The sequence below is a fragment of the Streptomyces sp. WI03-4A genome (assembly GCF_033792105.1).
Taxonomy (GTDB): Bacteria; Actinomycetota; Actinomycetes; order Streptomycetales; family Streptomycetaceae; genus Streptomyces; species Streptomyces collinus_A.
In genome coordinates this window covers 175,535-233,205 of record NZ_JARAUO010000008.1, presented here as the reverse complement: position 1 = coordinate 233,205, position 57,671 = coordinate 175,535, and the positions used below count along the sequence as shown (strand labels likewise).

The 57,671-nt window shown below is 70.8% G+C and carries 42 protein-coding genes and 10 pseudogenes (1 of these 52 cut by a window edge); 28 read left to right on the top strand and 24 right to left on the bottom strand.

Going from position 1 to position 57,671, the window contains the following annotated elements; all coding sequences use genetic code 11:
• Positions 1–570 carry the 3' portion of a peptidoglycan-binding protein gene (locus tag PV343_RS12355; protein WP_319146891.1) on the top strand. It extends 219 nt beyond the left edge of the window, so 570 of the gene's 789 nt are visible here — the last part of the coding sequence; its start codon lies beyond the left edge, outside the window; it ends in the stop codon at positions 568–570.
• Between the two features lie 55 nt (positions 571–625).
• Here the strand turns inward: PV343_RS12355 and PV343_RS12350 are convergent.
• A pseudogene (locus PV343_RS12350) lies at positions 626–1,033 on the bottom strand (putative PEP-binding protein); the annotation flags it as partial.
• Here PV343_RS12350 and PV343_RS12345 point away from each other — a divergent pair.
• Both PV343_RS12345 and PV343_RS12340 read left to right on the top strand, forming a co-directional pair.
• The gene (locus PV343_RS12345) at positions 999–1,598 is read left to right on the top strand and encodes a hypothetical protein (protein WP_319146890.1); all 600 of its coding nucleotides are present in this window, start codon (positions 999–1,001) and stop codon (positions 1,596–1,598) included. The pseudogene PV343_RS12350 and the gene PV343_RS12345 sit on opposite strands and share 35 nt — an antisense overlap.
• 1,035 nt (positions 1,599–2,633) lie before the next feature.
• The gene (locus PV343_RS12340) at positions 2,634–2,966 is read left to right on the top strand and encodes a hypothetical protein (RefSeq protein ID WP_319146889.1); all 333 of its coding nucleotides are present in this window, start codon (positions 2,634–2,636) and stop codon (positions 2,964–2,966) included.
• A gap of 152 nt (positions 2,967–3,118) precedes the next feature.
• Here the strand turns inward: PV343_RS12340 and PV343_RS12335 are convergent.
• Positions 3,119–3,891, bottom strand: a pseudogene (locus PV343_RS12335) (SOS response-associated peptidase).
• 100 nt (positions 3,892–3,991) lie between these two features.
• Entirely contained in the window at positions 3,992–5,458 is a 1,467-nt protein-coding gene (locus tag PV343_RS12330; RefSeq protein WP_319146888.1) for a helix-turn-helix transcriptional regulator, read from the bottom strand.
• Between the two features lie 898 nt (positions 5,459–6,356).
• On the opposite strand from PV343_RS12330, the gene PV343_RS12325 reads away from it, so the two are divergent.
• Positions 6,357–7,598 carry an FG-GAP-like repeat-containing protein gene (locus PV343_RS12325; protein ID WP_319146887.1) on the top strand — a complete coding sequence of 414 codons (1,242 nt, stop codon included), beginning with the start codon at positions 6,357–6,359 and terminating at the stop codon, positions 7,596–7,598.
• A gap of 1,767 nt (positions 7,599–9,365) precedes the next feature.
• On the opposite strand, the pseudogene tpg reads toward PV343_RS12325, so the two are convergent.
• Positions 9,366–9,737, bottom strand: a pseudogene (tpg, locus tag PV343_RS12320) (telomere-protecting terminal protein Tpg); the annotation flags it as partial.
• Between the two features lie 91 nt (positions 9,738–9,828).
• On the opposite strand from tpg, the gene PV343_RS12315 reads away from it, so the two are divergent.
• Positions 9,829–10,107: a hypothetical protein gene (locus tag PV343_RS12315; protein WP_319146886.1), complete on the top strand. Its 279-nt coding sequence runs from the start codon at positions 9,829–9,831 to the stop codon at positions 10,105–10,107.
• A gap of 94 nt (positions 10,108–10,201) precedes the next feature.
• Here PV343_RS12315 and PV343_RS12310 read toward each other — a convergent pair whose 3' ends face one another.
• Positions 10,202–10,963, bottom strand: a complete 762-nt coding sequence (locus PV343_RS12310) for a class I SAM-dependent methyltransferase (RefSeq protein ID WP_319146885.1) — start codon at positions 10,961–10,963, stop codon at positions 10,202–10,204.
• A gap of 199 nt (positions 10,964–11,162) precedes the next feature.
• Between PV343_RS12310 and PV343_RS12305 the strand changes: the two are divergent.
• A pseudogene (locus PV343_RS12305) lies at positions 11,163–11,841 on the top strand (IS5 family transposase).
• Here the strand turns inward: PV343_RS12305 and PV343_RS12300 are convergent.
• The 4 genes and pseudogenes from PV343_RS12300 to PV343_RS12285 form a co-directional block, all read right to left on the bottom strand.
• Positions 11,825–12,361, bottom strand: a complete 537-nt coding sequence (locus PV343_RS12300; RefSeq protein WP_319146909.1) for a GNAT family N-acetyltransferase — start codon at positions 12,359–12,361, stop codon at positions 11,825–11,827. The pseudogene PV343_RS12305 and the gene PV343_RS12300 sit on opposite strands and share 17 nt — an antisense overlap.
• Positions 12,362–12,666: 305 nt before the next feature.
• Positions 12,667–12,816 (bottom strand): hypothetical protein, encoded by a 150-nt coding sequence (locus tag PV343_RS12295; protein ID WP_319146884.1) that lies wholly within the window; start codon positions 12,814–12,816, stop codon positions 12,667–12,669.
• Between the two features lie 147 nt (positions 12,817–12,963).
• Positions 12,964–15,402, bottom strand: coding sequence for an FxSxx-COOH system tetratricopeptide repeat protein (gene fxsT / locus PV343_RS12290; protein ID WP_319146883.1), 2,439 nt, complete (start codon positions 15,400–15,402; stop codon positions 12,964–12,966).
• A 179-nt stretch (positions 15,403–15,581) separates the two neighbouring features.
• Positions 15,582–16,016 (bottom strand): annotated as a pseudogene (locus PV343_RS12285) (Tn3 family transposase); the annotation flags it as partial.
• A gap of 128 nt (positions 16,017–16,144) precedes the next feature.
• Here PV343_RS12285 and PV343_RS12280 point away from each other — a divergent pair.
• Complete coding sequence (locus PV343_RS12280) at positions 16,145–16,480, top strand: hypothetical protein (protein ID WP_319146882.1); 336 nt, start codon at positions 16,145–16,147, stop codon at positions 16,478–16,480.
• 855 nt (positions 16,481–17,335) lie between these two features.
• Here the strand turns inward: PV343_RS12280 and PV343_RS12275 are convergent.
• Entirely contained in the window at positions 17,336–18,160 is an 825-nt protein-coding gene (locus PV343_RS12275; RefSeq protein WP_319146881.1) for a hypothetical protein, read from the bottom strand.
• Positions 18,161–18,651: 491 nt separating this feature from the next.
• Between PV343_RS12275 and PV343_RS12270 the strand changes: the two genes are divergently transcribed.
• Positions 18,652–20,103 (top strand): amino acid permease, encoded by a 1,452-nt coding sequence (locus tag PV343_RS12270; RefSeq protein ID WP_093479669.1) that lies wholly within the window; start codon positions 18,652–18,654, stop codon positions 20,101–20,103.
• Positions 20,100–21,158 carry a succinyl-diaminopimelate desuccinylase gene (dapE, locus tag PV343_RS12265; RefSeq protein WP_093479670.1) on the top strand — a complete coding sequence of 353 codons (1,059 nt, stop codon included), beginning with the start codon at positions 20,100–20,102 and terminating at the stop codon, positions 21,156–21,158. Before PV343_RS12270 ends, dapE begins: the two co-directional genes overlap by 4 nt.
• Here the strand turns inward: dapE and PV343_RS12260 are convergent.
• Positions 21,139–22,692: a helix-turn-helix domain-containing protein gene (locus PV343_RS12260; RefSeq protein WP_319146880.1), complete on the bottom strand. Its 1,554-nt coding sequence runs from the start codon at positions 22,690–22,692 to the stop codon at positions 21,139–21,141. The two genes, dapE and PV343_RS12260, sit on opposite strands and share 20 nt — an antisense overlap.
• 103 nt (positions 22,693–22,795) lie before the next feature.
• On the opposite strand from PV343_RS12260, the gene PV343_RS12255 reads away from it, so the two are divergent.
• From PV343_RS12255 to PV343_RS12245, 3 genes and pseudogenes are all read left to right on the top strand, one after another.
• Entirely contained in the window at positions 22,796–23,551 is a 756-nt protein-coding gene (locus tag PV343_RS12255; protein ID WP_319146879.1) for a chorismate synthase, read from the top strand.
• On the top strand, positions 23,548–24,657 hold the full coding sequence (menC, locus tag PV343_RS12250) for an o-succinylbenzoate synthase (RefSeq protein ID WP_319146878.1): 1,110 nt from the start codon (positions 23,548–23,550) through the stop codon (positions 24,655–24,657). The genes PV343_RS12255 and menC overlap by 4 nt, the downstream gene beginning before the upstream one ends.
• Before the next feature lie 472 nt (positions 24,658–25,129).
• Positions 25,130–25,323: pseudogene (locus tag PV343_RS12245) on the top strand (transposase); the annotation flags it as partial.
• Between the two features lie 376 nt (positions 25,324–25,699).
• On the opposite strand, the gene PV343_RS12240 reads toward PV343_RS12245, so the two are convergent.
• The 5 genes and pseudogenes from PV343_RS12240 to PV343_RS12220 form a co-directional block, all read right to left on the bottom strand.
• On the bottom strand, positions 25,700–26,827 hold the full coding sequence (locus PV343_RS12240; RefSeq protein ID WP_319146877.1) for a GNAT family N-acetyltransferase: 1,128 nt from the start codon (positions 26,825–26,827) through the stop codon (positions 25,700–25,702).
• Between the two features lie 72 nt (positions 26,828–26,899).
• Positions 26,900–27,139 (bottom strand): DUF2283 domain-containing protein, encoded by a 240-nt coding sequence (locus PV343_RS12235; protein ID WP_319146876.1) that lies wholly within the window; start codon positions 27,137–27,139, stop codon positions 26,900–26,902.
• 57 nt (positions 27,140–27,196) lie between these two features.
• A pseudogene (locus PV343_RS12230) lies at positions 27,197–27,439 on the bottom strand (hypothetical protein); the annotation flags it as partial.
• Between the two features lie 167 nt (positions 27,440–27,606).
• Positions 27,607–27,723: pseudogene (locus PV343_RS12225) on the bottom strand (transposase); the annotation flags it as partial.
• A 51-nt stretch (positions 27,724–27,774) separates the two neighbouring features.
• Entirely contained in the window at positions 27,775–28,593 is an 819-nt protein-coding gene (locus PV343_RS12220) for a hypothetical protein (RefSeq protein ID WP_319146875.1), read from the bottom strand.
• A gap of 281 nt (positions 28,594–28,874) precedes the next feature.
• Between PV343_RS12220 and PV343_RS12215 the strand changes: the two genes are divergently transcribed.
• The 5 genes and pseudogenes from PV343_RS12215 to PV343_RS12195 all read left to right on the top strand — a co-directional run bounded on the left by PV343_RS12215 (position 28,875) and on the right by PV343_RS12195 (position 32,506).
• The gene (locus tag PV343_RS12215; protein ID WP_319146908.1) at positions 28,875–29,123 is read left to right on the top strand and encodes an ATP-binding protein; all 249 of its coding nucleotides are present in this window, start codon (positions 28,875–28,877) and stop codon (positions 29,121–29,123) included.
• A 7-nt stretch (positions 29,124–29,130) separates the two neighbouring features.
• A pseudogene (locus tag PV343_RS40405) lies at positions 29,131–29,579 on the top strand (ATP-binding protein).
• A 137-nt stretch (positions 29,580–29,716) separates the two neighbouring features.
• Positions 29,717–30,139, top strand: coding sequence for a serine hydrolase (locus tag PV343_RS12210; RefSeq protein ID WP_319146874.1), 423 nt, complete (start codon positions 29,717–29,719; stop codon positions 30,137–30,139).
• Positions 30,117–30,638, top strand: a complete 522-nt coding sequence (locus PV343_RS12205; RefSeq protein ID WP_319146907.1) for a serine hydrolase — start codon at positions 30,117–30,119, stop codon at positions 30,636–30,638. The genes PV343_RS12210 and PV343_RS12205 overlap by 23 nt, the downstream gene beginning before the upstream one ends.
• A 761-nt stretch (positions 30,639–31,399) precedes the next feature.
• Positions 31,400–32,506: a HEPN domain-containing protein gene (locus PV343_RS12195; RefSeq protein WP_319146871.1), complete on the top strand. Its 1,107-nt coding sequence runs from the start codon at positions 31,400–31,402 to the stop codon at positions 32,504–32,506.
• A gap of 448 nt (positions 32,507–32,954) precedes the next feature.
• Here the strand turns inward: PV343_RS12195 and PV343_RS12190 are convergent, their stop codons facing one another.
• The gene (locus PV343_RS12190; protein ID WP_319146870.1) at positions 32,955–33,155 is read right to left on the bottom strand and encodes a hypothetical protein; all 201 of its coding nucleotides are present in this window, start codon (positions 33,153–33,155) and stop codon (positions 32,955–32,957) included.
• 1,200 nt (positions 33,156–34,355) lie between these two features.
• Between PV343_RS12190 and PV343_RS12185 the strand changes: the two genes are divergently transcribed.
• Positions 34,356–35,564, top strand: a complete 1,209-nt coding sequence (locus PV343_RS12185; RefSeq protein WP_319146869.1) for a NucA/NucB deoxyribonuclease domain-containing protein — start codon at positions 34,356–34,358, stop codon at positions 35,562–35,564.
• 80 nt (positions 35,565–35,644) lie between these two features.
• A complete protein-coding gene (locus tag PV343_RS12180) occupies positions 35,645–36,097 on the top strand; it encodes a hypothetical protein (RefSeq protein WP_319146868.1) in 453 nt (150 codons plus the stop codon).
• Positions 36,098–36,593: 496 nt separating this feature from the next.
• Here PV343_RS12180 and PV343_RS12175 read toward each other — a convergent pair whose 3' ends face one another.
• Positions 36,594–36,959: a hypothetical protein gene (locus tag PV343_RS12175; RefSeq protein ID WP_319146867.1), complete on the bottom strand. Its 366-nt coding sequence runs from the start codon at positions 36,957–36,959 to the stop codon at positions 36,594–36,596.
• A 910-nt stretch (positions 36,960–37,869) separates the two neighbouring features.
• Between PV343_RS12175 and PV343_RS12170 the strand changes: the two genes are divergently transcribed.
• The 4 genes and pseudogenes from PV343_RS12170 to PV343_RS12155 all read left to right on the top strand — a co-directional run bounded on the left by PV343_RS12170 (position 37,870) and on the right by PV343_RS12155 (position 42,463).
• Positions 37,870–38,463, top strand: coding sequence for a DUF6000 family protein (locus tag PV343_RS12170; protein ID WP_319146866.1), 594 nt, complete (start codon positions 37,870–37,872; stop codon positions 38,461–38,463).
• 749 nt (positions 38,464–39,212) lie between these two features.
• Positions 39,213–40,259 carry a hypothetical protein gene (locus PV343_RS12165; RefSeq protein ID WP_319146865.1) on the top strand — a complete coding sequence of 349 codons (1,047 nt, stop codon included), beginning with the start codon at positions 39,213–39,215 and terminating at the stop codon, positions 40,257–40,259.
• A gap of 64 nt (positions 40,260–40,323) precedes the next feature.
• On the top strand, positions 40,324–41,289 hold the full coding sequence (locus tag PV343_RS12160) for a hypothetical protein (protein ID WP_319146864.1): 966 nt from the start codon (positions 40,324–40,326) through the stop codon (positions 41,287–41,289).
• Positions 41,290–41,740: 451 nt separating this feature from the next.
• A pseudogene (locus PV343_RS12155) lies at positions 41,741–42,463 on the top strand (transposase family protein).
• A 6-nt stretch (positions 42,464–42,469) separates the two neighbouring features.
• On the opposite strand, the gene PV343_RS12150 reads toward PV343_RS12155, so the two are convergent.
• Positions 42,470–42,754, bottom strand: coding sequence for a hypothetical protein (locus PV343_RS12150; protein WP_319146863.1), 285 nt, complete (start codon positions 42,752–42,754; stop codon positions 42,470–42,472).
• Between the two features lie 261 nt (positions 42,755–43,015).
• Here PV343_RS12150 and PV343_RS12145 point away from each other — a divergent pair, with 261 nt between their 5' ends.
• Positions 43,016–43,252 (top strand): acyl carrier protein, encoded by a 237-nt coding sequence (locus tag PV343_RS12145; protein WP_319146862.1) that lies wholly within the window; start codon positions 43,016–43,018, stop codon positions 43,250–43,252.
• Positions 43,253–44,853: 1,601 nt separating this feature from the next.
• Here the strand turns inward: PV343_RS12145 and PV343_RS12140 are convergent.
• The 5 genes from PV343_RS12140 to PV343_RS12120 form a co-directional block, all read right to left on the bottom strand.
• Positions 44,854–45,429, bottom strand: coding sequence for a hypothetical protein (locus tag PV343_RS12140; RefSeq protein ID WP_319146861.1), 576 nt, complete (start codon positions 45,427–45,429; stop codon positions 44,854–44,856).
• Positions 45,430–45,555: 126 nt separating this feature from the next.
• Positions 45,556–46,014: a DUF1153 domain-containing protein gene (locus PV343_RS12135; RefSeq protein ID WP_319146860.1), complete on the bottom strand. Its 459-nt coding sequence runs from the start codon at positions 46,012–46,014 to the stop codon at positions 45,556–45,558.
• A 132-nt stretch (positions 46,015–46,146) separates the two neighbouring features.
• Positions 46,147–46,740: a hypothetical protein gene (locus PV343_RS12130; RefSeq protein WP_319146859.1), complete on the bottom strand. Its 594-nt coding sequence runs from the start codon at positions 46,738–46,740 to the stop codon at positions 46,147–46,149.
• Positions 46,741–47,443: 703 nt separating this feature from the next.
• The gene (locus PV343_RS12125; RefSeq protein ID WP_319146858.1) at positions 47,444–48,250 is read right to left on the bottom strand and encodes a hypothetical protein; all 807 of its coding nucleotides are present in this window, start codon (positions 48,248–48,250) and stop codon (positions 47,444–47,446) included.
• A gap of 285 nt (positions 48,251–48,535) precedes the next feature.
• A complete protein-coding gene (locus PV343_RS12120; RefSeq protein WP_319146857.1) occupies positions 48,536–49,969 on the bottom strand; it encodes a selenium-binding protein SBP56-related protein in 1,434 nt (477 codons plus the stop codon).
• A 1,107-nt stretch (positions 49,970–51,076) separates the two neighbouring features.
• Here PV343_RS12120 and lanL point away from each other — a divergent pair.
• The 4 genes from lanL (at position 51,077) to PV343_RS12100 (ending at position 57,591) form a co-directional block, all read left to right on the top strand.
• Positions 51,077–54,142: a class IV lanthionine synthetase LanL gene (gene lanL / locus PV343_RS12115; protein WP_319146856.1), complete on the top strand. Its 3,066-nt coding sequence runs from the start codon at positions 51,077–51,079 to the stop codon at positions 54,140–54,142.
• A 44-nt stretch (positions 54,143–54,186) separates the two neighbouring features.
• A complete protein-coding gene (locus PV343_RS12110) occupies positions 54,187–54,342 on the top strand; it encodes a VenA family class IV lanthipeptide (protein ID WP_319146855.1) in 156 nt (51 codons plus the stop codon).
• A gap of 124 nt (positions 54,343–54,466) precedes the next feature.
• Entirely contained in the window at positions 54,467–56,404 is a 1,938-nt protein-coding gene (locus PV343_RS40400) for an ATP-binding cassette domain-containing protein (protein WP_415923488.1), read from the top strand.
• A gap of 440 nt (positions 56,405–56,844) precedes the next feature.
• Entirely contained in the window at positions 56,845–57,591 is a 747-nt protein-coding gene (locus PV343_RS12100; protein WP_388240860.1) for an ABC transporter permease, read from the top strand.
• The last annotated feature ends 80 nt before the right edge of the window (positions 57,592–57,671 follow it).

Here is a 57,671-nt window from a genome sequence, read left to right as displayed (position 1 = left end):
AAGGTGAACGAGTACGCCTGGGCCGTCGGCGACACGGCCGGCAACCAGAGCACCATCAGCATCGAAATGGCGAACGAAACGCTCGCGCCCGGCTGGACGATCACCGAGGCCACCTGGAAGAACGCCGCACGTCTCGCCGGCTGGCACTTCGCCAAGGTGATCGGCGAACGCCCCGGCAGGAACAACCTCTTCTACCACCACCACTGGTCCTCGACCGCCTGCGCCGGCCCGTACATGGACAAGATCTACGACAAGGTCCTCGCGGCGGCTCAGGAGGCGTACGAACACTTCAAGGATCCACACCCTGCCCCCGGGGCGCACACCGAGCCGTTCCCGGGTGTGTCGTTCTTTCAGAGCGGTCGGAAATCGCCGATCCTCGCCGCGATGCACCGTCGGCTCGTCGCCGAAGGCTGCAACCGGTACCAGTCGAGCGCCAACACCGACGTCTGGGGCCCGGGCGATGTGAAGTCCTACGCCGCCTGGCAGCGGAAGCTCGGCCTCGCAGGTGACGATGCCGACGGCATCCCCGGCAAGATCAGCTGGGACAAGCTGCAGGTCACCAACGTCTGACCGTCCTCGCTGATGGTTGCATCGAGCAGCAGTCCGGGGGGCACCGGGTCAGAGTTCATGCACGGAGAGGCGGCACCCCCGCACAGGGTGCCCCCCCTTCGCGGTGCGCCGGAGCCGCCGTCGATCGGTCTTGAGGGTCGGGGACCGACGACGGCTCCGGGGCCGGTGCGGTCAGCGGTGGCCGCTGCCCGGCCCGCCTCGAGGCGGGCGACCGGGATGCGGAACGGGGAGCAGGAGACGTAGTCCAGGCCGGCCTCGTGGAAGAAGTGGACCGACTCCGGGTCGCCGCCGTGCTCGCCGCAGACGCCTTGAGGTCGGGGCGGGTGGCGCGGCCGGCCTGGGCGGCCGCCTTCACCAGGGAGCCGACGCCGTCCTTGTCGATCGTCTCGAACGGGCTGACGCCGAAGATTCCCTTCTCCAGGTAGGCCGTGAAGAAGCTCGCCTCCACGTCGTCGCGGGAGAGCGACTGCGAGATCTGCGAGATCACCAAAGATGCCCTGACCGAGTACTTCGGCGCCCCGGCAGTGAAGTCGGTCAAACGCAAGCTCGATCCCGACCTCGCAGTTACCCAGGCCATCGAAACTGCCATACACCTGTCGACGAGCGACACCCTCGCCTTCGCGGCGGTCACCCCGCGCTTCCACGGCAATGGCTTCACCAGCCAGACCGCCATCAGGTGCTTCATCAAGCACGTCAACCGTCACCGGAGCGTCACCGGGCTTGCCGAGATCCCTCCCAGCAAGATCACCCCGCACATGTTCCGCCGGACCATGGCCGAAATCGCCGTCGGAATGCAGCTCAAGCATGCGGTCACCCGAGCGCTGGCCAACCGTTGGACCCAGGGCTACATGGATCACGACCCCTCCTGGGCCCGCCTCCTCACCACCGCCATCGCCGAACGTCGGTTCCAACGACTGAGGGACCGTTTCGACGCCGACAGCCGCGGCGAGGCAGCGCCACCCGTCCACCTTCCCCTTCGCGGTGATCGGTATCGACGCCTACGCCCAGGCCTCTCGGGCGATCGGTGAGAGCGCGGGGAAACTTCAGAGCGTGGAAGCCGCCTATCGGAGCGGCGCGGTGTCCTTCGGCCGTCCGCCTGTATCCCATGATGACGTGGAGCACGGCCTGTATCCCATGATGACGTGGAGCACGCCCGCGCAGCGCTGCAAGCGCAGTCCCGTGAACGCTCCAAGGCCACCGCGCCCCGCGCCCCGCACCGATCCCGCTGCGGAGCAGGTTCGCCAGGCCCACCACTCCTCCGCGGAAGCGCATCAGCCGGGCCTACGCCCAGCCTGACCGCCCGGAGGCGTCGAGGCCCCTCTGGTCGCCGGTCGTGGAAGATCACGCGAGTGCCTGACGGCCGTAGGTACGCCTCATGCACGTGATCGGTACGCGAAGCATGCGCTTGAGGTGCGGTGGCGCCGCTCGCCCGCCATCCAGCGGGCCGCCTCGGCATTGGGGAGGTCTGAGGTTGCGGGGCTCCACCGGCGGCGGGCCGGCACAACCCCGCTCCCGGAGCAACCCTGTTCCTCCTGGCTGCGGGGCCGCTTGCCCACGGCTCCTCGCCCCTCAGAACGCCTTCCAGCGGCCTTCGAAATCACTTCCACGGTGCCGCCGGCCACCTTGATGGCGGTCTGCTCGTCGATCGCGTAGTCCCGGGCTCGTACACGCTGCCGGTGAGCAGGTCCCGACAGATCGTTGCCGTCCAGGAGATCCCGTTGTCTGGGGCGACGACGTGCGTGAGCCGCTCCTCGGCCGGGCGATCCGGTGCGGGCTCCGGGCCCTGGAGGCGAGCGCGGCGCAGTGGGTGCGTACCGTACGGGCGGCAGGGGAGTGCGTCGCGGCACTCGGCGGGGGACCCGAGGCCGCCGCACGTCGTCGCGTGACACAACCGCGATCATGCCTCCATCAGCCGGCCTCCTGGACCGCTACCTTCAGCGGCCCGGTCATAATGTTCCCTGCGTGCCGGGCCCGGCGCTCTGTAAGTGCGCCTGACCGGCGTCGGTTCGCGGATCGCAAGCTCGGGCCGCTCGCGTACAGCGTCAACCCGGAAGGCCCGAGCCATGAATGTGGCAGCCAGCACCACCACCGTCAGGACGAAGACGGGCGGGACCGCCACCCTGACACGCGCCGCCGTCATGGAGGCATCCCGCACGGAACCCGACTACACCGCCTACGCCCCCAATGACGTCTGGGTCGTCGCCGACATCGGTGGCCGTCTCATCCCGGTGATCTCGTTGGTGCGCGCCGCCCTTGGCGCCGAACCGCACAACACCAATGAGGCTGAAGTCAGGATCAGGGAACTCGGGTTCCAGATCTTCATCAAGCGCTTGTACACACCGGGCGGGCAACCGGTCCGGCTCACGCAGACGCAGCTCAAGGACGCGCGCCCGTAGCCAATCGAAGGCCACCCTGCGGGACCTCGATGCGGTGGTGAAGCCCGCTATGGGACAGAGCGCGCTCACCCTGGGCGTGGCGCTGGCCGACGCTCGTGCGCTCGCTGGAGATGGGCAAGGCCGAGGTCAACAACCGCATCATTGCGGCCCGCTCACGGCGGCCCGGCCATCGTGGACGGCGACTGGCCGCACGGTCCCGCAGCTACAGGCTGACCGTGTCGAGCAGGTGGGGGTCCGTTGTTGACGGCCGTGGAGACGGGGCGCGCGTCGAGGTGGCCGTCGGCGGGCTGGCTGAGGAGGGCGCGTAGGTGGTCGGGGTCCTGGTGGGTGGGGTCGAGCCAGTCCTCGTAGTGGTCCTCGGTGAGCGCCAGCGGCATGCGCGGGTGGACGTGGCCGGCTGCGTCGGTGGCTTCGGTGGTGATGATGGTGCAGGTCATCAGCCAGGCGGCCGGGTCGTCGTCCTGGGTGACGGCCGGGTCGCGCCAGTACTCGTACAGGCCGGCGAGCGCCATCACCTGGTCGTCCTCGGGGTACGGCTGCTTGCGCGCCTTGCCGGTGGTCGGGTCCGTGCCGGGCTGCCACTCGTAGAAGCCGTCCGCGGGAAGCAGGCAGCGGCGTTTGACGAACGCGCGGCGGAAGGCCGGTTTCTCGTGCACTCTCTCGACCCGGGGCGTTGATCATCCGGGCGCCGATTTTCGCCTCCTTCGCCCAGGACGGCACCAGACCCCAGCGCAACGGACGCAACTCCCGCGCGGGCGCTGCCCCGTCGTCGTCGCGCGGGGCGCGCTCCAGGACCGCCCAGACGTCGTCGGTCGGGGCGACGTTCCAGTTCGGTGCGAGCGCATCGGTGGCCGGCCACTCTTCGGCGTGGAACAACTGCGCCAGGTCATGCGGGCGCCGGGTGGGAGACGTATCGGCCGCACATGCGACCACTGTCTCACCGCCCCATCGCTCGACGAGGTACCGGGCTGTGAGGCAGTCCACGTCGTCTTCGCCCACTGGCAGATCGAGAGAGCTCTGAGGTCTCACGAGTTCGTGGGTACCCACTGACGCACACCGTGGTCGTTCGTGCCGTACCAGTAGTGGGGCAGTCCCTTGATGCCGCTGGTGCGGAACGGGCGGCCGTGGTCGTCGATGCGGACTGTGCCGGTGCGGCCTTGGGAGGACCAGTCGAGTTCCAGGTACCAGTCGCAGTCGTACGCGTCGGTCGTCGCGGTGAGCTGCAGCACCTCTGGGTTCTCGGCGGAGACGCGGTAGGGGAACTGCACTGCGGGCACGAGCTTTCCGCTGTCGTTGCCGGGGCGCGCGTGGGCGATCGGGCGGTCGACGTCCAGGTTCACGGAGAAGTTGCGGGGCGGCAGATCACTGCCGCAGCCCTGGCCCATGGCGTACGCGGTGCCGGTGACCGGGGTGCCGCGGCTGACGACGCGGACCCGCAGCGCCGTGAGGACCACGGCCGTGGACGACTTCCCCTGCACCGAGATCTGCACCATCGTCTGCTGCCCGGGTACCGCCTGCTGCGTCGCTGCCCACACTCCGGCGTCCTGTTGTACTGGAGGCGGGGGCACCTGGGCCGGGTCCTTCCGGATGACGTAGTCGTGCCCGCAACCGCCGTCCCAGATCTGCGAGTCGGCGGTCCAGGCGAGCGGAATGGGGGCATCGTTCTTCGTCTCCGCCGACGGTCCGCCCTTCGACGCGGGGCTCCCTGAAGCCCGTACTCCTGTGGAGGGCAAGGCCGAGGCCGCGGAACGGCTGCGGGAGGGGCTGGCCGCAGAGGCCGAGGGGTGGCGTGACGTACCGGCTCCTGCCGTACGGAACTGACCGGGGGCCTTGGCGGAGGTGTCGTGAGACCGGTCGGCCGACAGCGCCGACATACTGCCCAGCGTCGCCAGCAGTACGGTCGCCGTGGCCGTGCCGACGACAGTGAGGCGACGGCGGTACCAGGACCGTCCAGTTGAACGGACCGGATCCCACTTGGCCGTCGACTCGAGACTGCCCGGTCCGGGAGCGCCGGGAGGCAGCGCAGCGTCGGCCGCTCCCGCATCGAGTCGCGGTGGCGAACCGCTCGTGCAGCCCCCGTTACCACCGATGCCGTCGGCGCCGCCCCCCACATCGCGCGCGCCGCCACCCGCACGCCCCGCCGTCCCGCCGGCCGGACCCGAAGCCCGCTCGTCCCCTGTCGGCTTCAGTGCCCCTTCGGCCGCTGTCGGCTCCGCCGCCTCCTCACCCGCCCTCGGCCGCTGTCGTGCCGTCAGGGCGAGCAGCCACAGGCGGTGCAGGTCGAGGCGTTCCTCCGGGCTTGCCCCGCAGAAGGCGGCCATGCGCTCCACTGGGGTGTAGTCCTGGGGGACCGCGTCGCCCGCGCAGTAGCGGTGCAGCGTGGAGGTGTTCATGTTGAGGCGCCGGGCCAGCGAGCCGTAGCTCCGGTCCGTGCGGTCCTTCAGCCGGCGCAGTAGCGCCGCGAACTGCTCGACGTCGTCCCCGGTCGACACCGTTTCCCCCGTCCTGCCGTGTGTCCCCGTATCCCAGGCGGTCCATGCGATCCATACACCTGCACGTCGGACGGGCTGGGATGGTTCCACCGTGGCTGGAGGGGCGTTTGGCGTTGCGCCGCGCTGCCGTGACGGCTGATGCGCACGGCCCCGCACTCCCGTACTCCCGGGGTGCGGGCCCGCGGCGTAGGCGTGGGGCGTGGCGGGCTCGGGCTGCCAGGCGGCGGGCTGCTGGGGTGCGGGGCACGAGGGTGTCCCGCCCGGGCGGCGGGCCTACAGCAACGCCTGCAGCGCCCTGTGGACCTTATGGGCCGCGCGTCAGCAGGAGTTCACCGCGTTGTGCCGCTCCTGGCGTGAGCAGCACCCCTTCTGCCCTCTGCCCGGTGCGGCCGTCCAGGCCATGTGTATCGGCCCGCTGTGGTCGCCGGCGCCCCGGTGCTGTCCACAGGCGTGGCGGGACAGGCCCCCGCAGGAGAGAGCTCCGCCGCCCTACAACCAATCGTCCGCCTGGCATGTCTTTGAGCACACCCGGACGAAGATCCGGCTGATCGCGCGGGAGACACATGCACATCCCTACGACCGCGGCCGCCAGCGCGGGCACCTTGACGGCGCTCACCCTCTCCGGGGCCGCCGCCCGGGCCCACAGCCTTGCAGGGGCGGGGAGATGAAGTCCCGCTTGTGGTCGTCCGTGTTCGCGGCCGGTGCTGCCTGTGTCGTGCTCGCCTCCTTCACCCTTCTTGGACACGGCGACTCACCCGCCGGTCGCTCGTCCTTGGGTGCACCTCAGGCGACAACCGCCCTGGAGCCCCCGGCCACACCACCCGCACGTCGGGCCCCGCGACCCGGCGAGGGCTCGAAGGACCCGGACGACATCAACGGCGACGGATACCGTGACCTGATGGTCCCGGTCACCGTCGGCGGATTCGACCGGAAGGCGAACCCCGCAGGCGAGGAACGTGTCGGCGTCGTTTTCGGCTCCGCCCACGGCCTCGACCCCGCCGTGCGCAGCGTCTGGTCGCGCGCCGACCTGGGCCTGCCCGAGCCCGACGCGGCGCACCGCGGCAAGGATGCCCTCGCCGCCGCAGCGGTGATCACCGCCGACCTCGACGGGGACAATTTCCCGGACTTCCTCACCGTCCGCAACGGGCCCGTCGTCAAGACCAAGGGCTTCCCCGCGGCGCGGGCCATCACGTATGTCTCCTGGGGCAGCCCCACCGGGCCGACGCCAGGTGCCGAAGCGACCGTGCTGCGGATGCCGAAGGGGGTGGCGCGCATGGGGGTCTCGCAGTGGGCTCGCGGCGACTTCGACGGCGACGGGCACCACGACCTCGTCGGCCCCGCAGCGGACAAGTCGTGCTTGATGGTGCTCTACGGCCCGTTCGACCGTTCCGGTACCCCGGCCCGGACCGACAGCCGCCTGCCCTGGCTGAGCGGCACCCTCTTCCCGGACGCGATCGATCCGTCCGGGAAGCCGCGCGCCACCTCCCTGCTGGTCCACGACACCAACGACGGCGAACAGTCCGGCAACACACTCCTCGTCGCCCATCACGGCACCGGGCTCGCCTCCCCGGGCACCGCGCTGCGCCAGGGCAACGCCCATGTCTTCGGTGACTTCGACGGCGACGGCGCGCGTGACATCGCCGTGGGGGACGATCACAGCCGTAACGACGAGGACGGACCCGGCGCAGAACCGGCGGACGTCGAAGGCTCTTTGACGGTCTACCCCGGCTCCGGCACGCCTCCCGTCGTCCGCCGGCTCCCGAACACCCCCAAGGGCCTGGACACCGGCTACAGCCCCGGCGGATTCACCGCCGCCGACCCCGACGGCGACGGCCGCGACGCCATCCTGGTCGCCACCTACCAGGGCGCCACCCTCATCGAAGGCGACCGTCGAACGAACGTGCTGCGCCAGGGCCCCGCGACCGTCGGCAGCCGGCACACACCCGCCAAGTGGCTGCACGCCCGCCCCGTCGGCGCAGGAGACTTCAACGGCGACGGCCACGACGAACTCGTCCTGGCCTGGGCACCGGGCCTGCTGTTCGGCTTGTACGGGGAACACCCCGACCACTGGTGGATCACCGACGGCACCCGCCGCCGAGACCAGACCTCCTTCACCACAGACCACTTCGCCCTCCGGTGAGACAGTGCGGCGGGCGGGCCGCCGCCCTCGCAGCCAGTGCGCTTCTCACCGCGGCGGACTTGGCGCCTCACGCCGGCCGGAACAGACCCGGGGCCGTTGGCGCGGGGACGCCGCTTTCAACAGAGGCCGGTCCGCGCGCGCAGGATGGCTCAAAGCCGCTGGGTACGGCGGGTTCGGGGTGGGGTGATCCTGCAGCCAGGAAGATCGCTCACAGCTCACGGGGGAGTTGTCCATGAAGACCTTGATCGCCTTAGCCGTTGCCGTCCGCGACACGATCACGGGGCGCCGGTCGCTGACCAGACGCGTCGACCCCGCTGCTCGCGGGCGCGGGCATGACCGGGACGCGAGCCTTCCTGGCCACTACGTACCGAGCGCCAAGTTCCCCTCGCACAACGGCTGGTGACCGCCGGAGGGCGCCGCGTCCAGGCGCGGGGCCCCCGGCTCACTGCCGACCGCGGCAGGCCACCCCGGTCACCCGCTGCGCCGCCTCCTCGACGCGGTCGTTGCGCCCTCTGGGGGCTGACCGCGTCGAGGAGGGGGAGCGTGAGGTTGCGGGGCTCTACCGGCGGCGGGCCGGCACAACCCCGCCCCCGCATCAGGTCAGCCCCCAACCCGGAAGCTCGTGAACTCGCCCCGAACGCCGCGACGTACCCGTTGGTGTTGTTGCGCAGGTTGGAGGAGTGCAGCTCGACCGGCGTGCAGAGGCCGTCGGGGGCGTCGGGCATCCCGGCCGACTGATTGGACGGGGTCAGCCAGGTGATGGTGCCGGTCGCAGCCTGGGCCGGGGCGGCGGTGGCACCGACGGACAGGAAGGCGGCAGCAGCGGCAGCAGCCAGGGCGTTCCTGCTCCTCGAAACACGGCTCACGGGTAGGGCTCCGTTCGTTGGCCGTACGAGGAGGCCTATACGGTCATGAGACGGCCCGCCAGGCGGCGGGCCGGTGAGCATCAGAGCAGCCCGCAGCAGCCCGACCTGGGCCAACACCGGATACGTCACTCATACGAGTCCCGCGCTCGTGACAACGAAGGGCCAAGGCCAGCCCAAATTGCGCGCTCCGGAGGCATCTGCCGCTGCCCACCCGGTGCTCCAGCCCGCCAGCCGGTCCGCCCGCACCAGGGGTCGCGCCGCTGGGCTGGACCACGACGACAGGCCCTACCGCCAGGCTCACACGGCGTCCGCCGCGCCGAGCGGGGAGCAGCCACACTCGACCGGAAGACGACCATGGACAACCCGCCCGACCCCGCGCTCTGGATGACCCAGCCCACTCCCGGTGAGCGCCGTCGCGGCCGAGCATGACGACGGCGACGGCGGTGTCGTCCGTGCCGCCTTCGGCGAGCCTGTCGCGGTCTGCGCCGTCAAGGCCGGCCGAGGAAGTGCTCGCAGTCCGGGCAGCGTCTCCTGGCGGCCAGGGCGGTGTTGCCTGCCGTGGCCTGCATCGGCTGACGTTCGCTGATCGCTGCCCACTGTCCCGAGGCCGGACTGGGCAGCCATCCCCATCCCGAGTCTCCGGGCGACTCCACGTAGTGGACGCACGCACCCGGGATATGGGCATAACCCCGGGGCGAGACCAGGATCTTTTCAAGGACGGGATTCCGAGGAGCGCGCGGGGCGGCAGTCGCCCCGTCTGCCTCTTGAGGACTGCTTCTGTCCGCGGGACAGTCGCACCCCTGCCCAATGATCAGTTCGCACCTGACGCATCGTCGTAACTCCATGACTCCGATGATCGCGCAGGCCCGGGTGGGACACACGCTGGTAAGGCCCTGACCGGCTACAGATCGAAGTCGAGGTCGATCAGGTCGGTGAGTTCGACTTCGAGGCCGTGGGCGCGGCGACCCTTGTCGCGGAAGTGCACCTCACCCAGCGCCTCCGCCGCGATCTGCCGGAGCTGGTCCTCGGTGAGGCCGGCTTCCCGGGCGTGGAAGAGGCGTGCGGCGAGATCGGGGGGCAGGGCCAGGGTGAGGTGGCGTGTGCGGGCGTCGTCGGTGCTGCCGGGGGCGGCGGTGTAGCCGAACCGGGCCTGGGCGTCGATCACGATGCCGCCGGTGGTGGCCGCGGCCTGCTTCGCCTTGGCCCTGATCTGCGGCTGCCAGCGTGTGCTGACCTCATGCTCCAGGCGGTCGGCGAGTTCCGGGCGGGGCTTTAACGGTGGTCAACTCACCCGCTCGGTGTGTTCTTCCGGGGGCCGCAGGACTTCGGCTGGACCCGGCGGCCGGCTGGGTAGGCTTGCGCCCATGACCAGGGCAAAGGGGCGGTGGCCGACCGGCGATGCCGCATACGGCGGTGTGGAGGACGCGGCGCTGCTCATCCTGGAGTGGCTCGGAGAGCAGGGTGTGGACGCCATGATCCGGGTCGATGCTGAACGCCTTCGACAAGGCCGGCCGGCGTGGACCTTCGCCGCCAGCGGCGGCCCGTTGGCCACGGGTTTGCGAGCGGACGGGGCCTCGGCTGGCGAGTGCATGGGCACGGCCCTGCTGCGGCTGCGCGAGGCTGGACTGCCCGTCCCCTTCTGAGTACATGCTCGGACGGAGATGAGCACCAGGGTCCGTGCGACGAGCCCCGTCGAGGTCGACTCACGCCCATCCTCTGCGCGGGCGCGTCCTGCGTTCAGGCCGCGGCACGGAAGACGTACGCCGTCATCGGGGCGGTGGCCGGCCCCGGGCCCAGACGGGCCGTCATCTCTTCGATGATGGTGGCCCGGACGTCCGGTCCGTCGCCGCGCTCTTCGACGGCCGCGCGCAACGGTGTCCCGGTGAGGTACCCGGTGGCAAGGTCGGCGGTCGACGCGGCCCGGCCCTGAAGCGTCAGCTCCTGCTCGTCCTCGACAGCGAACCCGGCGGCCGCCAGATCAGCGGCCACGACAGCGGGGTCGGCATAGCCGTGCGGAACCGTCTGGAAGAACCGTGGTGGGTCGACCGGAAAGGCCCGCTCCAGCCCGGCCTGCAGCGCGACTTCGAAGGCGTGCGTCCCGAGCGGGCCCCAGGTGTTGAACAGGAACCGGCCGCCCGGGGCCAGCACCCGGCGGACCTCGCTAAAGGCTCCGATGCGGTCGGGAAAGAACATCACGCCGAACTGGCAGACCACTAGGTCGAAGCCTCCGTCCAGGAACGGCAGCCGCTGCGCGTCGGCCTGCCGCCACACCGCGCCAGGGGCCCGGGTCGACCCGAATGCGACCATGGCCTCGTTCAGGTCGGTGGCCGTCACCTCGGCCGAGGGTGCCACTGCGAGCAGGTCCGCTGTCAACACGCCAGTTCCCGCAGCGAGTTCGAGGATTCGCCGAGGGTGGAGTGCCGCCGCCCGGGCAGTCAGGTCCTCGGCGAAGGGCCGGAAGACCACCGGCACGAGGTACTGCTCATAGGCCACCGGCATGGATTCGGACCATCGCCGGTCAGCATTGATTCCTGTCACCCTCATGACGGTAGCGCCGCGTCAGGAAACCTCTTCCCTGCCCCGCCGCCATGCACCCTGGAGCTAGACCCACCTGACAGAGTGGCAGGGCAAACGCTCTCTGACACGGCACTAGGCCGTGTATCGAAAGTGGATCTTGAACGGTTAATGATCACGGTTCATGGCACTAGGAGATCTCACGGACGAACAGTGGGCGGTGCTGGAGCCTTTGTTACCGAAGGGGAGGAAGGCAGGACGGCCGCCCATCTGGTCCCGGCGGCAGCTCATCGACGGCATACGGTTCCGGGTCCGTACCGGTGCCCCATGGCGGGACGTCCCCGTTGAGTACACCCGGCGGCCTATTCACCGAGCCCTCTGATCACGGGCTGGGACGTTCGCGCGGCGGGTTCACCACCAAGCTGCACCTGGCCGTTGAGCAGGGGCAAAAGCCCATGTCCGTTGTGATCACCGCTGGACAGCACGGGGACTCGCCGCAGTTCGAACCAGCGCTGGAGAAGGTCCGCGTGCCCCGCATCGGGCCGGGCCGGCCTCGTGTCCGTCCCGATCGCGGGAGGGCTGACAAGGCGTACGCCTCCCGCAGGAACCGCGCCTACCTACGCCGACGCGGTATCCGTTGCACCATCCCGGACAAAGCCGACCAGGCACGCAACCGCAAGAAACTGGGCGCTCTCGGTGGCCGGCCGCCCAGATTCGACGCCGAAAACTACAAGGCTCGGCATGCGGTCGAGTGTGGAATCAACCGACTCAAAAGGCACCGAGCAGTGGCCACCCGCTTCGACAAACTCGCGGTCCGCTACGAGGCGACCGTCCTCATAGCGGCCATCAACGAGTGGGTGTGAAGTACTGGTCCGACGACAACTCGAACACCCGCACTCGCCGACCGCCGATGGGATTGACGGTCTCACGGACGGGATGCATCCCCAGTTTGGTCATGATCCGTTCGGACGCGTCGTTGCCCACTTGAGTGATGCTGACGATCCGCTCCAGCCCTCGCTCTTCGAACCCGAACCGTACAGCGGCCGCAGCGGCCTCGGTGGCCAAGCCATGCCCCCAGTGGGAGCGTCCCAGCCGCCAGCCGACCTCAACCGCCGGCAGTACCTCTGGCAAGTAGTTGGGCACCGAAAGGCCGGTGAATCCGGCCAGCTCGCCAGTGGACCGGATCTCCACGGCGAACAGACCGAAGCCCTGTGACTCCCACTCGCTCTCCCATGCCTGGACCCGGCCGCGAGTCTGCTGTTCGTCAAGGACGCCGCCGTCACGGATCCACCGCATGACCTCGGGGTCGGCATTGACGCCAGCCATGGGCGCAACGTCTTCCTCGCGCCAGCGACGCAGGATCAAACGGGGAGTCTTAAGCATGAGCATCCAATAATTCTTGATCACAAATAGGCTCTCCGTCGTCCTCGCCAGGCACTTTCGGTACACGCCCTAGTAGTCGAGGTTGATGCGGAGCCGTAGAAGCCTGCCGAGCGCGCGCCGCGTCGCCCTCACTGACGAGGATGTGGGCCCGTTCTGATGACCTGTCCGAGGCGTCGTAGCTCAGTGACGGGCACGAGAGGCAGGTCCTACCCCGGTCCAGGCCCTGCCGCCGACCTGCGCGCTGGTCGAACTCAAAGGAGCTCTGCGCTACCACGGTACCGACCCGGCCTGCCTGGAAAAGGTGCTCAGGGCAGGTCTCCCGTCTCGGCGTCGACGTCCGCGTCGGCATTGGCCCCTACCAGGTCGCCGACTGGCTCCGTCCACTCCCCGTGGAAGCGCTGCACGGCATCGGCCGGCGTCACGCTTCCGCCCTTCGGGATTACGACATCCACCACGTCGGGCTGATCGCTGGCGTCTCATGCGCCACCGTGCAGCGCCTGCTCGGCAAGAAGGCCATTGATCGTGTCAGCGAACCGGATTATCTCCTGCGGGACGGATCTCCGCCAGCACCGGCAGAGGCGTCAGCCATGTACAGGGCCTCCTCAACCGCCACCGGCTGCGACGTTCCTGCGCCGCAGCCAGTGCCACCACCGGCTCTGGGGCCGTTGGGTGGACATGGCCAGCGCTGTCTCCAGCGCGTTGCGGGTGCTCAAGGTATGCGTGTGCTCGTCGCCCAGGATGCGGACGCGGTCATCGAGTGTTCGGCGCAGTAGGTCTACCGCCTCGGCCTGCTCACCTGCACTGGTTAAAGCGAGAGCAAGGTTGTGGCGACTGGCAAGGGTATCCGGGTGCTCGGCGCTCAGGATGCGGGTGCGGTCCTCCAGGGTCTGGCGGAGCAGGCGCACTGCTTGTGCGTGCTCGCCCATCCCGTGCAGCGCGAGACCGAGGCTGTCACGGCTGGCCAGCGTGTGCGGATGCTCGTCGCCCAGAATGCGGGTGTGGTCGTTGAGCGCCTGCCGCAGCAGCTGTATCGCTTCCGTCTGCTCACCCGCCCTGGTCAGGGCGCTGGCGAGGTTGTGGCGGCTGAGCAGGGTGAGGTGGTGCTCCGGGCCCAGGACACGGATGCGGTCGTCAAGGGTGCTCCGGTGCATGCGCACTGCTTGTGCGTGCTCGCCCATCCCGTCCAGCGCGAGACCGAGGCTGTCCCGGCTGGCCAGGGTATGCGGATGCTCGGGGCCCAGGACACGGGTACGGTCGTTGAGGGTCTGCCGCAGCAGACCTACCGCCTCGGCATGCTCACCCGTCCCGTCCAAAGCGCATGCGAGGTCATTGCGGCTGGTCAAGGTATCGGGGTGCACGGGGCCCAGGATTCGGGTGCGGTCCTCCAGGGTCTGCCTGAGCAGGCGTATTGCCTCGGCCGGCTCTCCCATTCCGAACAAGGCATTGCCCAGGTTGTTGCGGCTGGTCAAGGTATCGGGGTGCTCGGGGCCCAGCATGCGGGTCTCGACGTCGAGGACCCGTTCATGCAGCAGGCGCGCCGCACCGAAAGCGCCAGCCTTCTGCAGCACCTGCGCCAGGTCGTTGAGAGTGGTGCGGTGGTGTGTGGCAGTGCGCGGGTCCGCATAGTCGAGCAGCAGCGGCAGGTGGGGGGCGAGGAGCACGGCTGCAGGCCAACCAGCGCGCCCGCGCTGGTTGGCCTCGTGCACGGCCGTGGTCAGCCGCTCGGCAAGGGCCTGGTGCCACACGGCGAGATCGGAGGTCTCGGCCGTGAGGGCGACAGCGTTGATCTCTCGGATCAGGGGATGCAGCACCGTCTGCGCCCCCTCGCTGCTGCCCGACGCCGGGCCGGTGCTGCCGGGAGAGTGGGGCAGGCCGAGGAGACCGTAGCGGTGCAGGCCGGCGAACGCGGCCTCCAGGGCCACCGCGGTGACGTCGTGTCCGGTGACGACGGATAGCAGGTCCGGGGTGATCAGGGACAGGGGGACGGGGGCCTGAGCCAGCAGGGCCAGCAGTCGCAACACAGGGCGGGCCAAAGCGTTGCCCTCCCCGGCGAGCTGATCCAAGGAAATTTCCCAGGTGTGCCGCACCACGGCGCGGGCGACCTGCGGATGGGAGGCATTCGGGTGCGCCGCTCCCAACAAGAACCGCAGTTCCTGTTCCAGGGCCTGGCGGTAGGCGGCAAAGGTGCGGTAGCGGCTGGTGGGTCCGGCCAAATAGGTGCCGGCCGCGTGCAACGCCAGTGGCAGCCCGCCCAGTCGCGCCGCCAGCTCCCGGGCCTGCTCGGCGGTGCCGGCTGCGGGAGCAGCGTCCAGCAGGACCTGCCCCGCAGGCCGCACCGGCAGCGGCTCCAGTGGCAGCAGCTGTGCGCACGGACCCCAGGTCTGCTCGCTGCCATCCCGGCTGGTCACCACCAGCAGGCCCCGGCCGTAAGGACGGATCCAGCCGCGATAGTCGGCCACCGGCTCCCCTGCCGGGCCGATCTCGTGCGGCTCGTCGGCGTTGTCCACCACCAGCAGCCACTGCCGCACCCGGCCCAATTGTCGCCAGACGACATCCGGCAGGCTCGCCTGCCCCGCTCGCGCGGCCTCCAGCTCTGCCTCTGGAAGGCCGCAGGCCAGCGCCGCCTGCACCATCTGCTGCGCCAGCTCGGCACCGTCGCGCCAGCGCACCCAAAACACTCGCCAGCCCGCCGCCTCGGCCTGGGTGGCCAGTTGCGCGGCCACCGTTGTCTTGCCCATCCCGCCGACCGCGCACAGCACCGCGAACCGGCCTTGTGGCCGCCGAAGCATGCCTGCCAGCACGGCGAGTTCGCCCTCACGCCCCCGCACGCGCTGAACATACGGGGGGCGTAGCGAAGCCTGCTGGCCCCGGGCCAGTCGGCTCACCGGTGCCAGCCGCGCCGGGGGCCTTGCTGCGGCATCCAGATGTCGGCCCCACAGCAACAGCCCGATGCTGACCGCCACCAGCACGGCGAACACCGGCCAGATCACCCACGCCTGCGCCGCCCAGCCAGGCACCGCCGCACTGGCGTAGTTGGTCACCGGCCCCAGCACAGCCGCCACCACTGCGGCTGCTCCCGCTACCGCCGACCCGGCCCACGCACCTCGTCTACGCCCCATGGCCTGCCACCCCCGTCCACCGATACCAGGATGCTCCCGCCTGGATCACGTCCATGGAAGGTTGCGGGTGGTCACGACGCGGGCGGCGGTGTTGCTCTGGTTCAGCGGCCAGATGCCGAGCCTGCTGCTTGAACGCCATCATCCGCCGCCCGGCGCGGCCCGGGCACCAGGGCAGGCAGCAGGTCGAGCCGCTTGTCCATGTCGAGGCGGAAGGTGCCGTACGGGTTGACGTTCGACCAGAACAGCGAAGTCAGTCCTCGCCGGTCCTCGTCGGACAGCTTCTTCGCCCAGGCCGGTTCGGCGAGGACCTGCTGCAACAGCAGGGTGTTGACGTGCACCAGGGCGGACTGGAGTAGGCGCAGCGCGAGCATCGAGGTCCCGGCGTGTTCCTTGTCCGGGCCGGTCAGGGCGCCGTCCTTGCCGTAGTGCAGGACGGTGTTCGCGCTGTTCCAGTTCTCCACGACCTGGAGCCCGCTGTGGATCTCGCGGCGCTGGCCGGGGCTGGCGAGGTAGTCGCACGCGAAGGTCGTGCGTACGGCGCGGCCGAGTTCTTCGAGCGCGGAGTGGGTGGGGTGCTTGGGGCCGCCCGAGTGAAGCGCCGCAGCACCTGCTCGGCCTCAGCGGTGCCCAGGCGCAGGGCGGTGGCGTACTTGACCGTCTGGTGGTGCTGCTGCTCGGTGGCCTTGGCATCCTCTTCGTCGGCGCACCGCCCCGCGCCCTGTCCACCGGCGCACGACGCACCAGCGTGCTCGCCGACTTCGAGGACGGCATCTCCGAAGCACTCACCGACCGCCTCGCACGCCGGTCACCGGACGAATCGGCCAATACCCGCGCCCTGTACGCCTCCGTCCTGGCCCGCGCCTCGGTCGCCGGCGTACGCAGCGCCCTGATCGCCTTCACCACCCGCGACGACGCACCGACCGGGCCACCGCCCTCAGTCGAGGACTTCGCCCACCTCCTGCACGAAGCCTTCGCCGTCCTGCGCAACGGCGGCGTGTGAGGCACGCCAATAGTGCTCGCCGCAGGAACAGCCCGCCGGCCAGCGTTGTGAGGCAGGCGTACGCATTGCCGGTGGTTTGTGTCGCAGCGTCCAACTGGGCCAGAGTCACTCGCCGTTGAATGGCCTTGAGAGCGACCAACACACACAGCACCAGCCACGCGGCCGGGTTAGCTACGACACGCTCCGGCAAGCTGGTGACGAGCGGTTGAAGCGCTTTCACGTACCAGAATCGACTGAGAGCCTCATCCTGCTGCTTCCCGCTGCAAGATTTTTTGGTCGGCGAAGATCGTGTCCTGCCCCACTTTCGGCGGTCAGGCGACACTGAAGCTGCTCGCTGGCCTGTCGCAGCGAAGGTTGAGCCCTCTCACCGAAGTCTGAGCGCTGAGGGCGTGTCTGTGCCCTCTGTCCTTACGCTCAGTTAACCGTCCGCTGCAGCGGTGAGCTCAGCCAAGTGAGCCTGCCGGCTGCGCACCGCGCGCTCCAACTGTTCAACGTCCAAACCGGCACGTCGGTGGGCCGGGGTCCCTGGCCTGCTGTGTGCCAGCCGCTCTCGGGCTTTGGCCAGCGACGCTTCCCGAGCCGCAAGCCGACGCTGAACCGTCTCGATGCTTTGCATAGCACTCAGGATGGCGTACTGCCCCACTCGCGATGCGTTCTTCGTCCGATCTGGGAGTTCGAGGTCTGGACGGCACGGTGCGCATGCTTCTACGCCAGCGGTCAGGGCCTCTATGGCGTCGCGCCGCGTGCTGGGCTACTCGCGGGGGTGTCCGACTGCACACTTTCCGTGACGCTACTGAACTTGATTGGGTGATGTCGGGTTCGGTTGACATGCGACCTCCTCCCTGTCCTGCTCTTTCAGCGGGGGGTCGGTTGCAGGCGTTCGATGCGGTCGAGGTCGCCGCTGAGCAGGTCGCGGTGGCTGATGGTGAAGTCTCCGTTGGGCAAGGTCTGCCCGCGTCCGAAGTGCCGGCCCACGACGGTGGTGGGGAGGAAAGCGCGCAGGCGGTGGCGCATGTCCCCGGGGTACACGACGGGTGCACCCCAGTCGGAGGGGGCCTGGTCGGTGGAGAGCAGGACCCAGTGGTCGACGGGCGCGGCGGCGTCGAGGTCCGGCGGCGCTCCGGTGTGGCTGTCCAGGGCCGGCACGGTCAGTCGGTCAGGGTCGAGGGGCGAGTACCACAGCAGCAAGGGCTTGGCACGTTGCGCGTCGGCGTTGTCGAAGCAGCACACGGCGATGGTGTGGTCGGGGAAGTGGTCGGCGTAGAAGCGCAGGAGGTCCGGGTCGAGGTCGGGGCGCCGGTGCGGCGACACCTGCCGCAGCGCGCCGGTGACCGCGGTGGGGTCGGCGGCGAGGAGCACCGTGTAGACGTCATGGTCGAAGACCTGGACGGGCTGGGGTTCCGCGCCCATCCACGCGATACCGTCAGTTGCTGCGGCGGCGGATTCGACGGCGGTGACCATGCGGTGCAGGACGTCTCCGGTGCGTCCGGCGGAGAGGAAGTGCCGGGGGCTGAGCTGCCTGGTGGGCAGGTGCAGCAGCATGGCGTTCGGGCCGTTCGCCAAGTTGGCGACGGTGTTCTGGTAGCCCAGGACGTGGATGAGGCCGTGCTCGGGGTGGTGCTGCCGCCCGCAGTACACGATCGTGCCGGAGAACGCGGCCTCGGCTGTTGAGATGCACACGGCGGCACGGTATCGCCTCTGTCCGGCACGCGCCGAGGGGATTTGGCCTTTTGAGGACCGCTACTGAACTTGATTGGGTGATGTCGGGTCGTTCGGCTGAGCGTTGAGCCCTCTGCGCTAAATGCCTGTCCTCTCCGCCATACCCCCTCCGGGGCCGTGCGGGCTGCCACGGCGGTACACCGGTCTCGAGTCGGCACTGCAACCGCGCGAGGCGCTTCTCGCGGCGGTCCAGCTCAGCGTGGGCCCCGAAGGGCCCGACCGAGAGGCGAGCTCGCTGGCCCCGATCAACCACTCCGGGCTCTTCGGCGCCGGCCCTTTGCGCCGCTGCCGTTTGCCAGCCCATCCGCTGGCCGCCGGGCTCGGCGGATGGGCTGTTTTGGCCCTCTGCCCAATGTGCTCGCCGCACCTTTGGCCGATCCATACAACCGTGGGTCTTCGCCCCTCCGCATCATCAAGGGCCAGACAAAACCCGGAGGCGGAGGAGCGGTGTGATGGGAAGTGTGGGGACCCGGCCATCGGCCGGACAGGAGAGAACACGTACCGGCCGGCTCACCCGGCGGCAGGCCATGGGAACGCTGGTCGGAGAAGCGGCGGCGAGCCCCCTGAAGCGGACCATGGGCGTCGCCCAGCTGACCCTGCTCAGCGTGGGGGCGACCCTCGGCACCGGCATCTTCGTGGTGCTCGGGCAGGCCGTGCCCGAGGCGGGGCCCGCCATCGTCGTCTCCTTCGTCCTCGCCGGTGTCACCGCCCTGTTCTCGGCGCTGTCGTACGCCGAGCTGGCAGGCATGATCCCCGGCTCTGGATCGTCCTACAGCTACGCCTACGCCACCCTCGGGGAGCTGGTCGCCTGGGTGTGCGGGTGGTGTCTGATCCTGGAGTACGGGGTGTCGGTGGCCGCCGTCGCCGTGGGCTGGGGGCAGTACGTCAACGAGTTGCTGAGTCTCGTGTTCGGCGTGACCCTTCCCGACTCGCTGAGCGCCCCGCCCGGCACGGGCGGCGTGCTCAACATCCCGGCCGCCCTCATCGTCGTCCTCGCGATGGTGGTGCTGCTGCGCGGCGCGAGGGAGAGTGCCGTCGCCAACACCGTCATGGTCGCCGTCAAGATCGCCGCGCTCGTGCTGTTCTGCGCGGTCGCGTTCACCGCCTTCCGGGCCGGGAACTTCCATCCCCTCTTTCCTCTCGGCGCCGCCGGGATGAGTGCCGGAGCGGCCTCCCTCTTCTTCTCCTACATCGGCTTCGACGCGGCCTCCACCGCCGGCGAGGAGGCCCGAAACCCGCAGCGGGACCTGCCCCGCGCCATCATCCTGTCCCTCGTCCTCGTCACCGCCCTGTACGTGCTCGTCGCAGTCGCCGCGCTCGGCGCGATGCCCTGGAAGCAGTTCGCGGGGACGGAGGCGACGCTGAGCGAGGTACTGGTGCGGTCCGTCGGCGGTGGGAACCTGTGGCCGATCCTGCTGTCCATCGGGGCCGTGGTCGCCACCACCAGCGTGGTGCTGACCGTGCAGTACGGGCAGATCCGCATCCTGTTCGCCATGTCCCGGGACGGCCTCGTGCCCCCGCTGTTCTCCCGCGTCCACCCGCGCACCGGTGTGCCCCGCGCCAACACCGTGATCGTCTCTTCGTTCATCGCCGTCCTCGCCGCCCTCGTCCCGCTCGGCAGCCTCGCGGACGCCACCAGCATCGGCACACTCTTCGCGTTCATGCTGGTCAACCTGGCCGTCGTGCTGCTGCGTCGGCGCAGCCCCGATGCCCCGCGCTCCTTCCGGGTGCCGTTCTCCCCGTTCACCCCGCTCATCGGGGTCGGCTTCTGCGTCTACATGCTGGGCAGCCTCGGCACCGACACCTGGGTGGCGTTCGGGGCGTGGATGGCGGCCGGGCTCGTGATCTACGGCCTCTACGGCATCCGGCACTCCAGGCTCGACCGGCAGCAGGACCTCGCATGACCCACTCCCTGGACCTCACCGCCGGCGTGGTCACCCTCACCCGCGCCCTGATCGACCTGCCGTCCGAGAGCGGCCGGGAGGCGGAACTGGCGGACGCCGTGGAGGCGGCCCTGCGGGCGCTGCCCCACCTCACTGTGGGGCGGGTCGGCAACTCCGTCGTCGCCCGCACCGGTCTCGGCCGCCCCGAACGGGCACTGATCGCCGGGCATTTGGACACCGTCCCGGCCGCCGGGAACCTGCCGTCCCGGCTCGCCGACGGCAGCGTGCACGGGCTCGGCGCCTGCGACATGAAGGGCGGGGTCGCCGTGGCGTTGCGGCTGGCCGCCGGGATCCTGGAGCCGGTCCGCGACGTCACGTACGTCTTCTACGAGTGCGAGGAGGTCGAGGGCGACAGGAACGGGCTCGCCCGCATCGGCGCCGAGCGCCCGGCCCTGCTCGCCGACGCCGGCCTCGCGATCCTCATGGAACCGTCCGACGCCGGCGTCGAGGCCGGCTGCCAGGGCACCCTGACCGCCGACATCGTGGTCGAGGGCGCCCGCGCGCACACCGCCCGCGCCTGGCAGGGGGTGAACGCCGCGCACAAGGCAGCCCGGGTGCTGCAGCGGTTGGACGACCACACGCCCGAGCGGGTGGTGATGGACGGGTTGGAGTACCGGGAGGGGCTGAGCGCGGTCGCCGTGCGGGCCGGGGTCGCCGGGAACGTCGTGCCCGACGAGTGCGTCGTCACCGTCAACTGCCGCTTCGCACCAAGCCGTTCGGCCGAGGAGGCGGAGGCGTACGTGCGCGGGCTGTTCCCGGAGTACGAGGTCCGCGTCACCGAGGTCGTCGCGGGGGCCCCGCCCCACCTGGACCGGATCGGCGGGCTGGCCCGCGCGCTGGGCGCCGAGCCGAGGGCCAAGCTCGGGTGGACGGACGTGGCCCGCTTCGCCGCGCTCGGCGTGCCCGCACTCAACTACGGCCCCGGGGACCCGTCGCTCGCCCACACGGCCGGGGAGCACGTCCCCGTCGAGCATCTCGAGCGGTGCGAGAGCAGGCTCAGGGCGTGGCTGAGCTGAGCCCCGCGAGCGCCCTCAACTGAAGCCACAGCAGCAGTCGTTCGTCGGGGTCGTCCAGGTCGACCCCGGCGTGCTGCTGCAGCTGCCGGAGGCGGTAGCGGCAGGTGTTGGGGTGCACGGCGAGGAGTCGCGCCGCGCCCGCCATGTCACCACCGGCGTCGAACCAGCAGACCAGCGTGCGGGCGTACTCCGTGCCGTGCTCGGCGTCGTACGCCAGCACCCGCCGCCACGCCCCCGCATTCAACTCCCGGTGTTCGCCCATCACTTCGGCCAGACGCAGCAGCGTGACCCGGGGCCGGACCTCGTCCACGGTGGCCACCGGCAGCCGGGCGTCCAGCACTCGCAGCACCAGGTCGGCGTCCGCCCGCGAGCCGGGCAGCCCGGCCGCGCCCGGCACGACCTCGCCCAGCGCCGCCCGCACCGGCACGCGCAACGCCTGTCCGGCCCGAGCCACGATGTCCTCGGCCAGCTTCCTGTGCCGCTCGCCGGGACCGGGCAGTACGGCGTACACCACCCCGTCGAGCAGCACGCACGCGTGCCGTCCGTAGCGGGCCTCGCACTGCAGGCGCACGACGTCCAGCAGACGCAGCGCGGTACGCTCGGCGTCCGGGACGCTCGCGGCGGAGTCCAGGACGAACGCGGCCGCCCGGGCCGGGCCGTCGACGCCCAGGCGGGCGGCGGCGGTCGCCGGGTCCGGTGCCGTGCCGTCCAGCAGGCGGCGCAGCAGGTCGCTGCCCCGGTGCCGGGCCAGCTCCCGGGCGGCACGCGCCCGCAGCAGGAGCAGCGCGGCCGTGGTGGCGCCCTGGGCGAGGGTGTCCTCCGCGTCCGGCGCGAGCGAGCCGCCGTCGACCACCCACACCGAGCCCAGCGTCTCCCCGCCGGCCCGTACCGGCATCGCCAGCCGGGGCAGGTCCGAGCCGGTCAGCGCGGGCAGCCGCAGCGGCCGGTCGGCGGCGAACAGGCGTCGGTACTGCTCGGTGTTGTCCGCGCTGGCCGGCACCTGGCGGCCGAGGATGCCCTGCCGGCGGTCCTCGTCCACCGGCTGGCCGGAGACGGTCGAGTAGGCGAGGATCCGCTGGCGTGGGTCCTCGACGGCGATGGCGCCGCCGGTGGCCGCCGCGATGGCGTCGGCCAGCGCGAACAGGTCGCCGAGCCCCAGGTCGGCGGTGGCCGCGGCGGGCCGGGCGGCGATGGCGGAGGCCAGCAGCAGGTGGACATGGTGCCAGCCGGCGTCCTCGGCGACCGACAGCAGCGCCACGCCGTGGGCCTCGGCCTCCGCGACCGGGCCGTCGGCCCCCCGCACCACCACGCCGGTCAGCTCCGCCTGCGCGGCCGCCCGCAGCAACGGGCCCGCGTCCGCCGCCCGTGTCCCGACCGCCAACAGCAGCGCTCCGGGCAGCCGAGGGAGCGGGGTGTGACCGTCGTAGAGCAGGACCTCGGTGACCGGCGCTCCGCAACCGGCCGGGGCGGTGTGCAGGCGCAGGGTGGGGCCGCCGACGACGTCCAGAAGATCGCCGAGGGTGCAGGCGTCCATGACGGGTCCTTGGAGAGGTGATTGGCTGATGGTGAAACGACAGTACGCATCCGTTGGCCGCTCCCACAACACGGGGGGTGCGTCGCCTGGCGACACTCGTGCCATGACAGCAGGAGTCACCATCCGTACCGTCCACAACGTCACCGGGTTCGCGGCCGTGTCCGACTACTTCAGCGACGTCTGGCAGACCCCCCGCACCGCCCCGCCCTATCCGGCCGAGGTTCTGCACAGCCTGGTGCATGCCGGGGGTGCCGTACACGCGGTCTACGACGGCCCGCGTCTCGCCGGGGCGTCCGTGGCCGTGCTCGGTCCCGAGCGCAGCACGTACTCGCTGGTCGCCGCCGCCGACCGGGGGCTCGGACGACAGGTGAAACAGGCCCAGCGGGACTGGGCGGCCGGGCTCGGCGCCCGCACCATGCGCTGGACGTTCGACCCGCTGGTCGGCCGCAACGCCCGCTTCAACCTGGTCAAGCTGGGTGCCGTCGGCACGGAATACCTGGTCGACTTCTACGGCCCCATGGCTGACGGCGTGAACGACGGCGACGAGAGCGACCGGCTGACGGTGACCTGGGACCTGACCGCGCCGAGCGAGCCTTCCGGCGTCGACAGCCACGGGCCCGCCGTCCGCATGGCTCCGGACGGCGGCCCGCTCGCCCGCCGGGACCCGGACGGCCGGCACCTGTGGTGCCGCGTCCCCGACGACGTCGTCAAGCTGCGCGCCGCGGAGCCCGCCCTGGCGCTGCGCTGGCGGTACGCCGTGCGCGAGGTGTTCCTCGATGCCTTCCAGGAGGGATTCCGGGCCACCGGGATGTCCCGCGACGGCTGGTACACGCTCTCGCACGAGGAGGCCGCGGCGTGAAGCTCGAACGCGTCGACATCGTGCACGTCGCGATCCCGCTCGTGACCCCCTTCCGCACCTCCTTCGGCACGATGACCACGAAGGACACCTTCCTGCTGCACGTCGTCACCGACGAGGCGGAGGGCTGGTCGGAGTTCGCCGCCGACCCGGAGCCGCTGTACTGCTCGGAGTTCGTCGCCGGAGCCGAGATCGTGCTGCGCGACTTCCTGCTCCCCCGGGCGGCCGCCCTGCCGCACCTCACCACGGCCGCACTGGCCCCGGCGCTGGCGAAGGTCAAGGGGCACGAGCTGGCGAAGGCGGCCCTGGAGACGGCGGTACTCGACGCCGAGCTGCGGGCCTACGGCATGCCGCTCGCCACCTACTTGGGCGCCGTACGGGACCGAGTGCCCGCCGGAGTCTCCGTCGGCATCAAGAACTCCGTTGCCGAGCTGCTGGACGACGTCGAGCGCTACCTCGCCGAGGGCTACGTCCGCATCAAGCTGAAGATCGAGCCGGGCTGGGACGTCGGGCCCGTCCGCGCGGTCCGCGAGCGCTTCGGCGGCGCGCTGCCCCTGCAGGTCGACGCGAACACGGCCTACACCCTCGCGGACGTGGAGCATTTGCGGCGGCTCGACGAGTACGGGCTGCTGCTGATCGAGGAGCCGCTGGAGGAGAACAACCTGCACGCCCACGCCCAGCTGCAGAAGCGGCTGCGCACCCCGGTCTGCCTGGACGAGTCCCTGCACCACGCACGGGACACCGCCGCCGCGATCGCCATGGACGCCTGCCGGGTGGTCAACGTCAAGCCGGCCCGGGTCGGCGGCTACCTGGAGGCCCGCCGCGTCCACGACGTGGCGCAGGCGCACGGGGTGCCGATGTGGTGCGGCGGCATGCTGGAGACGGGCATCGGCCGCGCCCCCAACCTCGCCCTGGCCGCCCTGCCCGGATTCACCCTCCCCGGCGACACCTCCGCCTCCTCTCGCTACTTCGCCGAGGACATCACCGAGCCGTTCGTCCTCGACGGCGGCCATCTTCCGGTCCCCGACACCCCCGGCATAGGCGTGGAGCCGCTGCCCGGGGCCCTGCGCCGGTTCACCAGGGAGCGGCGGCCTCTGTACTCGGCATGAGGCGATGCCCAGGCGGCCCGTCAGATCGATCCCGTGCTCTCGCGTCTCACAGTTCCCAGGCCGTCGCCGTCTGCGCCGTGCCCGTCGCGGCCGTGATCGCCGTCCTCAGTCACCTGGATGGCCATGTGGCATGGGAGTCACGCCGTCCCCCTGCCATGACGTCCGGCGAGAGCCCGATGGCACTCGCCCGGCTCGTGCGTGAGTTCCACGACCCGACGGCCGGAGACCAGGAGTTCGTGTGTCACAAGGATCCGTCGCCCCGGAACACCGCCTGTCAGCCATGCCGTGCTCCGACCAGCCGGGTTCATCGACTGGGACCTTTCTGCGCGGGGCGCGCGTATCCACGACATCGCTCATGTCTGCCGGCACCCTCCATCACCGGGCCTGTCGGGGTGGGCCCCGGCCGTCGGACCACCGCGGCAAGTGCACCCCGGGGCCGGGAGCCGGGAGTTCACGGACGTCGCCGGAAGGCCTGTGGGCGTTGTTCCGGCAGTTGGTGTTGCCGGCGCCGGTTCGCCCGCAGGGTGGAGGGCACCGTCGGCGAGGGGACCGCGAGGTGCCGGCCGCCATCACCTTGGCCACCTCTGGCGCACCTGGAGTCAACTGCCGCCGGGCTTCGGCCTGTCGGGCGTGACGGCCTTCCGGTGGTTCACCGGGTGGACCGAGCCTTGCCCGTCGCGGGCAAAGTGGCCGTGTACTGCGTGTCCAGCAGGTCGGTGTCCGTGCTCTCGGGCCCCGTTCCATGTACTTGTGCAAGGTCCGCTTGCCGGCAACGGTGCTGCTGTCGGCCGGTTCGAAAACATAGGTGGGCACCGAGAAGGTGGTGCAGGTGGCATCGGCTGCAAAGCCCGCGTGCCCGGGGATCAGGGCCTGCGGGCAGTTGCTGGCCGGCGGCCAGTAGGCCGGTGGATCGCGAGCGCCGGGCAGAGCCCCAAGCACCGACGGCATTGCCTGAGCCCGGGGAGCGCCCAGCGCGGAGTCCTCCACCATGCTGCCGGGGGGCCGCACGTTTCCGTTCAGCGACCTGCACATTCGATACACGCTAGTAGCGGTCCAGGCGATGGGCGTACGGCGTCGGCAGGGACGGACTGCCGCCGCCGGGAAACCAAGCCGCGCAAAGGTCGCGGTACCGGTCGGGCATCGCCACGCCCGCCGCATCCGCGTCATCGGACGACCAGTGGCCCAGAAGCAGCCGGACGAGCGCCGTGCCATCGGGAATCAGATCGCCGCGCCGCAGTGCGGCGAGCGCGGTGTCGTAACCCTGGTCCGGCCACTGTCCAGCGGCCCGGCGGCGTAGCTCGGGCTCGAGCTTGCGCACCAGCTCCGACCGGTTCAGAACGGCCGCCATCATCCCGCCGCTCGACCAGAACCTGCGTTGCTCGGTGCAGCCCATATGGCGTGCCACGCGACCCACCAGGCTGTCGGCCGGCTCCCGGACCGTGAACTCGCTCAAGCGCCTCTCCCAGCACAGCCGAGCGAGGGCCGCGAGCAGCAGGGCGGCCGCGGACGCGTCTTCGGCCACCAGCTCGTCCGCGACCACCGACCCCAAGGGATCACCGAAGGCCCGGCCCTGCAGCACTGCATAGCCCGTGAGGGCGCCGTGGTTGTGCAGAACCAGGGTCTGCGACCCGGGCTTCCAGGTTGACTGGGGAACGAGCCGGTTCCAGCCGACGTGCCGCTCGTGCGTCCAGGGCCGCTGGGCGTGAGCGGTGTTGTACAGACGGACCATGGCCGGCAGATCCGCCGCCAAGCCGTTACGGACGCCCGGGACGGCAGCTCCCGGATCGTCCCCGGACGCGCGATCCACGTTGCGCACCGGAACGACCAGAGCCCCTTCTGCCACAGCGCCGACAAAACCGAACTTCTCGTACACTCCCTCGACACCGTCGGACACGAACGCGACGTCCACCCGCTGCGCCATGCCGGCCAGTGCCTGGCGCAGGAGCCGGCTCATGTGTCCACGCCGCCGGAATTCGGGCTCGGTCTCCACGCCGCCGATGCCCTCCGCGGCGACGGCTACCCCGCCGAAGCGGACGCGGAAGGAGACCGCCTCGAGTTCGGCGACCGGTGCGCCTGCGTCGGTGCGCAACCGGCAGTAACGCGTCCGCAGACTGCGCACATCCTGGTCCGCGACTTCGGTGTAGCGGACGGCTGGCTCATGGTCCGACACGATTGTTCCTCGGCCTTCCTGGTCGCACGGCATCGCGTGGCGCCGTGTTGTTCGGCGCGGAGCAAGCGAGACCTATTCAGTGTCCAGTCGCTCCGCGGACTGAAGCAGGTACTTGGGCAGTTTTGAACTGGCCGCCAACACCTCGATGCCGATGAGGCGGCCCTGCTCGTCGAAGTCGAGGTTGATCATGCCGTCGACACTCACTGGGTCGCAGGGATACATGTGCGCGGACTTCACGCGGGCCTGCGGTTCGCTGAGGTATTTGTACGCTGCGTTCGCGGTCTTGTCGTAGGTGACTCTGACGTCTGCCACGGTGAGCGGCCTCCTTGCTGTCGTCGATGGTGGCGGCGTCCTGGTCCATGCCTCCGGTCACAGCGACCTCAGGCTGCCGTGCCAAGGTGCCAGGCAGGCCAGGACGGCTTTGACGATGTCGGTGATGCGTGCGGTGCTGCAACGGAGTTTGCGCAGCAGCCGCCAACTTTTCAGGGTGGCGTCGGCCTGCTCTCCGACGCCTCGGATCCTGGCGTGGGAGGAGCTCACCGCTCGCTTCCCGGTCGGGAGGAGCGTGCTTCAGCGGCCCCGGTAAGGCACCCAGACCGTCCCCGCAGCTTCCCAAGCTCCCTGTATCGAGGAGGGCGTGGGTCTACCAGCTCGAGGTGGAGCAGGTTCAGCGCCTCGGGTGTACTGGCGCAGAGCGCATGGCTCTGTGCCGTGGGAATTCGTTGGTCGAAATCGTGCCCGTACGGGATGCTGCACGCGTGATCGAGCGAGAAGCCGCCCTTGAACGCGATCGCATCGATCACCTGCCGGTGATCACGCCACCGGCCTCCCCGCTTCGGCGTTCGGTCCGGCAGCAGCGGCTCGATGCGTGCCCACCGGGCGTCAGTCAACGACACCCATCAACCAACGATCTGATGATCTGAAGGACGCGGCCTAGCTGGGCCCCGTCACCGCTCCGTCCGGAGCGAACGGCCCGGTCCTCCCTGGCCCCGGAGTGGGTTTAAGCGGGCCAGGTGCAGTCGGGTGTGGAAGTAGCCCGCCGACTCCTTTCCGGCAGGGTCCTCGCCGAAGGTGGTGACGGTGGCCACCGCCTGCTGCTGCTCCCGGGGGTCGGTGAAGCGCCGCTGCCGCTGGGTGTCGGCGGCCCGCTCCACGGTGAGGCCGTACGACTGCAGGCAGGCGGAGATCGCCCCGTAGTCGTGGGTACGCAGGACGAAGGCCGCCACCGGCACGGGGTGGCCGATGGCGGTGAACAGCCGGGCAAAGGTGCGTTCGGTCAGAAAGCTCGTGCCGCCGGTGACGGTGATCAGGCCCGTCCCGGCGAGTGAGCCGCGCAGCCGCTGTGTCGGTTCGGTGTGTTCCAGGTCCACGCTGTGCCCCTCGTCGAGCAGCCCGACGGCCACCGCGTAGTCCAGGGCCGGCCGTGACACGTCGATGCCGATGGCCCGCACGGCATCGCGACGGCGGCGGGCCGCGTAGAAGGCACGGTCGATGTCGGCGAGCTGGGCGGTGGTGAGTTCGGCGACCTCGACCGAGGTGTAGTGCGCGAAGAGTTCGTCGAAAGTGACGTCGTGGTTGAGGAGGGCGGCGTTGATTCCGTAGGAGCAGCACACGTCGAGGACGGTGCGCCGCCCCGGCTCGAGTTCGGCGGCGAGCGCGCGGAAGACCGGCTGGGCGTGACCGGGGGTTTGGTACGCGTACGGCTCGAGGGCGGCGAAGTACCCGCGGGGGTCGGGGAGGACGTAGACGTCCTCAAAGCTGGTCATGCCGACTGGGGCCATCAAAGCGTGCCTCCATGGCGATCGACGGGAGTCCGGGCGGGACCACCACATGACTTCAGGCGTACCCGGCCGTGCCCTGGCGCCGAAAGGCCGCCGATCCGGCCACCGCCGGTGACCGGGGACGTCAGCCGAAGGACATCAGCGCTCGCGCCCTTCACCGAGCGGGGTGAAGAAGTGGGCCGCGTCGCCGCCCCGACCCGCTCCAGAGCGGCCGGGGCCCATAAGGGGGCAGTCGGGCGCGGGGAGCAGCAGCGACCGGCGTGTCCATGCGTCGTCGCAACGGGTCCCCGCGCCCGGGGGGATGGTCCGTCCAGCAGGCCGGGCGCTGCTCCCCGCGCCTCCTCGACCTTTTGCAGGTCGAGCTTGTCGACCGCGATGTGCGCCGCCAGCAGAGGCTCCTGCGGTTGGCCCGCTTCCCGCGCCCCAAGCGGTTGGAGGACTTCGACTTCGCCAAGAACCCGAATGTCACCCCAGAGGTCGTCGCCGACCTGAAGTCTCCCGTGGGGGTCCGCTAGGGCCGCCCTGGGGCTGATTGGGGACTCCGGCACCGGCAAGTCCCACCTGCTGATCGGGATCGGCACCGCAATCGCGGAGGCCGGCCTGTCGGTTCGCTACACCACCACCTCGGCGCTGGTGAACGAGCTCGCCGAGGCCGACGCCAGTCGGCGGCTGTCCTCGGTGATCGCCCGCTACAGCAAGATCGATCTTCTGTGCCTGGACGAGTTCGGGTATCTGGCCCTCGATCGCAAAGGTGCAAGCTTCTGTTTCAGATCTTCACCGAACGCGAGGAGTGCAAGGCGACCGCGGTCGCCACGAACTCCCCGTTCACCGAGTGGGACAAGACCTTCGGGGACGCCCGCCTCTGCGGCCATCGCCGACCGGATCACCTTCCGCTGCACCCTCATCCGACCGGCACCGAGTCCTACCGCTTCCAGACCACCCAGGAATCCCTCTTCCCAGCAACGAAGTGACGTCCCGACAGCCCTGAAGTGCGCCTCCCGCCGAAGCGAGCCGAGCGTGGACCATCGGCGGTCCATGACGCCGGCAGCGGACACGCTCACGGTGAACACCTCTGCCCGGCGCGGTCGCCGGATGCCACGGTGAGCCGATGATCGAAGAGACGATTGACGAGGTGTTCGCGGCCGGCGACTGCTGGGGAAGCCTGAGCGCGCTGGAGGTCGACGGACCGGGGCGACTATCAGTGGCGGGTGGAGAGCTCGCGGTGGCAGCCTCCACATTCAAGATCACCATCGGCCTTGAGTTCTTCTGCCAGGCGGCGGAGGGAGAACTGGACCCCACCGAGCGAGTGGTGGTCTCGCCGGCCGAAGCGTCGGTGGGCGGCCAGGGGCTCTGCATCACCGAGGACCCGGTGGAGATCTCGCTGCGGGATGTCGCCCGGCTGATGTTGTCCATCAGCGACAACACCGCGACCGACGTGCTGATCCGCCGGGTCGGCATCGAAACGGGTCAACACGCGCCTCGCCGGGCTCGGCTTCACCGGCTTCCACCTGCCGGGCACGATCCAGCATGAGTTCGACACCGCGGCCCGCGACGCTGGGTTCGCCGACTGGGACGCGATGGCCGACGCGGTCCGGGACGCCACACCACCGGAGGAGGGCGAGGCGATGTGGCAGCGGGTGCTGACATCACCGGGGATGCGACCGGGACGGATCAGCAGCGCGACCGCCGACGACATGGCCGCCCTGGTCCGCGCGGTCTGGCGCAACGAGGCCGGCCCCGCCGAGGCCTGCTCTAACCTGCGCCGGATGATGGGACAGCAGCGGCTCACCCGGAAGATCGCCACCGGCTTCGGGCCAGAAGTGCTGGTCACGTCCAAGTCGGGCACCGTGCCGGGCGGCGTCAGCAACGACGTCGGCGTGGTCACCTTCCCCGACGGGCGGCGGTACGCGATCGCCGTCCTCACCCGGTCGCTGACACCCGGGGCACCCACCCGCGAGGACGTCCTCGGCACTGCAGCCCGGATGGCCCTGGACCACCTGCGCGCGGACGGGACGTCCCGCTCCCGGTGAGGTGAAGAGCGCGGGGCGGCGCTCGGGGCGCCCGGAGACGGGGAGCGTTCGGTGGGGAACGTCACCGCGACTCGGCGTCGCGGCCCCCACCTCACCGGGGCCGGATGCTGCAACGGGGAGCTGAGTGCCGCCTCGCCAGTGAAACGGCGTCTAACCAGGTGCGAGCGCCTGGCCGCATCTTGTCAGGGAGACAGCCCCAGGGCCCGCACCCACAAGCTATCGACACTCCCGCAGTGGCAACCTCCGGGACTCTCCGCCCGACCTTCAGATCACCCGATCAGTGGCTCCCGAACTCGCCGAAGTGGCGCCCGTTCCCACCGAAAACCACGGAGCACCGTCAAGTACATCCACACCACGAACAGCCCAACCCCGGCGCCCATCGCCACCGAAGACCTGGTCCCTATATGACCCGGTTAAATCACGCGAGGGCTCTGTGAAGGTCCCCCAGGCCCACGTAGAACACCTGGAGGACGGGACGGAGGTGAAGCTCGGGGTATTCCTGTCCAACATCAAGAGCAGGCGGGCCAAGCTCACCCCCGACAAGCGCGCCGCGTTGGCCGACCTCGGGCATGTGGTGGTTGCCCGATATCCCTGATTCGAGGCTGCCAGGAACGCTCACCTACGACGCCAGCGGGCTTGAGTTGAGGCTGTACGGCGGCGGATTGCGCCCGGTCCTCCCTCGGGCTGCAGGCGCGGTGTGAGTGTTCACGCAGTGGGAGGTGAACCCGGTCGCTCATGGTGAGCTGCGGGATGGACCCTTCGTGACCTTGTTTTCTGCTGCTGGCTTGACCCTCGGCGAGGTGCACGCTCAAGACGCGGCTTTCACGGGCATCCGGGCGGAGTTCGACCACCTGGCGGACTGGGCTGGCGCGCCTGCCCTGGTCAACCCGTCCACGGACACCATCTCGGTGCGTGGATCGCAGACGGAGTTGATGACGACCACGTGGGGCGGTGCGCATCTGACGCTTCGCAGTGGCGCGATAGGCGGGGTGGGCCGCAGCAGCGTCCACCTTGATCGTTGGTGTGACTTCTCTGCTGAGCCGGAGTCGGCTCAGGAGTGGAGGGAACTGCTGGAGACCTACCTCCGGCCGTTCCAAGACCTCCTGGTCCTGTCGGTCGGACGGTCCATCGGCATGCATGGACTGATGTTGCGGCCCGACGGATGCGAGGCCTTATGCGACGCCTTCCTCGTCACCACGCCGGTAGCCGCAGGATCGACTGAGCCCATCAGCCATTTCAACGCGCCCACGTTGCTCAGGGCCGCCACGAGTCCGATCCCGCTGGCCGAGTTGCTGCCCAGATGGATCGACTTGCGAGAGGAACTGTGGGGGGTACTCGTGGCACTGCTCGCACCGTTCACCTATGCCGAGCACCAATTCCAAGCGCTCGTGCAGAGCGCGGAGGCGTACCACCACGCGCGCAAAGGCAAGTTTGGGACCGCTCAACTCCCGAGGGCCGACCAAAATAAGCGCGTCGAACAGGTCGTCGCGGCGTTGGAGCAGCCCTCGTTGGATGCCGCTACTACCCAGCGGGCGCGAAGCGTCATCCAGACGCGCAATGCCAAACCGATGCGGGAGAAGCTCCGAGACGTCGTGTCTGCTACCGGAGCCCTGGGTGAAGAGATAGCAGACTGGGCACCTGACTTCGTTCAGAACCTGACGCAGACCTGCAACAAGGTCTCCCATGGCAGCGCAACTCCTCAGCATGTCCTCTCGGCGGAGGAGCGTCACTGGCACGGCCAGGTACTCCTGGGGGTGATGCGGGTCCGTCTGCTGCAGGAGCTTGGTTGTGCGGACGCCGGCCTGCGGGCGCTGGAGAACAGGTCGTTCCAGTTCGCTCTCGAACAGCTCATCGGAGAACGCCCGTGAGCTGCCCGCGGCGGGCGTGGAGGTACTGTCCGACGCCGCTGCGCCCCGGCATTGGCGGCAGCTCGGTCTGGCCCGTCACCTTGTGGATACGCCGTCGAACGGCCCGGAAGAGCTCGACGCGGTCCGGGAGCGGGCTGTCGAAGCGGTCGTAACGCAGTTGGAGCGTGGCCGTCGGGTGCCTCCGCCCCATCCGGAAGCCGCAAGCGATCGATCTCGGTGAAGCCCAAGCGGCGGGCGATGGCGCCGCTCGCGGGATTGGCCTCGTCATGGTGGATCTCGATGCGACGGTCTTCCCGGGGTTCGCGACCGACCGCCCTGGTCCTCGGCGCACAAAGGGAGCGGGAGGCCCAGGTGCCGGCCTCGGTCGAGCGGAGCCCGCTTCCCGCCCCGCCCGGGGTGGGGCGGGAAGCCCTTCAGGTACGCGCCCCGGGCAGCGCCGCCTCCCTGATCATTCCGTCGGCAGCAGGTGGAGAAGGGTCTCGGGGAGAGAAACAGGGCCTGTCTGCAGGAGGTTCCCCAAGGGGTTCGGATCCGTGCCGGTGCCGCGGGCTGCTGCGTGGTCCGCCAGCGCCTGCGCCTGCACGGGGGAAACGGACAGTGTCATGCCGGCCGCCGCGGCGAGAACCGCGGTCGCGATCATCTTCTTCATGGCTTGAGCAACGAGACTCGACGCAATCGGTTCGCCGAAAACGTACGGCGACCACGCGAACGGCCGGGCGATCCGGGAAGCCCCCTTCGCCTCACAGGGCTTCGGCGACCTGCGGCACCTGATCGACACGCAGCCGGCCGTGAGCGACCCGGCGACAGGGCTCGGCATGACGCGGCGGGGAGCCTCCCCGGCCGTCGCGGAACCGGAGCGATTCGGCCGGGTCGCCCGCATGCCGAGCGTCCATGAGCGCCCGCATCCGCCGATACGTGAGGTCGTCGGGTCGGGCGATGGGCCGGGGGGACGTTCGCCTGGGCGGAGCAGGCCGTACCGCTCGGGCCCAGCCCCGGTTGCGCGGCCGGTGCGCCACGTGCCGCCACGGCCGCTGCACCGCACGCACTTGACGGTATGACACCCACTGGTGCGGGTGTCGCGGCGGTCGGCCCGCGAAAGCGAGAGCTGGCATGCACAGTGCCAGCCACTACGCCCGGGAGCCCCCTGTTCCGCCGAGCACCCCCTCGCGGCCGTCACCGGCGAGGCTTCAAATGTGTTCCTGCTCGTTCGTCTTCTTGCTTGCCGCGGGCCGGCCACGGCGTCGGCTCATCAGGGTGCATCCGACGGTTACCAGACCGATGGCGATGAGCTTGGCAGCCCCGTGGTAGCCGAGCGCCGGTTCCTGCGGGGTGCCGGGCAGCCGGAGAAAGACCCATGCGGTCGCGATGGCCCCGAAAGCGATCAGTGCGACCGCCCCCCCAGGTTCCCAAGTCCGCCCCCCAGGGTCCCGCGCCGTAGTTGGGCTCGTCGGCGCGCTCAGCGGCCTTGTCGTCCACGGTCTGATTCTCCTGCGCGTGAGGGGGCGGTCGTGCAGGAAGACGTGGGCCCGGCAAGGAAGGTTCACAGCCGCCTACTTCCGACGGCCCCGCCCAGGAAGCCCTCGAGCAGTTCGCCGCCATCGTCCTCGCTGCCCTCCCCGCCGAAACCTGCCGGCCGCCAGACTCACCCGGTGGCTGGCCCCGGCCCGAAAAGAGCCGCCCGGCCCCGGGCTCTCGACAGCTTGCGAGTTGTTCCCTGTACGACGGCGTGATCACTGTCGATGTGTTCGGGAGTCACCGTCACCGCTCTCGCTGGCGGGGTAACAAGCCGGTGCGTCTTGCTGTCGAACTGGCCAATATAGAACGCTAGTTCGTCTCAGAGTTGTCTGTCATGAACGCTTCGACCTGTGATGTGCTCACTGTGAGCGATGGACCTGTCACGGTATCGCTCGAAATCGACCAACACGGGGAGAGATTCGTGCGCCACCAAGTGAAAAGCGGCAGCAAGCTGCTCGCTACAGCCGCGACGCTGGTGCTCGCCGCCACCGGCACCATCGCTGCTTCCGCACCGACCGGTGCGGCCAGCGGAAGCTCCATCACCGCTACTGTCGGCAAGGTGAAGTCCGACTTCACCACGAACGGCAAGGCGGTCACGCCGAATGCCACTGGCGAACCCAGGGGCTACTGCAAGGTTCCCAAGCCTCTCACCAACGTGGTCAACCGCACCTGGGAATGTTTCCACCAGGACATCAAGGTCCAGGTCAAGGTGCGGGGCCGCACCGTCGGCACCGCTTCCTTCACTGTCTGGCACGAGACGCACCTGAACCTCAAGAGCGTCAAGTGGACGGAGAAGATCACCGCCAGCAAGACCAAGATCGTCGGCACTGCTGACGGTATCGTCGCCGCCTTTCACCCCTCCTGCGGCTCCGGCTGTCAGGTCCACGCCACAGGCGCCATGGCCAGGCCGTTCACCCTGAACGGATCGGCCCACTCCGGCGGCAACAAGTATGTCTTCACCGTCAGCCACGGACACCCCCGCTCCACCCACACCCACTACGAATGGGACTTCAACAAGCCCGGCTACGGCGCAGGACAGGTCACCTACAACGGACAGACCTACCGGTGTGATGACGAAGACCGCCAGTACGGGGCGGGCTGCGTCCACCCGACGATGCTCTCCGTTGAATCCGACTTCACCCATCTTTCTCAGATGGCCGCCCTCCCGGGCATCAAGGACAACATCCGCAAGGTCCAGAACGCCGGACTCCACATCGGCCGCATGAACTCCACGGTCCCGCTCACCCGGACCACCAAGGACCAGGCCGACAAAAACCGCAAGGCGGTGTGCGGCCCCGACGTCCACCCCAAGCCGGGTGACATCTGGTGGACCGTCGACCCCCATGACGACGGCACCAAGCCCTCGTGCGACGAGTACCCCTTCGCTGAGACCAAGCAGGGCGGCACCGCTTACAACCCGCCGAACCGTTCCATCAAGTGGGTGCCGCTGAAGGAGAACCGCCAGCAGGGCGGTATCATCCGTACCTTCTTCGGCCGGTACCACATCCTGCCCGGTGACAAGTTCTACGTGAACATGGGATGACCACTGCGGTTTCTCGATAATGGCACGCCCCCACGCCGCATGTGTGGGGGCCTGCCCCGTCTCTGGAGAGAATCGCGACCATGACAGAGATCCTGCCGGTGGACGAGTACACCGGAATGGCCACCCTGGACCACGCCTTCTACGTCATCGACATGGGAGAACCGGAGGGTATCGCCCTGCCCTCCATGTCCCCCCAGACCCGCGTCACTGCCACCGAGAGCAAGAGCTGTCTTACGATCACCGCGGGCTCCGCCGAGTGGGACCCGGTCAAGATCAGCTTTCTCATCTACGACCAGGAACCCGAGCTGCTGCCGGGAGAGTGGACCCACACCGAGAGCTTCACCTGCACCGCCACCGATGCCCCGGCTAGCTTCACCACCGGCACCGACCCGGACGACATGTTCCAGGCCCCGATGCCGCCGGAACACCTGTTCAACCGGCCCGGCCTGGAACCCCCTTACCACTGGGAGGGACGCCTCCTCACCGCTACGCACGAGGTCGAGGAACACGTCCTTCAGTTCTGGCCCGCATAGAGCGCTGGACACCGCCCCTACAAGTCGAACCGCTCGCCAGGCCAGCGGCATGTCCGTCTCCGGCATCCGTACCGCCCACAAGGACAGCGAACTCGATGCCGTCACCGCCCAGGTCGGCCGGAACCTCGACAGACGCCGCACCCGGCACCCCCGCCGCCGGCCACACGGTCATGAGCCGCGCGAACGCGCCCGCTTCCGGCGCCGGGGTGTTCGGGCGGCAGAGGAACCGGCCGCGCCGCCGGCTCGTCCGGGGTCTGGGTGTACTGGCAAGGACCGCAGGCAAGGTCACCACCCTGCCCGGCCGGCAGGAGCTGCTCAGGCCGGTCACCGTTCCCCGACCCGGTGACAGCCCGCCGGGGGCCGACCGCTACGGCCTCGATTCGTGCAATGCCGCGTCACCGGCGGCCCTTGCGCCGGTACGACGCGTCTCAGTCAGCAAGGTATCTCGCTTCGTAGCTGGCCAGCCCCAGGTCAAGCAGGGGCGGCACCAGTGCGTTCAGATACCAGGCCATGTCCGTGAGGGCCGGTGCTCCGGAGAGACTGCGCCGGTCGATCGTCGGGAGGAAGAAGCAGCGCGATCGGCCGCATGAAAAATTAGCTGGCCACCGGTTTCCGCAGTTGAGTGATAGATACAGACACCGACGTTGTGGTTGACATTGGCCGGTGAATCCACCAAGGCCAGCACCTCAGCTGCCTGCTCGCTGGAAGCCGACTGCCAGTTGAACAGGTCGTCGTCGTTGACCACGTAGGAGATACCGAGCGGTTCCTGCAGCGACCACCCCTCACCGGCCAGAGCCCGCACCACGGCTTCTACGGTGACGGCACGTGCGAACATGAGATCGATGTCGGCACTCCTGGACATGCGCGGCTCCTGCGATGGGTTTGGTCGTCGACCACTGATCATTTTCGGGCGGCTTTCAGGAGCCCAACACGACCATGAACCGTGCCTCGGCGGGTGCAGGTCACGCAAAAACGAGCCAGGGCCGGTTCTCGTGAGCAGAGCCAACGCGGGAACAATCCCCTTGCCCTCGGGGCAGACGGGTGGCACATAGTGGACCTCGAATCTGGACTTCTTCCTCGACGAACGGACGGCCCTGCGTGACGACCGCGCACCCTGCAACCCCTATCGAGCGGGTCCCGGGGCGGGCTTGGACGGTCCGGCTCACCGGCTACGCCGACCGCTCCGCCGCCGTCTCCTGCAGCAACACGGCCTGCACGATGCCCGCCAGGTCCATGGACCTGACGGCCCTGCGCGCGTTCGCGGCGCAGCATGCCGCCGCTCACGCGAAGGCGGCCACCGTCCGCGCCAACGCCTGGTGCCACTGCGGCTCCACCGGCTGCGAGGCCCACCCGGACGCCCGGACGCAGTGCGCCGGCGCCGTGACGCTCATCCTGCGGCAGCACCCCACCGTGGGCCGGGTCTGGAACGTCGAAGAAGTCTGCGCGGCCTGCGCCCTGCTGCTTGCGCACACCACCGTCGTCGCCCGCGCGGCCAGGCCCGGGCGCGCAAGCGCACAGCCTCCCACGCCGGTACCGGCCGCCCGGCCGGGCGTTCCCGGTGGCTTCTTCTCGCCCGCCGCCGGACCCGAGGAGCGCCCGGCCGCGCTCGCCCGGCGCTCTCGACGGGGCCGCGCAGCGCCCTCAGCGTCGAAGCTCGGGTCGGCAACGCTGAACCCGCCCGAACGGGCGAGGGACTGCCGCTGCCGCGATGGGGCGCCCGGTGGCGCGGCGGAACTGCAATGCAGACAGATGGCGAACGGGAAGATGCTGTCATGCGTTCCTTGGACCCCCGACTGCTCGACGTCATCGAGCGCTACGTCAAGCCCACAACCAACGGCATCGGGCGCTACCTTCACCTCCTCCACGCCAACTTCACCCGTGACGACGAGCGGGAACGCACACTCTTCCTTCAGGCACTGCACTCAGCCGCCCAGGCGATCACCGATGAGGAACTCGAAGTCCTCTTGGGAGGCGAATGGCGCTCCCGTCTCACCGCTGCCTGGCTGATCGCTGTGGACCGCCGTCAGCACTTCCGGGACGTTCTGGGTGACCTGCTTCTCGCCAGCCAGCTGTGCTACTCCGGTCAGGGCTACTGCTTCGCTCTCGCCCGCTTCTCCACGCAGGAAGACGCCCTGCATCTGGCGGCCTACCTGGAACGCTATCTCCAGCAGCCTGACTGCGTGTACGACCAGCGCTGGGCCATCAGCGCGCTCCTCCACATCGACCATCGGGCGGGAAGCGAACACGCGAGCCGCTTCCTCGTCCCGGGAGGCTTGTGGCACCAGTGGAACGACGCCCAGTTCAGGCCCTCGCCGCCGAGCCGGTTCATAGACGACCTGTGCGCACTGACGGACTCGCTCAGGTAGACGTCACGAGATCAGCGGAGCGCAGGGAACGGCCTGCTGGCAACGATGGCCCAAGCCGACTCCGATCCTGGACGGCTTCGGGCTCTCGATGATGTAGTCCGGCCTGCGCTGCATGACCCGCAGCCGCGCTGGACATTCCGTGCGGCGGGATGGCGTGTCCCCTGTCCTGCTGGGTGCTCCCTTGTGACGGAACGGGCCGGCCGCAGGGCTCTTGCCGCCCGACGGTGGCGGGCATGCTGCCGTCAGCTGCCGCCCTCGGTGCCCGGCCACCGCCCGGCGCCGAGCGGAAGGCCCCCTATGAGTGACGAACCCACTCCTGCCGCCGTCGACTTCTACGCCTGGCTGAGCGAGCGAGGACCGGATGCCTACACACTGGCCTGGGTGAGTGAAGGGACCGGCGCCGACCGTGTGGAGGCTGTCCCGGCGCCCATGGTGGGGGGAGAGCGGGATCGCCGCCCTTGGCGCCAATCTGAGCCGCCTCACCCTGCACGAGGTCACCCACGGCCTGCGCGAGACCCTGCACCGGTGGCTTCAACTGGACGACGGACACAATCTGCTGGCCATCGTCAGCGCCCCGACCGGTGTCCTGCGTGAACACACCCCCGGGGAACTGGCGGCCGAGCTCCGGCAGGACCCGGACACCGACGACGCCCCTCTCACCGGCGAGCTGGCTGGCTGGCTGTATCGCCGCTACGCCGACGCACCCCAGGGACTGGAGCTACCCGCCGCCCTCTGTCCTGCGTGCGAGCATGGAGCGTGCCGACGAAGTCGACGAGGCCATCGAGGACCTGGTGGTCAGCACCGGTCTGCAGATCGCCGACCTCCTGGTCCGGCTGGAGCACGTCAACCGTCCTCGCACCGAGCTGATCAAGGACTGGGACACCGTTCGGTCCCTGGCCGCCGACGTCCCCGCGCTCACCGAGCTGGCCGGCTGGCTGCTCGACCAGATCGCCCTGCGCGACGCGCACGCCCAGCAGTTGCGGGCCGTCCTCGAGCCGGACATCACCGACTACCTGCACGGCCAGCAAGCCGATACTCCCGGGCTGGAGGGCACCGCCGTCGCTCTGGACGCGCCGCGCGCCGAGCACCTGGCCCAGGCCCGCCAGGCCGTCCGCGCCTACACGGCCGCCGCTCATGCGGGGCGGGAGCAGGAAGCGCAGCGTCTCCTCGACTTCTTCCCGATCCCGGCCCGTGTCCTGGCCACCAGCGGCCCGGCCCGCACCTGGCGGCAGCACTCGGCCACCGCCCGGGACGCCGTGACAGCACTCGCCGCGCAGCGCACCGCGATCACCGCCGAGGACAGCACCGACTACGTCGCCGCCCCCGAACTGCTGCACGCCAGGGCCGCCTACCTGACCGCGCGCGAAGGCCAGCTGCGCCGCCTTCATGACGCGCTCGGCTGCCTGGCCTTCCCCACCCCGGCCCCCCTCGACCTGCCCGAGACGCTCGCCCCGGTCGCCACCGCGCAGACCCAGCGCCGCGTCATCGAGGCCTTCGGCACCCCCGAGCGCGCGGCTCAGGCACTGGACGGCCAGATCCACTACCAGCTGAAGCAGCCGCTACCCGCCCGCCGGCGCGCCGGCACCGCAGCCGAGACCGGCCTTGCTGACCTGCGCCCGCGACGCACTGCGGCACCTCGCGGACGCGGACGTGCCCCTCGAGGCGGAGCAGATCCGCGCCCGCCTGCAGCAGGCCCGTGGCACGCCCCGCCGCCCCCGAAGGCCCCGACCGCCCACGACGAGGCCCATGCGCAAGCCCTCGCCGCCGCCTCCACCACCCTGAGAGTGCACCGGTAACCCGGGCCACCGCGTCACTTCGAGTCCCTTACGGGAAGTGCCTGTTCCTCACTAGGCTCGGCGCGTGGATCGCGTCGCGCTCGCCTGTGCCGTCGTCTCCGTCACAGTCCTGCTGTACGGGGCGCCCGTCGTGCGCGACCGCCTGCGCGCGCGCCTGCCTGCCGCACCCGTAGACCCCTATCGCGCGGCCGCCGGTCGCTGGTTGACCGAGGACGACGTCCAGGCGGCCGCCGCCCGGCTCCTGCTGGACGGCCTGGTCACCATCAACCATCGCGGCAATCTGGCACTGACCGAGACCGGCGCGGACGTGGCGCGTACTGCCGGGCACCCCCTGCCGGACGCCCTGCTCGCTGCGCTGCGCCGGCGTTCCGCCGCCACGACGCTCGGCATCATCGCCTTCCACGACCCCGCCTTTCGCGCCGCCCACGCCGAGTTCCACGGGGCGTCCCGCGCCCGCCGGGCGCACACCGCCCGGGGTTGTCTGGCGGCCACCGGGGTGCTGCTTCTCACCGGGGAGCTCGCATTCGTGATCGCGGCGCTGTTCGACCGCCTGCCCCAGGGGCCCGCGCAGGGGGCCGCGACCGCGGCCACCGGCCTCGCCGCGCTGGCCCAGCTCGGCCTCCTGGCGCGCTACGGCGGCAGGCCCGGCCCGGACCGCGCCGCGGCCTGCGAACCCTACGTCCCGCCAGCCCCGCATCTGGCTCTCGTGGAACTGTCCGAGAAGGCCCCGGAGGCCGCGGCCTGGCTGCGTTCAGGACGGCTGCGCACGACCCGTCGCCGCAACCGAGGACGCCGACGACGCCGGGGGCGCGGAACGGCCGCCGCGCGGATGGACGATCAGGGCTCGGACCCGCAGGCAGACCGGTACTCGTCCAGGAGATGGAAGAACACCATCAGCGGGTCTTCTCCATCGGCATGCCGTTCGATGGCATCAGCCCAGCCACAAGACATCGACCAGCCTCGACGAGCGCCCAGCCACTCGGCGAACGGACCACAGGGTGACAGGGTGAAAGGCTCGTCGACCCCGTGAACGGACAAAGCCGTGGCATAGCCGATCAAGATGTTCTGCAAGTCCCGCAGGCACCCCTGGCGAATCCACATCGAAGGACGCCGCCGGATCTGGTCCAGGACGTCTTGGACGTCCCGGCACTGGTCGACAGGCCGCGGACTATGCCCCTGGTCAACTGACACAGACCAGACCCTACGACCAGACCCGGTGAACCTTCCCGGTCACGGCACCGGCTACCGCGAACGGACATGTAGCGCAAGGTGATATTCGGGGCGGACCGAGTGCGCCCAGCACGAACCAGCCCTCAGCACGGCACCAACCCTGAGCTCCGGCGCGACCCCGGACAGGAGAAGTCAGTGAGCTTCTTCGAGTTGGCCGCCGATCTGGTGAGGTCCATGAGGCGCAACGAGCGAGGCCCCCGGGCTGTTGATCGAGATGTCTGACGTCTCAACCACGCTGCTCGGGGGCCTTGTTGGTGATCTGTACTGCCGCACTCGACCTGCCCCATGCGCTCGCGGAGTGGGTCACGATGCTCATCGTCGCCCGTTAGGGTGGCCGGCGCTGCGGGCTTCGCCCGTCTCAGCGTGCGATGGTGGCGCTGGTGTACCTGCGCGAACACGCGACCCTGGCGAAGATCGCTGCCGGGTTCGGGATCAGCGAGTTCACCGCCCACGCCTACATCAGCGCGGTCATCCACCTGCTCGCCGAACGTGCGCCGGTCTGCTGAAGGTCCGGCGCGAGGCCGATCCCGACTTCGTCCTGCTGGACGGCACGCTCGCCGAGTGCGACCCGGTCGGCGACGCACGGGCCGACTACTCCCACAAACACCGCCGGCACGGGGTGAATGTGCAGGTGGTCACCGATCCGGGCGGCCGGCTGCTGTGGCTCTCACCCGCATTGCCCGGCCGGGCTCACGATCTGACCGCCGCCCGCACCCACCGGAGGGCGTCCCCATTCTGGCCGACCTTGCCTACCAGGGCGGCGGCCCCTGGGTGAGGGCATCAAACGCAAGCCCCTGCAGGAAGTGGCCCTCACCGAGAAGACCGCCAACCGGGCCCTGATCGCGGCACGGGCACCGGTCGAACGTGGCGTCGCACGCCTGTAGTCCTGGCGGATCTTCCGCAGATCCCGATGCAGCCTGAACCGCATGACGTCAATCGCCAAAGCCGTCCTCACGCTGGAGCGGCAACGCTGAGGAAGCTCAAAGCGGGTACGTCACCCACCGCCTGGCGGACGTGTCGTACCACGCGAGTGTCCCGGCCAGTATCGCGCTGAACGGTATCCACTCATCGTCCGGATTCCACTTCTCGCCGCCCGTGGCTTGCATGAAGATCGGGCTGGGTGCCCAAGCGACCGATATCCGATCGTCCGCGACCTCAGCGATCCAGCCGAGAAACTCGCGACCGTCGACAAGGCTGAAGCCGACCTTCGCCGCGTTGTCCATGCAGTCGGCAAAAAAGGTCTTCATCCTCGAGACATCGGCCATCGCACGAGCATAGAGCGGAGTTCGTCAAGAGGGTGCAGACGAGGACCGCAGCCATCACCCGCCCCGTCGTGCCGACCGGCGACCGTCGGATCTCCAGAGCGCTGGGCCGACCATCGCACTCACCGTCGCCCTCCTGCTCCTCGCGCGAGTGCTCGTTTCAGGGGAGGTCTTCCGTGCGTCGCCCACCTGTCATAGGCGAGGTCCGGAATGATCACTTAGGCCGACGCGAACGGTGTCCGGCTCCATCGAGGAGAGGCTTGCATGAGCAGCATCGAAGAGCGCGCGAAGAAGGTTATTGCCCGGGAACTGGGATGCGACATGGAGGAGCTGAGGAACAACCGCATCTCGCTCATCTACCTCGGGATGGATGAGCTGGCCAGACCAGGTCTGGTTATGGCCTTGGAGGAAGAGTTCGATGCCGAGATCACCGACGAGGTGGGCGACAGCTTCGCCATCGTCCAGGACGTCATTGACGCCGTCACTCCCTCACGCCACTGAGGCCGGCGGCGGGGCGGCTGCCCGAGCCGACCGCGAGGCCGCACCCGCGCGGAGCGTTGGTGGAGGACGGTGGTGCGGTCGGTGGGGGTGTGCGCTCCCACACGAGGCGGGCGGGCAGCCAGCGGTCGTCCCCGGGGTACGCAGTTCCTCGAGGAACCGGGCGACGCGCTTTGGGGTCAGCCGCAGGGGCTTGGGGGAGCCGTACGGGGCTGAGGCGGCGCTGACGGCGCCGCAGGCGGCCGCGACCGCCGGGTCGTCACCGGGCCGCGCTTCCGGGTCTTCCGGTGTCCAGGATCAGCTCGCGACGGGGGCAGGCCGAGGGCCAGGAGGCGGAGGTAGTCGGCGCGCAGGGCCGTGGCCGCGGGCCCGCGCCCAGACGGCGCGCAGGTCGACGCCCAGCACCGCCAGGCCGCCCGACCGGTCCCCCCAACCACCCCGAGCCGTACCCGGCCTACACCAGCACCGACCAGAACACCATCGACGACCAGAACACCATCGACAGCGGCCGCGACACCTCCCCCCACCAGGCCCCGCCGACCAGGGAGGGAAGGCCGGCAAAAAGAAGGAACCAGCCACCATCCAGGCCACCGGACCGGACCGGACCACCCGGACCACCCGGACCACCCGGACCACCCACCAGTGATCGCAGTTACACCAAGACCGTCATCACCACGGACCCGCAGACCCACGACACCACCAAGACAGCGATGACCCCCTCCCAATAACTCTCCCCGCCCCACAACCCGCGCGGACTGCACTCCCACCTCAAAGACATGACCACCACCCAGCAGTTGCACCCACAAACGACCCCGCCCGACGAACGGCCCCACGGCACCGGGAGCGCGCCGCGCTGGCGTCCGAGCCGGTGGCGTACGGCAATCTGGGCTCGGTCACGTTCGCGGCGCAGTTGTTTGCTCTCCTGACGCGCGAGTTCGAGTTCCGTGCGCGGCGTGGCGGTGGTCGCGGTGCTGGCCGGGGGTTGCCCGGTGGGCCGGCCGGGGGCCGGTGATCGTGCCGGAGTTGTCGGCGTTGAGGAGGAGCCGGGGGGGCGGCGGGGCGTTCGTGGTCGTTCCGGGTGTCTTCGAGGGCCTCCCGGTGCAGGTGGTCCAGGGTCATCTCGCCCTGGCGCTCGGGGCCGTGCGCGGCGAATGTCCGGGCGGTGCGCCGCATGTCCGGGCGCGCGGTCGTGAAGTGCTGTTCCCAGGTCACGCCCGCCCGGTACGGGGTGGTGTTTCACCGGTAGGGATCCCGTCGACCGCGCCCCCTTCCGGGGTCCTGCCCGAATTCGCCGGTCTTGCCGTCACCGGCCGGCTCACCGTCGGGTCTGCCGTACCTGCCCTCTGGCGCGCCTATCCCCTGACCGAGGCCGCCCGGGCCCGGGACGACATGGACTACTGCCGTGAGCGCGGCGGGATCATTCTGCTTCCGTGCGTGTATCCGCGGGCAGAGCGGGCGGCTCGGGGCTGGAGGTGGACGAGTGCCGGCCCGGCGCAATCGCGTCGGCAGGTCCGTCCGGGCCGGTAGTTGCTGGCGGCACCCTGAGAGGCCGGGTGGGGCCGTCAGCCTCCGCCGCCGCCGCGGCCGCGGCGCGGCCTGGCTGGTCACCCGTTGCCGCCGTTGCCGCCGCGGCCGCCCTGGCCGCTCGTCTCGCAGCCGGCCCCGAGGCAGATTCCGCCGTTGCCGCCGCGCCCGCCGGTGCCGCCGTCGCCGCCCATGGCGTCGCCGCCGTTGCCGCCGGTGCCGCCGTTGGCACTGCCGGCGCACACCCCGACACAGATGCCGCCGTTGCCGCCGGCGGTGCCGTTGCGGCCGGGTGTCCCGCTGCTGCCGTTGCCGCCGTTGGCGCTGCCGTTGCACAGCCCCGCGCAGATCCCGCCGCTGGTGCCGTTGGTGCCGTTGACCGTTCCGTTGCAGTTGCCCGCACAGATGTTGTCGCCGACACGGATGTTGCCGTTGCCGAACTCGACGCCGCTGAGCACTTTGGCGCCGAAGGCGTGGCGGCCGGCGCCGGATCCGTTGCCGCTGTTGTCGGCGGGGAGGTGCTGGGCGGCATCGCTCACGGCCGCCTGGCTCTGCGGCATCGGCGCCGCCATGGCGGTCGGCGCCAGCGCACCTGCGGCGATCACGGCAGCAGAGACGGCCAGACCGAGACCGAATTTCGACGGGCGTGCAGGCATGTGATTTCTCTCTTTCTGAAGACGTTTCCGAGAACGGTGAGAAAAGTGAGCTTCAGGAGATATGGGTCCCCAAGAAGCATGAGGGCGCCCCGGTCCGGGAATTCGGGCCGGGGCGCAGGCAGCCCGTCAGGAGCCGGGGGTGGAGCTGTCGTCGAGCAGCCCGAGCCAGTCGCCGTCCTGGAATTGCCGCTGCCAGATGTCGACCTCCTTCTCAGAGATCTTGTACTTCTTGGCGATGTCGGCCTTCGTCGCGTGGCCGGAGGTGACGGTCAGCACGATCCGCACCTTGTCCATCGCCGTGAGGTCCGGCCCCGCCTTGTCGGGCAGGTCCTTGAGGGACAGGCAGCCGCCGGGCCGGCCGGGCTCACCCGGCCGGCCGGGTGAGCCGCCCGTGCCGCCCGCCCCGCCCTTGCCGCCCTCCCCGCCCTTGCCACAGTCCGCGGACCGGCCGGCGAGGGCCGAGTAACCGGTGGCGGTGGCGGTGGCGGTGTGCGTCGCGGCCTGGGCGGCGCACGCGGTGCCGGAGACGAGGGTCAGGGAGGCCACCGCCATGAGGAGGGGACGCCGCCAGGAGGTTGTGGACATCGGGGTTCTCCGATTCTTCTGTTGCCGGGGGGGAGAGAGGTTCTTTTCGTTGGGGGTGGGGTGGAGGCCGGCCAGGCCTCCACCCTGTGGTGCTACGGCTTCGCGGTCCTGGGTTCCGCGGGCCCCTGGCGGTCAGAAGAGGCTGCCGCCACCCGCGCCGCCGGCCCCGCCGGTCCCGCCGAACAGACCGCCCAGTCCGGCCGCGCCGCCCTTGCCGCCGTTGCCGCCCTGGAGGATGCCGAAGCCGCCGTTGCCGCCCTTGCCGCCGTTGCCGCCGACGAGGACACCGCTGCCGCCGCCACCGCCGTTACCGCCGCTCCCGGCGAAGATGCCGGAGCCACCGGCCCCGCCGTTGCCGCCGGCACCGCCGACGACGCCGTCGCCGCCACCACCGCCGCCACCACCGCCGCCACCTGCGAGGATGCCGTCTCCGCCCTTGCCGCCGTTGCCGCCGGCACCGCCGACGCCCAGGACGCTGCCCCCGCCGGAGCCGCCGGAGCCGCCGCCCCCGCCGATCAGGCCGCCACCACCGGCGCCACCGTCACCGCCGGCGCCGCCGCCCTGCACGAAGGCCACGGTCGAGGCGGGCATCGGAGCCGCCATCGCGGAGGACACGGGAAGGGCGACGCCTGCGGTGAGCAGTGCGGCCGACGCGAAGACGGTCGCGAAACGAATACCTCGACGCCGGGGACGAATCTCGTCGTACGTGCGCTTGTTACGGGTCATGGATTTTCCTCTTTCTTCTCAAGGGCATCTCTGTCGCCCAGTGATTCGAGATATCGGTGAGGGGGGAGAATCCTCGGCCCTTGGGGAGAATTCCGCCTTACCGGTCGGCCTCGTTCCTTTCCGGTGAGGCCTTGTGCTTCAAGTACGCCCGATTCGCGCAGCCGGGTCACGTTCCGCAAGTTCGGGACTTGACTCCGCAGTAGGCGCCGGGTAAAAGCACACCGCGATGGCGGCGGCGGCCGCGATGACGGTGGTGCCCGGCTTGCTCAGTTCCTCCAGGAAACGGGCCACGCGCTGGGGAGGGAGTCAGCCGGATGACCCTGCTGGCCCCGTATGGGGGTGAGGCGTGACCTGATGGTCCCGGTCACCGTCGGTGGATCGACCGGAAGGCGAACCCCGCAGGCGAGGAACGCGGCTTCGCCCATGGCCTCGACCCCCGTCGTGCGCAGCGCCTGGTCGCGCGCCGGACCGGTACCGGGTGAGCCGGAGCCGTGCTGCATGCCAGTCGGACCTGTACGGCCAGGACGTGCCGCATATGTGCCAAGTAGGAGGCGCCGCGCGCAGACCCCGAACCGCGGCAGCCGGGGGCGTCACCGAGGCCGGCGGGGAACGGGCGCGCAAGTGACCCTGTCGGCAGACAGATCCCGTACGCGCACCGTCCGCGCGGGGGTTTGCTGGGTGCCGAAGCGGTGGCGTGTCGCGTTCAGTGGCCGGCTGTGATGAGGAGGGTGAGTGTGGTGGTGAGGGCGGCGAGGGTCATCGCTGTGGTGATGGGGGTGGTGCGCACGTGCCGGCCGATGGGTTGCTGCTGAGGGGCGGGGCCGAGTTGTCGGTGGGTGAGGTCGAGTTGTCGGTGGGCGTGGTCGAGTGCCACCCACGCCGCCTGCGCCAGGATGCCGGCGACGACGGCGAGGAGGAGGGGCAGCAGGCCGTCCGGGAGGGGGACGGCACTCGTCACGAAGACACCCGCGACGGGGCTGAGGCAGGCGAGTGTGATCCAGGGAGCCGTGCGGCGTCCGGGCTGTGCGCCCAGGAGTGCCGTCAGCGCCAGGCCTTCACCTGCGGCGTGGGCGAGGAGCGCGGCCATGACGGCGGGGGAGGTGGTCAGGGCGAGGGCCGCTCCTTCCACGAAGCGGTGTACGGCGAGCCCTGCTGCTGCGCCGATGCCGCCCGCGCGTTCCCGTGAGCAGGGGCAGCCGGTGCGGGTGACGGCGCCCATCAGGGCGAGCGCGGCGAGCGCGGTGAGCGGTACCGCCCAGGGCGGCAGGCCGGCGTCTTCGGCTTCGTCCCAGGCGTCGGGCAGCAGGTCGAGGACGGCGACGACCAGCAGGATGCCGGCTGCGGTGGCCGGCAGGAGCGCGGTGCGGCCCCGTGCCCGCCGCGCCGCCCAGGCCCCTGCCACGGTGGCGAGGGCCACCAGGGCCACGGCCGCCAGTGTTTCGGCGGATGGCAGTTGCCCTGCCGATGCGCCGGCGGTGGGCGCGCCCACCGTCTCGGACGCGCAGAGCATGGTCCCTCCCACAGGAGTGGCGGGTCGGGGGAGCGCCGGGTCGAGGGAGCGGCGGGTCGGATGGGCGGCGGGTCGGATGGGCGGCGGGTCGGGGGAGCGGCGGGTCGGGGGAGCGGCGGGTCGGATGGGTGGCGGGTCGGATGGGTGGCGGGTTGGGGGAGTGGCGGGTTGGGGGAGTGGCGGGTCGGGGGAGCGGCGGGTCGGATGGGCGGCGGGTCGGGGGTGTGCCGGTCCTGGCCGGATTGTGGGTGCCGGTGGTGGGCCGGAGGTAGGCGCCGGCCGGGGTCAGTGGTGGTGGCAGTAGGAGTCGGAGGAGGCGTCGCCGCCTTGGAGGCGTGTCTGGTGCACGCGCAGGCCGTGGAAGTCCTCGCCGTGGGGGTGGAAGCGGGTGTCGGCGGTCAGGCCGCCGTGGGTGGTGTCGGCGTCGAGTTTGATCATCCAGGGTTGGATGCCGGTGGGGTAGAACTGTTCGTCCCAGGCGGCGTAGAGGGAGTTGGTGAGGTAGACGCGGTGTCCGTCGCGGCTGACCTCGACCATCTGTGCGCCGCCGGTCAGGGGGATGCCGGGGGCGGCGGGGTGGGACGTGCGGGTGGTGATGCCACCGAGCCGGACGGCGGCGGTCTGGCGTGGTTGTCGTGGGTTGCTGACGTCGTACTGGAGGAGGTCGCCGGTGCCCCAGGCGGAGACGTACAGCCACCGGTCGTCGACGCTGAGGTCGATGTCGGTGATCAGCGGGGGTACGGCGCCGAACGGTTTGAGCGCCGGGGGCAGGTCCTGGGCGGGGGCGGGTTCGGCGGGAAGGGTGATGACTTTGGTGACGTGGAAGTCGTCGCCGTCGCGGTGCCACAGCCATACCGAGGCGGAGAGGTCTTCGACGTCGATGACGGTGTTGGTGAATCCCCAGGTGGCTTCGGGGTCGTGGGCGGGGCGTAGTTCGAGGACCATCTGGTGGCGGTCGCCGAGGTCGATCTGTTGCAGGTGGCGGCCGGTGTCGAGTTCCCAGAAGTGCAAGCAGTGGCCGTAGCGGCGTTTCAGGAGCAGGTCGGGGAGGAGGCCGTCCTCGATCATGGAGGGGGTTCCCCATTCGCTGGTGACGGCGATGTTCTGGTTCAGGTGCCACCAGATGTCGTAGGCGAGGTGCTGTGGTCCGCGTTCGCTTTCCCAGCCGCGCAGGACGTCGAAGCTGTCGTGGTCGAGCAGGGCCACGCCGCCGGGTCCGTCGGTGCCGTCGGCGCCGCCCAGGCAGGACAGGAAGACGCCGTCGGGGCCGCAGTGCAGGGTGTGGGGGCGGGAGTATCCGGCCTTTGCGGCCAGTTCGCCGGGTTCGAGGGTCTTGACCAGGCGGGGGCGGGCGGGGTCGGGGTGGGTGTCGAAGACGTGGAGGCGGGAGGAGCGCAGTCCGGGGACGATGAGGTAGCGGCGTGCGGGGTGGTGGTGGCCGGTGTGGGCCAGGGCGCTGGAGCAGGCGTTCCAGCCGAAGTGGTGCAGTTCGTTGCCCGCCCCGGGGACCTCGGCGTGGGCGATGACGTGGCCGTAGGCGGGGGAGTCGGGGTCGGTGTCGAGGGTGAACAGCGCGTCGGGGCGCTGTGCGGCCGGGTCGAAGCCGACGACGTAGGCGAGGTTCTCCCCGGGGGCGGCGACGGCGTCCGCCGGGGTGCGGTACAGAGTCGGGTCCGGGGGGCCGTCGTGGTCGTGCGTCGGGTGCTCGGTCGTCGTCATCGCTGTTCCCCACTCGGCGAAACGCGAGGCCGGGGAACCGGGTGAACCCCCGTCACGGACGGGCCGGCTTTCTCGTCTGCCGTCGGCGTGCGGTGAGGGGACGGATATGCCCCCGCTTTTCGAGCGTTTCACAGTCCCCGCGGCCCTGCCACGGCGCCGGGCGGTGACGGCGACACCGCCCCGAAGCGTTGGGGCCGGCGGCCCCGTCCGCCGCGGTGCGCAGGCCACCGGCCCGGCCCCGACTCCCGCTCCGGCCTCCGTCCCGGCCCCCGGCCCGCTCGGGCCCCGGCCCTTGTCCCGGCTCCCGTTCCGGCCCCGACTCCCGGCCCTCGTCCCCGTTCCGGTCTCGGCGTCGTCCGGGCGTCCGTCCCGGCTCCCGTCCCGGCTCCCGTCCCGGTCCCCGGTCTCTGTGGGGCGGGGTGTGTGAGAGGGGGGTGTGGAGCGGGGCTGTGGGGCGGTGTGGCACTCGTCGGAGTGTGGGCCGCCCGGCGTCGACGGAGCGGCCCAACTCAATTCGTCATGTGAGTCGTTTTTGACCGTTCGCCGGTTATTCGGTGACCGTCGGATTTCTTTGGCGGATGCGGGTGGGGTTGCTGATCGCGGTCGTGCGGGTGTGCTGTATTTCGCCTTTCGCCGGTGGGGTGGGGGTGGAAATCGAACTCTCCTTGCGCCCGATTCAACTCATCGTGTGGAGCGGGTGTCGGCGGGTGGGGTGGATGGGGGCGCTGAGGGACGCTGGTGAGGGTGAAGGGGCTGGTGGGGGGCTGGTCGGGGGTCTGGGGTCTGTTCGGTTTTTTCGCATTTACCGCGCTCGTTTCGGTGAACGGTGCCCTCGAACAGGTGAAGTATTAAAAGCCCTGCAGGGAATGTGTGCGCCTGATATTCGCGCCGGACTGCGCCATCTTCTGTCGGTATAGCGCTGTGCGCTCACCGTTTCCGGTGACGTTCGGCGGGGGCGGGTTGTACGTTCTTTGCGTGCTGAAGGCATATTCCAGCCGGCGGTTGTTGCCGTTGAGGGGGAACGTGTATGACGAGCCACGCAACCGAAGTCGATCTCGAGAGTCTCGGCGGGCGGTGGAGGCGACCGGTACCGGTGCGCGGTGGACGGTGGACGCGGATGAGATGTGGTGCCGGCTGACCCACCGCTCGGGGATGCGGCGCCGACAGGGCTGGAAGCTGCACGTGTCCGCGACGTCCGCTTCCGCGCCGGACGTTCTTGTCAGGTCGCTGGATGTGCTGCTGCGGGAGGAGTCGGGGTTCAAGTTCGTCCGCTCGCTTGAGCAGGTGAGCGCGCTCAACTCCCGTGCCACCCCGCGGGGGAGTTCGGGGAAGTTCATCACCGTCTACCCGCCCTCGGACGAGGCTGCGGCCCGGGTGGCGCTCGCACTGCACGAGGCGACGGCGGGTCTGCCCGGCCCCAGGATCCTGTCGGATCAGCCGTATGCCCCGCAGAGCCTGGTGCACTACCGCTACGGCGCGTTCGTGGGCCGGCGCCGGGTGTCGGAGCAGGGGCTGCTGGTGTGGTTCATCGAGGACCCCGACGGCAACCCGGTGGAGGACAGACGCACCGGCCGGTACTCCCCGCCCGCCTGGGCCGTCAGTCCCTTCCCGGCCTCGGTCCCGGCCCCGCCCCGCCGGCCCGAGAGGGCGAGCGGCCCGGTGCTGCTGGGGGGCCGGTTCTCGGTGCGCGAGGCGATCCGGCACACCAACAAGGGCGGCGTCTACCGGGGCACCGACGTCACCACGTCCGCCCCGGTGGTGATCAAGGAGGCGCGGCCGCACGTCGAGGGCGACGTGGCCGGCTCCGACGTGCGTGACTGGCTGCGGGCCGAGGCCAGGACCCTGGAGAAGCTCAGGCACACCGGGCTGGCCCCCCAGCCGCTCGCGGTGTTCGAGATCGGCGGCCACCTGTTCCTCGCCCAGGAGGAGGTGCCGGGTGTGCCGCTGCGCACCTGGGTCGCCGAACGGTTCCGTGACGTCGGCGCCGAGCGCTACCGGGCAGAGGCGCTCGCCCAGGTGGGGCGGCTGGTGGACCTGGTCGCGGCGGCCCACGCCTGCGGCTGTGTGCTCAGGGACTTCACCCCCGGCAACGTCATGGTCCGGCCCGACGGCGAACTGCGCCTGATCGATCTGGAGCTCGCCGTCCTGACCGACGAGGTCATGCTCCCGACCCGGGTCGGCACCCCCGGGTTCAGCGCCCCGGAACGCCTTGAGGACGCCGCGGTGTCCCCGACGGCCGACTACTACAGTCTCGGCGCCACCGTGTGCTTCGTCCTCGCCGGCAAGGTGCCCCAGCTGCTGCCCGAGGAGCCCGAGGGAAGAGCGGCCGAGGAGCGGCTCCAGGAGTGGCTGGCCGCCTGCGCCGGCATGCTCCGCCTGCCCGGCGGCCTGCAGGAGATGATCCTCCAGCTGATGAAGGACGATCCCGGCGAACGCTGGGACCCCGACACCGCACGCGAGGCACTCCACCGCATCCTGCCCCCGCACGGGACCACCCTGCCCCCGCACGGGACCGAAGCCCCCCTGCCCGGGCGCGGCACGGAGCTGCCAGGACGCGCGAGCGGCCGGCCCGGGAACGGGACCGCCCAGCCCTCACACGGGACCGGTCTACCCGGAGACGGCGCGGACCTGCCCGGCGACGGCACGGACCTGGAGCGACGCGGGACCGATCTGCCCGGACGCGGGACCGAAACCTCCCCGCCCGGACACGAAACCCCCCTGCCCGGGCAGGGGACCGCCCAGCCCGGGCAGGGGGCCGAAACCCCGCCCGGACACGGGAGTGGCCTGCCAGGACAGGGGACTGCCCGGTCCTCACACGGGACCGAAGCCCTGCCCGGGGACGGCGCGGATCTGGAGCGAGGCGGGAGCGGCCTGTCGGGAGACGGCGGGGGCCTGTCCGCAGACGGTGCGGGTCTGCTGCCGCGGCCGAGGCACCCCGTACCCGCTTGCGCAGCGGCAGCGACGGCCGAGCCGGATGCCGTGGTCGAGGCGGTGGCGGCGGGGCCGGATGCCGTGGTCGAGGCGGTGGTCGCCGGGATGGTGGAGCATCTCCTCGACACCATGTCCCTGGACGGTGAGTCGCGGTTGTGGCCGGTGTCGACCCTGGCGGGGGAGACCGGTCCGTGCACGGTGCAGCAGGGCGCGGCAGGCGTTCTGGCGGTCCTGGCCCGCTACTTCGAGCTGACCGGTGATCCGCGTCTGCCGGAGGTGATCTCGGCCGCGGGCGGCTGGATCGTGGCCCGGAGCGACACCCGCGTCATCCGTCCGGGTCTGCATTTCGGCGGCCGGGGGATCGCCTGGGCGCTGTACGAGGCGGGCCGTGCGGTGGCCGACCGGCGGCTGACGGACCATGCGCTGGCGCTGGCGCTGGCCCCGCTGGAGCCGACTCCCAGTCATGACATCACCCACGGCACCGCGGGCAGCGGGCTGGCCGCAGCCCACCTGTGGCACCGCACCGGTGATGCGCGGCTGGCCGGCCTCGTCGTCGACGCCGCGGACCGGCTGGCCGCCGCGGCCCAGATCGAACCGTCGGGGGTGAGCTGGCCGGTCCCGGCGGAAGCGGTGTCCGAGGAGGCCGGCAAACGCTATCTGGGCTTCGCCCACGGTTCGGCCGGCATCGGCAGTTTCCTCCTGGCCGCCGCGGACGTCTCCGGGCGACCGGAGCATCTGGAACTGGCCGTGGCCGCGGGGGAGCATCTGGTGGCCCACGCGGTGGGGGTCGGTGAGGGGGTGCAGTGGCCGGCCCAGGCCACGGACCCGCCCACCGCGCCGTACTGGTGTCACGGCTCGGCCGGCATCGGGTCGTTCCTGATCCGGCTGTGGCAGCGCACCGGTGACGACCGCTACGCCGGCCTCGCCCGCGGCGCCGCGCACGCCGTCATGGAACGCGCCTCCCGCGCCGCCGTCGCCCAGTGCCACGGGCTGGCGGGCAACGGCGACTTCCTCCTCGACCTGGCCGACGCCACCGGCGAGGCCGGCTACCGGGTGATGGCCGGGGAACTGGCCCGCCTCATCGTCTGCGAACGGGCTCAGCGCAGCACCCACGTCGTCTTCCCCAACGAGTACGGGGAGCTCTCCACGAGCTGGAGCGACGGCGCCGCGGGAATCCTGGCGTTCCTGCTCAGGACCCGCCACCACGACTCCCGGCACTGGATGGTCCAGCAGCCGGGCTGAGCGGCAGGAACCCCTGCCGCCGCCGCACGGAGAAGGAGAATGTCATGGAGAACCAGAACCTCGAGCTGCTGGCCCACCTGCACGCCCTTCCGGAGACCGACCCGGTCGACTTCGACGGAGCCTCGTACTCCGGGACGTGCGCCTGCGTCGGCCTGCTGACGCTGCTCAACACCGTCTGCGTGGGCATCAGCTGCGCCTAGCCGACAACCTCCGGCCGGCCGCGGCCCCCGTGGGGCCGCCGCCGGCCGGAGCGCAGGCCGCCGCGGCCGGCATGCGGAGGCCCGCAGGCCCGCGCACGACACCCCCGTGGACGAGGAGCCGACCATGCAGGCACCTGCCGGTGACGCCGCCCGCGCCCGAGCAACCCCCCCGACCACCGCACCCGGCACCACCCCGGACACCACCCCACCCACCGACCCGGACACCACCCCACCCACCGCCTCGGACACCACCCCGCCCACCACCCCACCCCCCGCCCCGGACGCTGCCCCGCCCACCGCCCCGGACACCCTCGCGCTCACCGACCCGGACCCTGGCCCCGGTACCGCTGCGGACGCCGCCCCGCCCACCGCCTTGGACACCACCCCGCCCACCGCCCCGGACACCATCGCGCTCACCGACCCGGACCCTGGCCCCGGTACCGCTGCGGACGCCGCCCCGCCCACCGCTGCGGACGCCGCCCCGGGCGTCGGGCAGTCCAGCGCCCCGGGCACCGTTTCGGGCGCCGCGCCGTCCACCGACCCAGACATTGGAGCGGGCACTGCGCCAGATGCCGGGCAGTCCACCGCGCCGGACGCCGTATCGGGCACTGCTCCGGACGTCGGGCAGTCCAGCGCACCGGACGCCACCGCGCCCGCCGCGCCGGGCACCGCCTCGGGCACCGCCTCGGGCACGGCTTCGGACGCCGCCTCGGGCACCGCTTCGGACGCCGCGCCGCCCCTCGACCCGGACGCCGGCCCGGGCACCGTCCTGGACGTCACCGCGCCCGCCGCTCCGGACACCGCCTCGGGCACCGCTCCGGACACCGCCTCGGGCACCGCTCCGGACACCGCCTCGGGCACCGCTCCGGACGCCGCCTCGGGCCCTGCTTCGGACGCCGCGCCGCCCCTCGACCCGGACGCCGGCCCGGGCACCGCGCCGGACGCCGGCCTGGTCGCCGTTGCGAAGAGCGGCGGGCGGTGCCCCGTCCGGCCGGCGCCCGCGATCCGTACCCGCGGTCTGGTCAAGAGCTATCCGGGCCCGGCCGGGAGCACCACCGACGCCGTCCGCGGCCTGGATCTGGAGGTGTTCCAGGGCGAGACCTACGCCTTCCTCGGCCCCAACGGTGCGGGCAAGTCCACCACCCTCGCCCTGCTGTGCGCGCTGGCCCGTCCCACCGCCGGACAGGCCATGGTGGCGGGCGCCGACGTGCTGGAGCGGCCGGACCAGGTACGACGGCGGGTCGGCATGCTCTTCCAGCACAGTGCGCTGGACCCGGACCTGACGGCCGAGCAGAACCTGCACATCCACGCCCGCCTGTACGGACTGCGCCGCCATCATGCCCGCCTGCGCGTCACCGAGATGCTCGAGACCGTCGCCCTGGCCGACCGCCGCCGGTCCCTGGTGCGCACCCTCTCCGGGGGCATGCGCCGCCGCCTGGAACTGGCCCGCGGTCTGCTGCACGCACCCCAGGTGCTGTTCCTCGACGAGCCGACCACCGGACTCGACCCGCACGCCCGCGCCCAGGTCTGGCAGCACCTGCGCGCCCTGCGCGACCGGCACGGCAGCACCCTGTTCATCACCACCCACTACCTGGAAGAGGCGGAGCACTGCGACCGCCTGGGCATCCTCGACCAGGGCCGGCTCGTGGCCGAGGGCACCCCCCACGCGCTGAAGGCCGAGATCGGCGAGGACCGCGTGGTGCTGCACACCGGCGACGATGCGGCGGCCCGCCAGGTCGTGAGCCAAGCCGTCAGCCAAGCCGCGGACCGGACCGCGGACCGGACCGCGGTGGGTGGGGCTGCGGGCCGGGCCGGGCCCCCGGGGCCCGCCGTCACCCTGGACGCCGGGGGGCTGTCTCTGCGCCTGCCCGACGGCAGCGCCTGGATCCCCCGGCTGTGCGCGGCCCTGGCGGACCGCGGCATCGCGGTGCACGCCGCATCCGCGACCCCGCCCACGCTCGACGACGTCTTCTTCCACCACACCGGCCGCAGCATCCACGCCCCCCGCTCCCACCCGGCACCGGGCACGACCATCCCGGCGGCCACCCAGGAGGCCCCATGACCGCGCCCGCCCTCCCGGCCCCGGACGCCTCCAACCCCTCCAACACCCCCGGCACCCCCCGAACCGCCGGCACCCCCGGCGCCCCTGGGGCCTCCCACACTCCCGGCGGGTCCGGTGGGTTCGCCACCCCTGAGACCGCCGGCACCTCCGGCACCCCCGGGACCTCTGGCGCCCCCGGGACCCCTAGCACTTCCGGCGGGTCCGGCGCCCCCGGAACCCCCGGCGGGTCGGGAACCCCCGGAACCCCCGGCGGGTCCGGCGCCCCCGGAACCCCCGGCGGGTCGGGAACCCCCGGAACCCCCGGCGGGTCCGGCGCCCCCAAGCCCTCCGGTGCTCCCGGCGGATCCGGCGCGGCCGGCGGGCCCGGCCGGGAGCCGGGACCGCCGCTGCGCAATGAACTGCGCGCGGTGCACGCCCTCATCCACCGCGATCTGCTGCGGATGGCGGCCCAGCCCACCCACACCGCGCTGATGCTGCTCCAGCCGGTGCTCTACCTCTTCGTCCTGGGCGGCGGTCTGGCCGCGCTGATCCCCGACTCCTCGCTCGGCACCGGCTACCAGGCCTACCTCTTCCCGGGCATGCTGATGATGACGGTGCAGGCACCGGCCATCATCGTCGGCGTCCGCCTGATCACCGACCGGCAAAGCGGCTACCTGCGGGAACTGCTGATGGCCCCGGTCGCCCGGCCCACCCTCCTGCTCGGCAGCTGCGCCGGCGGCACCCTCGTCTCCACCGTCCAGGGAACCGTCCTGCTGGCCCTGGCCGGCGCGGTCGGCCTGCCCTATGACCCGCTCCTGCTGGCGCTGCTCCTGGCCGGCATGATCCTGGCCTCCTTCACCGTCACGGCCCTGTCCCTGCTGCTGGCCGTGAGCATCGACCGGCCCGAGGCCTTCCACATGCTGCTCGGCCTGGTGATGATGCCGCTGCTGTTCCTGTCCGGGGGCTTCTTCCCGCTGCACAACCTGCCCGGCTGGGCCCACGCGCTGGCCGCCGTCAACCCGCTCGCCTACGGCGTTGACCTGCTGCGCCGCTGCATCGCGCTGCGCGTGCCGCACCAGGCGGCCACCACCGCGGGCATCCAATGGTCCGGCTGGCAGCCCCCGCTGCTCCTGGAGGGCGCCATCCTGCTGGCCGGCGGCGCCATGGCCCTGCTCTGGGCCGCCCACCGCTTCGGCCGCCCTGAATAGCCCACGGACCCTGCACCACCATGCCGCTGGGCCCGCCCCGACCGCGCCATCTCCGCACCACACGCCGCTGGGCCCGTCCC

What these genes read in the sequence shown, in the direction of transcription:
- PV343_RS12120 (WP_319146857.1), bottom strand. Translation starts at nt 49,969, where the DNA reads ATGACGACGACCGAGCACCCGACGCACGACCACGACGGCCCCCCGGAC.
- PV343_RS40400 (WP_415923488.1), top strand. Translation starts at nt 54,467, where the DNA reads ATGCAGGCACCTGCCGGTGACGCCGCCCGCGCCCGAGCAACCCCCCCG.
- PV343_RS12300 (WP_319146909.1), bottom strand. Translation starts at nt 12,361, where the DNA reads ATGCTTAAGACTCCCCGTTTGATCCTGCGTCGCTGGCGCGAGGAAGAC.
- PV343_RS12150 (WP_319146863.1), bottom strand. Translation starts at nt 42,754, where the DNA reads ATGGCCGATGTCTCGAGGATGAAGACCTTTTTTGCCGACTGCATGGAC.
- PV343_RS12140 (WP_319146861.1), bottom strand. Translation starts at nt 45,429, where the DNA reads ATGCCTGCACGCCCGTCGAAATTCGGTCTCGGTCTGGCCGTCTCTGCT.
- PV343_RS12325 (WP_319146887.1), top strand. Translation starts at nt 6,357, where the DNA reads ATGGTCCCGGTCACCGTCGGCGGATTCGACCGGAAGGCGAACCCCGCA.
- dapE (WP_093479670.1), top strand. Translation starts at nt 20,100, where the DNA reads ATGACCCACTCCCTGGACCTCACCGCCGGCGTGGTCACCCTCACCCGC.
- PV343_RS12255 (WP_319146879.1), top strand. Translation starts at nt 22,796, where the DNA reads ATGACAGCAGGAGTCACCATCCGTACCGTCCACAACGTCACCGGGTTC.
- PV343_RS12215 (WP_319146908.1), top strand. Translation starts at nt 28,875, where the DNA reads ATGCGTCGTCGCAACGGGTCCCCGCGCCCGGGGGGATGGTCCGTCCAG.
- PV343_RS12130 (WP_319146859.1), bottom strand. Translation starts at nt 46,740, where the DNA reads ATGACCCGTAACAAGCGCACGTACGACGAGATTCGTCCCCGGCGTCGA.
- PV343_RS12315 (WP_319146886.1), top strand. Translation starts at nt 9,829, where the DNA reads ATGACCAGGGCAAAGGGGCGGTGGCCGACCGGCGATGCCGCATACGGC.
- PV343_RS12310 (WP_319146885.1), bottom strand. Translation starts at nt 10,963, where the DNA reads ATGCCGGTGGCCTATGAGCAGTACCTCGTGCCGGTGGTCTTCCGGCCC.
- PV343_RS12110 (WP_319146855.1), top strand. Translation starts at nt 54,187, where the DNA reads ATGGAGAACCAGAACCTCGAGCTGCTGGCCCACCTGCACGCCCTTCCG.
- PV343_RS12135 (WP_319146860.1), bottom strand. Translation starts at nt 46,014, where the DNA reads ATGTCCACAACCTCCTGGCGGCGTCCCCTCCTCATGGCGGTGGCCTCC.
- PV343_RS12185 (WP_319146869.1), top strand. Translation starts at nt 34,356, where the DNA reads ATGAACGCTTCGACCTGTGATGTGCTCACTGTGAGCGATGGACCTGTC.
- PV343_RS12340 (WP_319146889.1), top strand. Translation starts at nt 2,634, where the DNA reads ATGAATGTGGCAGCCAGCACCACCACCGTCAGGACGAAGACGGGCGGG.
- PV343_RS12100 (WP_388240860.1), top strand. Translation starts at nt 56,845, where the DNA reads ATGGCGGCCCAGCCCACCCACACCGCGCTGATGCTGCTCCAGCCGGTG.
- PV343_RS12190 (WP_319146870.1), bottom strand. Translation starts at nt 33,155, where the DNA reads ATGAAGAAGATGATCGCGACCGCGGTTCTCGCCGCGGCGGCCGGCATG.
- PV343_RS12180 (WP_319146868.1), top strand. Translation starts at nt 35,645, where the DNA reads ATGACAGAGATCCTGCCGGTGGACGAGTACACCGGAATGGCCACCCTG.
- PV343_RS12260 (WP_319146880.1), bottom strand. Translation starts at nt 22,692, where the DNA reads ATGGACGCCTGCACCCTCGGCGATCTTCTGGACGTCGTCGGCGGCCCC.
- PV343_RS12165 (WP_319146865.1), top strand. Translation starts at nt 39,213, where the DNA reads ATGGAGCGTGCCGACGAAGTCGACGAGGCCATCGAGGACCTGGTGGTC.
- PV343_RS12175 (WP_319146867.1), bottom strand. Translation starts at nt 36,959, where the DNA reads ATGTCCAGGAGTGCCGACATCGATCTCATGTTCGCACGTGCCGTCACC.
- PV343_RS12170 (WP_319146866.1), top strand. Translation starts at nt 37,870, where the DNA reads ATGCGTTCCTTGGACCCCCGACTGCTCGACGTCATCGAGCGCTACGTC.
- PV343_RS12125 (WP_319146858.1), bottom strand. Translation starts at nt 48,250, where the DNA reads ATGCTCTGCGCGTCCGAGACGGTGGGCGCGCCCACCGCCGGCGCATCG.
- PV343_RS12210 (WP_319146874.1), top strand. Translation starts at nt 29,717, where the DNA reads ATGATCGAAGAGACGATTGACGAGGTGTTCGCGGCCGGCGACTGCTGG.
- PV343_RS12220 (WP_319146875.1), bottom strand. Translation starts at nt 28,593, where the DNA reads ATGACCAGCTTTGAGGACGTCTACGTCCTCCCCGACCCCCGCGGGTAC.
- PV343_RS12145 (WP_319146862.1), top strand. Translation starts at nt 43,016, where the DNA reads ATGAGCAGCATCGAAGAGCGCGCGAAGAAGGTTATTGCCCGGGAACTG.
- PV343_RS12270 (WP_093479669.1), top strand. Translation starts at nt 18,652, where the DNA reads ATGGGAAGTGTGGGGACCCGGCCATCGGCCGGACAGGAGAGAACACGT.